Annotated in this window: 33 protein-coding genes, 1 rRNA gene and 1 pseudogene; 21 read left to right on the plus strand and 14 right to left on the minus strand. The window is 73.2% G+C overall.

What is annotated here, in order from left to right; genetic code table 11:
* Positions 1-195 precede the first annotated feature (195 nt).
* The 3 genes from rrf to AB0L45_RS37470 all read left to right on the plus strand — a co-directional run bounded on the left by rrf (position 196) and on the right by AB0L45_RS37470 (position 2,554).
* Positions 196-312 (plus strand): 5S ribosomal RNA (gene rrf, locus AB0L45_RS37460).
* Between the two features lie 206 nt (positions 313-518).
* Complete coding sequence (locus AB0L45_RS37465; RefSeq protein ID WP_365848277.1) at positions 519-1,754, plus strand: hypothetical protein; 1,236 nt, start codon at positions 519-521, stop codon at positions 1,752-1,754.
* The gene (locus tag AB0L45_RS37470) at positions 1,682-2,554 is read left to right on the plus strand and encodes a hypothetical protein (protein ID WP_365848273.1); all 873 of its coding nucleotides are present in this window, start codon (positions 1,682-1,684) and stop codon (positions 2,552-2,554) included. Before AB0L45_RS37465 ends, AB0L45_RS37470 begins: the two co-directional genes overlap by 73 nt.
* Before the next feature lie 100 nt (positions 2,555-2,654).
* On the opposite strand, the gene AB0L45_RS37475 is transcribed toward AB0L45_RS37470, so the two are convergent.
* The 5 genes from AB0L45_RS37475 to AB0L45_RS37495 all read right to left on the minus strand — a co-directional run bounded on the left by AB0L45_RS37475 (position 2,655) and on the right by AB0L45_RS37495 (position 9,527).
* On the minus strand, positions 2,655-4,490 hold the full coding sequence (locus tag AB0L45_RS37475; RefSeq protein WP_365848247.1) for an IucA/IucC family siderophore biosynthesis protein: 1,836 nt from the start codon (positions 4,488-4,490) through the stop codon (positions 2,655-2,657).
* On the minus strand, positions 4,484-5,056 hold the full coding sequence (locus AB0L45_RS37480; protein ID WP_365848248.1) for a GNAT family N-acetyltransferase: 573 nt from the start codon (positions 5,054-5,056) through the stop codon (positions 4,484-4,486). Before AB0L45_RS37480 ends, AB0L45_RS37475 begins: the two co-directional genes overlap by 7 nt.
* Positions 5,053-6,375 (minus strand): lysine N(6)-hydroxylase/L-ornithine N(5)-oxygenase family protein, encoded by a 1,323-nt coding sequence (locus AB0L45_RS37485; RefSeq protein ID WP_365848249.1) that lies wholly within the window; start codon positions 6,373-6,375, stop codon positions 5,053-5,055. Before AB0L45_RS37485 ends, AB0L45_RS37480 begins: the two co-directional genes overlap by 4 nt.
* A 64-nt stretch (positions 6,376-6,439) precedes the next feature.
* Positions 6,440-8,041, minus strand: coding sequence for an aspartate aminotransferase family protein (locus tag AB0L45_RS37490; protein WP_365848250.1), 1,602 nt, complete (start codon positions 8,039-8,041; stop codon positions 6,440-6,442).
* Between the two features lie 226 nt (positions 8,042-8,267).
* Positions 8,268-9,527 (minus strand): DUF1015 domain-containing protein, encoded by a 1,260-nt coding sequence (locus AB0L45_RS37495; RefSeq protein WP_365848251.1) that lies wholly within the window; start codon positions 9,525-9,527, stop codon positions 8,268-8,270.
* A 142-nt stretch (positions 9,528-9,669) separates the two neighbouring features.
* On the opposite strand from AB0L45_RS37495, the gene AB0L45_RS37500 reads away from it, so the two are divergent.
* Positions 9,670-10,698 carry an HAD-IIA family hydrolase gene (locus tag AB0L45_RS37500; protein WP_365848252.1) on the plus strand — a complete coding sequence of 343 codons (1,029 nt, stop codon included), beginning with the start codon at positions 9,670-9,672 and terminating at the stop codon, positions 10,696-10,698.
* A gap of 115 nt (positions 10,699-10,813) precedes the next feature.
* On the opposite strand, the gene AB0L45_RS37505 is transcribed toward AB0L45_RS37500, so the two are convergent.
* Positions 10,814-11,701, minus strand: a complete 888-nt coding sequence (locus tag AB0L45_RS37505; protein ID WP_365848253.1) for a siderophore-interacting protein — start codon at positions 11,699-11,701, stop codon at positions 10,814-10,816.
* A gap of 94 nt (positions 11,702-11,795) precedes the next feature.
* A complete protein-coding gene (locus AB0L45_RS37510) occupies positions 11,796-12,821 on the minus strand; it encodes an ABC transporter substrate-binding protein (protein WP_365848254.1) in 1,026 nt (341 codons plus the stop codon).
* Between the two features lie 185 nt (positions 12,822-13,006).
* On the opposite strand from AB0L45_RS37510, the gene AB0L45_RS37515 reads away from it, so the two are divergent.
* From AB0L45_RS37515 to AB0L45_RS37525, 3 genes are all read left to right on the plus strand, one after another.
* Complete coding sequence (locus AB0L45_RS37515; protein ID WP_365848255.1) at positions 13,007-14,050, plus strand: iron chelate uptake ABC transporter family permease subunit; 1,044 nt, start codon at positions 13,007-13,009, stop codon at positions 14,048-14,050.
* The gene (locus tag AB0L45_RS37520; RefSeq protein WP_365848256.1) at positions 14,047-15,159 is read left to right on the plus strand and encodes an iron chelate uptake ABC transporter family permease subunit; all 1,113 of its coding nucleotides are present in this window, start codon (positions 14,047-14,049) and stop codon (positions 15,157-15,159) included. The genes AB0L45_RS37515 and AB0L45_RS37520 overlap by 4 nt, the downstream gene beginning before the upstream one ends.
* A 97-nt stretch (positions 15,160-15,256) precedes the next feature.
* On the plus strand, positions 15,257-16,069 hold the full coding sequence (locus AB0L45_RS37525; RefSeq protein ID WP_365848257.1) for an ABC transporter ATP-binding protein: 813 nt from the start codon (positions 15,257-15,259) through the stop codon (positions 16,067-16,069).
* A 66-nt stretch (positions 16,070-16,135) separates the two neighbouring features.
* Here the strand turns inward: AB0L45_RS37525 and AB0L45_RS37530 are convergent, their stop codons facing one another.
* Positions 16,136-16,483, minus strand: coding sequence for a sterol-binding protein (locus AB0L45_RS37530; protein ID WP_365848258.1), 348 nt, complete (start codon positions 16,481-16,483; stop codon positions 16,136-16,138).
* A 283-nt stretch (positions 16,484-16,766) separates the two neighbouring features.
* On the opposite strand from AB0L45_RS37530, the gene AB0L45_RS37535 reads away from it, so the two are divergent.
* Genes AB0L45_RS37535 through AB0L45_RS37545 form a run of 3 tightly spaced genes read left to right on the plus strand, consistent with a single transcriptional unit; the run spans position 16,767 to position 18,866 of the window.
* Positions 16,767-17,066 carry a hypothetical protein gene (locus AB0L45_RS37535; protein WP_365848274.1) on the plus strand — a complete coding sequence of 100 codons (300 nt, stop codon included), beginning with the start codon at positions 16,767-16,769 and terminating at the stop codon, positions 17,064-17,066.
* A gap of 7 nt (positions 17,067-17,073) precedes the next feature.
* A complete protein-coding gene (locus AB0L45_RS37540; protein WP_365848259.1) occupies positions 17,074-17,889 on the plus strand; it encodes a TlyA family RNA methyltransferase in 816 nt (271 codons plus the stop codon).
* 38 nt (positions 17,890-17,927) lie between these two features.
* A complete protein-coding gene (locus AB0L45_RS37545) occupies positions 17,928-18,866 on the plus strand; it encodes an NAD kinase (protein ID WP_365848260.1) in 939 nt (312 codons plus the stop codon).
* 165 nt (positions 18,867-19,031) lie between these two features.
* Here the strand turns inward: AB0L45_RS37545 and AB0L45_RS37550 are convergent.
* From AB0L45_RS37550 to AB0L45_RS37560, 3 genes and pseudogenes are all read right to left on the minus strand, one after another.
* Positions 19,032-19,691 (minus strand): annotated as a pseudogene (locus tag AB0L45_RS37550) (CPBP family intramembrane glutamic endopeptidase); the annotation flags it as partial.
* Positions 19,688-21,199, minus strand: coding sequence for a S41 family peptidase (locus tag AB0L45_RS37555; protein ID WP_365848261.1), 1,512 nt, complete (start codon positions 21,197-21,199; stop codon positions 19,688-19,690). The pseudogene AB0L45_RS37550 and the gene AB0L45_RS37555, both read right to left, overlap by 4 nt.
* 57 nt (positions 21,200-21,256) lie before the next feature.
* On the minus strand, positions 21,257-22,801 hold the full coding sequence (locus AB0L45_RS37560) for an ABC transporter permease (protein WP_365848262.1): 1,545 nt from the start codon (positions 22,799-22,801) through the stop codon (positions 21,257-21,259).
* A 191-nt stretch (positions 22,802-22,992) separates the two neighbouring features.
* On the opposite strand from AB0L45_RS37560, the gene recN reads away from it, so the two are divergent.
* The 3 genes from recN (at position 22,993) to AB0L45_RS37575 (ending at position 27,107) form a co-directional block, all read left to right on the plus strand.
* A complete protein-coding gene (gene recN, locus AB0L45_RS37565) occupies positions 22,993-24,720 on the plus strand; it encodes a DNA repair protein RecN (RefSeq protein WP_365848275.1) in 1,728 nt (575 codons plus the stop codon).
* A gap of 123 nt (positions 24,721-24,843) precedes the next feature.
* The gene (locus AB0L45_RS37570; protein ID WP_365848263.1) at positions 24,844-25,626 is read left to right on the plus strand and encodes a hypothetical protein; all 783 of its coding nucleotides are present in this window, start codon (positions 24,844-24,846) and stop codon (positions 25,624-25,626) included.
* Between the two features lie 338 nt (positions 25,627-25,964).
* The gene (locus AB0L45_RS37575) at positions 25,965-27,107 is read left to right on the plus strand and encodes a glycosyltransferase family 4 protein (RefSeq protein WP_365848264.1); all 1,143 of its coding nucleotides are present in this window, start codon (positions 25,965-25,967) and stop codon (positions 27,105-27,107) included.
* Between the two features lie 96 nt (positions 27,108-27,203).
* Here AB0L45_RS37575 and AB0L45_RS37580 read toward each other — a convergent pair whose 3' ends face one another.
* Together AB0L45_RS37580 and AB0L45_RS37585 are read right to left on the minus strand one after the other, a co-directional pair.
* Positions 27,204-28,829 carry a PucR family transcriptional regulator ligand-binding domain-containing protein gene (locus tag AB0L45_RS37580; protein WP_365848265.1) on the minus strand — a complete coding sequence of 542 codons (1,626 nt, stop codon included), beginning with the start codon at positions 28,827-28,829 and terminating at the stop codon, positions 27,204-27,206.
* Positions 28,830-29,072: 243 nt separating this feature from the next.
* Positions 29,073-30,119, minus strand: coding sequence for a LacI family DNA-binding transcriptional regulator (locus tag AB0L45_RS37585; protein WP_365848266.1), 1,047 nt, complete (start codon positions 30,117-30,119; stop codon positions 29,073-29,075).
* Positions 30,120-30,296: 177 nt separating this feature from the next.
* Between AB0L45_RS37585 and AB0L45_RS37590 the strand changes: the two genes are divergently transcribed.
* Both AB0L45_RS37590 and AB0L45_RS37595 read left to right on the plus strand, forming a co-directional pair.
* Positions 30,297-31,262 carry a glycoside hydrolase family 16 protein gene (locus tag AB0L45_RS37590; protein WP_365848267.1) on the plus strand — a complete coding sequence of 322 codons (966 nt, stop codon included), beginning with the start codon at positions 30,297-30,299 and terminating at the stop codon, positions 31,260-31,262.
* Positions 31,259-32,425, plus strand: coding sequence for a beta-1,3-glucanase family protein (locus tag AB0L45_RS37595; RefSeq protein WP_365848268.1), 1,167 nt, complete (start codon positions 31,259-31,261; stop codon positions 32,423-32,425). Before AB0L45_RS37590 ends, AB0L45_RS37595 begins: the two co-directional genes overlap by 4 nt.
* A gap of 60 nt (positions 32,426-32,485) precedes the next feature.
* On the opposite strand, the gene AB0L45_RS37600 is transcribed toward AB0L45_RS37595, so the two are convergent.
* On the minus strand, positions 32,486-34,297 hold the full coding sequence (locus tag AB0L45_RS37600) for a glycoside hydrolase family 15 protein (RefSeq protein WP_365848269.1): 1,812 nt from the start codon (positions 34,295-34,297) through the stop codon (positions 32,486-32,488).
* Positions 34,298-34,732: 435 nt separating this feature from the next.
* Between AB0L45_RS37600 and AB0L45_RS37605 the strand changes: the two genes are divergently transcribed.
* The 6 genes from AB0L45_RS37605 (at position 34,733) to AB0L45_RS37630 (ending at position 43,022) form a co-directional block, all read left to right on the plus strand.
* A complete protein-coding gene (locus AB0L45_RS37605) occupies positions 34,733-36,430 on the plus strand; it encodes a CTP synthase (RefSeq protein ID WP_365848276.1) in 1,698 nt (565 codons plus the stop codon).
* A gap of 126 nt (positions 36,431-36,556) precedes the next feature.
* Positions 36,557-37,183 carry an NUDIX hydrolase gene (locus AB0L45_RS37610; RefSeq protein WP_365848270.1) on the plus strand — a complete coding sequence of 209 codons (627 nt, stop codon included), beginning with the start codon at positions 36,557-36,559 and terminating at the stop codon, positions 37,181-37,183.
* Between the two features lie 194 nt (positions 37,184-37,377).
* Positions 37,378-39,600: a tetratricopeptide repeat protein gene (locus AB0L45_RS37615; RefSeq protein ID WP_365848271.1), complete on the plus strand. Its 2,223-nt coding sequence runs from the start codon at positions 37,378-37,380 to the stop codon at positions 39,598-39,600.
* Between the two features lie 165 nt (positions 39,601-39,765).
* The gene (gene ald, locus AB0L45_RS37620) at positions 39,766-40,881 is read left to right on the plus strand and encodes an alanine dehydrogenase (protein ID WP_032928116.1); all 1,116 of its coding nucleotides are present in this window, start codon (positions 39,766-39,768) and stop codon (positions 40,879-40,881) included.
* 489 nt (positions 40,882-41,370) lie between these two features.
* Positions 41,371-42,387, plus strand: a complete 1,017-nt coding sequence (locus AB0L45_RS37625) for a ParA family protein (RefSeq protein WP_030671551.1) — start codon at positions 41,371-41,373, stop codon at positions 42,385-42,387.
* The gene (locus AB0L45_RS37630; RefSeq protein ID WP_365848272.1) at positions 42,384-43,022 is read left to right on the plus strand and encodes a hypothetical protein; all 639 of its coding nucleotides are present in this window, start codon (positions 42,384-42,386) and stop codon (positions 43,020-43,022) included. The genes AB0L45_RS37625 and AB0L45_RS37630 overlap by 4 nt, the downstream gene beginning before the upstream one ends.
* Positions 43,023-43,908: the final 886 nt, after the last annotated feature.

Raw genomic sequence — 43,908 nt, forward strand, 5'->3', positions numbered from 1 at the left:
GGTTGATAGGCCAGATATGGAAGCCTGGTAACGGGTGGAGTTGACTGGTACTAATAGGCCGAGGGCTTGTCCTCAGTTGCTCGCGTCCACTGTGTGGTTCCCGGGTTGCGAACAGTCGCAGCGTCGGTGAACCAAGTTCCACTGATTGATTTATTCAATTGAAGAGTGTGCTTGTTCGCTAGAACCCGATAGGGTTTCGGTGGTCATAGCGTTAGGGAAACGCCCGGTTACATTCCGAACCCGGAAGCTAAGCCTTTCAGCGCCGATGGTACTGCAAGGGGGACCTTGTGGGAGAGTAGGACGCCGCCGAACAATCTTTGGAGGACCCTTGGTCCCAGCGTTCACGCTGGGGCTGAGGGTCCTTTTTTGTTTCGCCGAAGCGCGCCGGAGTGGTCGGTGCGCGAGAATGTTTGCAGTACCGAAGACAGGAGTCACGTCGATGTCCCCCAACTCTTCCGACGATCGTTCGGAGCGCCGGCCGCAGCGGCGCGAGGGCGGTGACCGCGGCGGATTCCGGCGTGACGACCGTGGTCCGCGCCGGGACGACCGGGGCGGCCGGCCCTCTGGTGGCGGATTCGGCGCCGGACGCCGGGACGACCGCGGCGGTTTCCGCCGCGACGACCGCGATGACCGTGGCCCGCGTCGGGACGACGACCGCGGCCCCCGCCGCGACAACGACCGCGGTGGCTTCCGCCGCGACGACCGCGGGGGCTTCCCGCGCGACGACCGTGCCCCGCGCCGTGAGGGCGACCGTGGTGGCTTCCGCCGCGACGACCGTCCTGGCTTCTCGCGTGACGACCGCGCCCCGCGCGGCCCGCGCCGTGACGACGACCGCGGCGGTTTCCGCCGCGATGACCGCGGTCCGCGCCGTGACGACGACCGTGGTGGCTTCCGGCGCGATGACCGCGGTCCGCGCCGCGATGACGACCGTGGTGGCTTCCGCCGGGACGACCGCCGCGACGACCGCCCGCGCGGCCCGCGCCGCGACGACGACCGCGGCAGCTTCCGCCGCGATGACGACCGCGGTGGCTTCCGCCGGGACGACCGTGGCCCGCGCCGTGACGACGACCGTGGCGGTTTCCGCCGCGATGACCGTGGTCCGCGCCGCGATGACGACCGTGGTGGCTTCCGCCGGGACGACCGTGGTCCGCGTCGCGATGACGACCGTGGTGGCTTCCGTCGCGATGACCGTGGTCCGCGTCGCGATGACGACCGTGGTGGCTTCCGCCGGGACGACCGTGGCCCGCGCCGTGACGACGACCGTGGTGGCTTCCGTCGCGATGACCGCGGTCCGCGTCGCGATGACGACCGTGGTGGCTTCCGTCGCGATGACCGCGGTCCGCGTCGCGATGACGACCGTGGTGGCTTCCGTCGCGATGACCGTGGCCCCCGCCGGGACGACGACCGCGGCGGTTTCCGCCGGGACGACCGTGGTCCGCGCCGCGATGACGACCGCGGCGGCTTCCGTCGCGACAACGACCGTGGCGGCGACCGCGGCGGCTTCCGTCGCGACGACCGCGGCCCCCGCCGGGACGACGACCGCGGTGGCTTCCGCCGTGACGACGACCGTGGCGGGCGCCGCCCGTACGGTGCCGGGCGCGGCCGTGACGACCGCCGGGACGGCGACCGTGGCGGGTTCCGTCGCGACGACCGCCGGGACGACCGGCGGGACCGGGAGCCGATCAAGCGGCTGCCGATCCCGGACGACGTCACGGGCGACGAGATCGACAAGGACGTACGGCAGGAGCTGCTGAGCCTGCCCAAGACGCTCGCCGACGACGTGGCCCGGAACCTGGTCATGGTGGCCAAGCTGCTCGACGAGGAGCCGGAGGAGGCGTACGGCTACTCGCGGGTGGCGCTGCGGCTCGCGTCGCGTGTCCCCGCCGTACGCGAGGCGGCCGGCTTCGCCGCGTACGCCGTCGGCAAGTACGGCGAGGCGCTGGCGGAGTTCCGCGCGGCGCGGCGGATGACCGGCAGCGTGGAGCTGTGGCCCGTGATGGCCGACTGCGAGCGCGGCCTCGGCCGGCCGGAGAAGGCCCTGGCGATGGCCGGTGAGCCCGAGGTGCAGAAGCTGGACCGGGCCGGCCAGGTCGAGATGCGGCTGGTCGCGGCCGGTGCCCGGCGCGACATGGGCCAGACCGACGCGGCCGTCGTGACGCTGCAGAGCTCCGAGCTGGCGTCGAACTCCGTACAGCCGTGGACCGCCCGTCTGCGGTACGCCTACGCCGACGCGCTGCTGGAGGTCGGCCGCGAGGACGAGGCCCGCGAGTGGTTCGCCAAGGCGCTGGAGGCCGACCAGGGCGGCACCACGAACGCCTCGGACCGGCTGGCCGAGCTGGACGGCGTGGAGTTCACGGACGCACTGGAGGACGCGGACGAGGACATGGACGAGGACGACGACGCCACGGAGGACCACGAGGACGCGCCTGAGTCCTCCGCCACCGCGCCGGAGGCCTCCACCCCCGGTTCCGAGGCCTCCGCCACCGCTTCCGAGGCCACCGAAGGCGGTACGCCCGCCGGCGTGCCGCGCGAGGAGCGCCCCGAGCAGGGCTGATTCCACCGTGGTCACGCGGTGGCCCGGCTGCCGCGTGACCGCACATGAATGAAGGGCGGAACCCCGAGGGGTTCCGCCCTTCACCTGTATGGGGCAGCCGTCACCCGTCCGCAGCATGCGCGTACCGGGCGATCGGGTTCTCCAGCGTGCCGATCAGATGGAGGGCGCCGGCCGGGTCCTGGAGGTCCACCATCTGCTCGTTGTTGCGCAGCTGGAGACGGTTGAGGCAGGACAGCGCGAACTCGTCCGCGAACATGTCGTACTGCCGGAACTTGTCGGCGAGCTGCGGGTTGGCCTCCTGGTAGGCGCTCACGCAGTCGGCGACCGTACGCCAGAAGGTGTCCTCGTCCAGCACGTCGTGCGTGACGAGGATGCCGTTCAGGAAGCGGAAGAAGCAGTCGAAGACGTCCGTGAAGAGGGACAGCAGCTTCTTGTCCTCGGGGACGTCGGCGCGGATGCGCTCGACGGCCGGCGGCAGGACCGCGTCCGGGTCCATGACGGCGATCTCCTCGGCGATGTCCTTGAAGATCGCGCGCTGCACGGTGCCGTCCTCGATGACCAGGATGACGTTCTCGCCGTGCGGCATGAAGACCAGGTCGTAGGCGTAGAACGCGTGCAGAACGGGCGTGAGGTAGGCGTCCACGTAGCGGCGGAGCCAGTCCGCCGGGGCCAGGCCGGACTCCTCGATGAGGGCGGCGGCCAGCGAGCCGCCCTCGGGGTCGGTGTGCAGCAGGGAAGCCATGGTGGCGACCCGCTGGCCGGGCTCCAGGGTGGGCACCGGGCTCTCGCGCCACAGCGCGGCGAGCATCTTCAGGTACGGGGAGCCCTTGGCGGTGGCGGCCTCGTACTGGCGGTGGTGGTAGCCGATGGCGGCACGCTCGCGGATGATCGAGAAGCGGGCCGCGCGGAACGTCTCGTCGCTCGCGATCAGGCCCGCCAGCCAGTCGTTGATGGCCGGGGTGGCCTCCATGTAGGCGGCGGACAGGCCGCGCATGAAGCCCATGTTGAGGACCGACAGCGCCGTCTTGACGTAGTGCTTCGACGGGTCGCTGGTGTTGAAGAACGTCCGGATGGACTGCTGCGCCAGGTACGCGTCGTCGCCGGGGCCGAGGCAGACCAGGTGCTGCTGGGCGACCTCGGCGGCGAAGGTGACGGAGAGCTTGTTCCACCACTGCCAGGGGTGGACGGGGATCAGGTGGTAGTCCGCCGGGTCCAGGCCGAGGTCCCGCAGCGTGGCGGCGAACCGCTCCAGGGTGGGGCCACCCAGCTCCTCCTGGATCAGCCGGTCGTAGTCCAGGCCCTCGCCCGCGGTGAAGGTCGAGCGGTCGCGGCGCGCGGCCAGCCAGATGAGGCGGACGGGGTGCGCGGCCTCGGGTGCGTACGCGTGGTACTCGTGCACGCCGAAGCCGAGGCGGCCGTTGTTGGCGACGAAGCACGGGTGGCCTTCGGACATCCCGGTCTCGATGGTCTGGAAGTCCGCTTTCGCCAGTTCCGCGGCGGCCAGGGGGCCGGCGGCCAGCTTGTACGCCGTACCGGAGAGGGTGGAGCTGATCTCCTCCAGGTAGACGGGCAGGATGTCGTCGCTGAGGGCGAGGGTGCGGCGCAGCTCGATGAAGAAGTCGAGGGCGTCCAGGGGGACCTCGGCGCCGTCGCGGCGGCGGGTGATGGCGTCGGCGTCGATGTGCCAGTGGTCCAGGCTCAGCCGGCGGGCGGTGAAGCGGTACTCGACGCGGTCGTCGTCGCTGCGGACGACGTAGTGGCCGTCCTCGGGCAGCCGCTGCGGTGTCAGCAGGCGCTCGTGGGCGAACTCGGCGAGGGCCTTGCGGACGAGGAGGCGGTTGGCGCGCGCCCACAGCTCGGGGGTGAGGTGGCGGACGGCGTCGCGGGCGGTGGTCCCGGCAGGGGCCGAGGTGGTGTCCGCGGTGGGGTTCAGCATGGGTTTTCTCCTCGGGCGGCCAGGAACTGGCCGCGGGTGCAGGTGCTCAGGTACGCCTCGCCCTTGGGCAGCGTGACGGTGCGGACGATCTCGAAGCCGACGGCCTTGTTCAGGGCGTGCACCGCGGTGTTCCCCACGGCGGGTTCGACGACGACGCGCTGGTTGCCGGGCTCGGCGAACAGCATGTCCATGACGGTGGTGATCACGGCGAGGGTGAAGCCGTGCACCGGGGTGTCGGTGGGCGCGGTCAGGAAGTGCATGCCCACGTCGCCGGGCGCGGCCTCGTGGACCTCGGTGACCTCGCGGTGCGCCGGGTCGTAGCGCTCCATCAGGAAGGCGGGGACGCCGTTGTGCAGGCCGATGAAGGCGTCGTGGTACGGGTCGGCGTCGATGCGCGCGAACTCCTGCTCCACCGCCGCCAGGTCGGCGTCCTGCATCATCCAGTAAACGGCTTTGGGGTGGGTGACCCAGCCGTGCAGCAGCTCCGCGTCGCCGGCCGGGTCGACCGGGCGCAGCGCGAACTCGCCGAGCGAGGCGTGGGTGCGGGTGAAGACGGGCGCGGTCATACGGGGGAGACCTCCACGGGCTGGTGCGGTCCGGCCGGGGCGGCGAACTCCTGGAAGGCGATGGACTTCTCGACCGGGTAGTACTCGCGGCCGAGCAGCTCGCGGATGATGCAGGAGTTGCGGTACGCGGCCATGCCCAGGTCGGGGGTGACGAAGCCGTGGGTGTGCAGCTCGGCGTTCTGCACGAAGATGTCGCGGCCCGCGGTGTCGACGCTGTAGTTGCGGGCGACCGCGTAGCGGCCGGAGTCGTCCCAGGCGATGCGGTCGGTGACGGGGGCGAGGAACTCCGGTGTCGCGTACCGGTATCCGGTGGCCAGCACCAGGCCCTGGGTGGCGAGGGTGAAGTCCTGGCCCTGCTCCTCCTGGCGCAGCTGGAGGGTGTACGTGCCGGAGGCCTCGTCGTAACCGGCCCCGTCGAGCGCGGTGTTGGTGAGCAGCCGGGTCGGGCAGGGACCGTGGAGGTTCTTCTGGTAGAGCAGGTCGAAGATCTCGTTGATCAGCTCGGAGTCGATGCCCTTGTAGAGGTTCTTGTGCGCGGCGTTGAGCCGGTCCCGGGTGGCCGCGGGCAGCGCGTGGAAGTAGTCCACGTACTCCGGGGAGGTCATCTCCAGGGTGAGCTTGGTGTATTCGAGGGGGAAGAAGCGCGGGGAGCGGGTGGCCCAGGTCAGGTGGTAGCCGTGGCTGTCGATGTCCTGGAGGAGGTCGTAGTAGATCTCCGCGGCGCTCTGGCCGCTGCCGACGATGGTGATGGAGTCCTTGGCCTGGAGGGCGGCCTTGTTCTCCAGGTAGTCCGCGTTGTGCAGGAAGTCGCCGCCGAGGCCCTGGCAGGCTTCGGGGATGTGCGGCGGGGTGCCGGTGCCGAGGACGAGCTTGCGGGCGCGGTAGGTCTTCTTCCCGCCGGTGGGCAGGTGGTCGGCGTGGACGACGTAGACCTGCTCCCGCTCGTCGTACTCGACGGTGGTGACCTGGTGGCCGAAGCGGACGGTGTCGAGCTTGGCGGCGGCCCAGCGGCAGTAGTCGTTGTACTCGGCGCGCAGCGGGTAGAAGCTCTCGCGGATGTAGAAGGAGTACATCCGTCCCGCTTCCTTCAGGTAGTTCAGGAAGGAGAACGGGGAGGTCGGGTCGGCGAGGGTGACCAGGTCGGCCATGAAGGGCACCTGGAGGGTGCTGGTCTCCAGCATCATGCCCGGGTGCCAGTCGAAGGACGGTTTGTTGTCCAGGAACAGGCCGTCCAGCTCGTCGATGGGCTCGGTCAGGCAGGCGAGGCCGAGGTTGAAGGGCCCGAGGCCGATGGCGATGAAGTCGTGAGGGGCGGACACGTGGGGTCTCCGTTTGCGGGGTGTCGGTCGGCCGTCGGCTGTGCGGGCCGGTCGGCGGGGACGGTCAGCTCGCGGCGCTGAGGGCCGGTTCGGGGCGCGCGGCGAGGTACGCGCCGGCGTGCTCGGCGATCAGGTCGAGGACCGTGGCGATGTCGGCCAGCGTGGTCTCGGGGTTGAGCAGGGTGAACTTCAGGTAGTGCCGGCCGTCGACGACGGTGCCCGCGACGACGGCGTCCCCGGAGGCGAACAGCGCTTCCCTGGCGTGCAGGTTGACCTCGTCGCTCAGCACCGGATCCCGGTCGTCGGTGTACGGCAGGTAGCGGAAGACCAGGGTGCTGAGCTGCGGCTCGACCACGACCTCGAAGCGCGGGTCGTCGTTGAGCAGTTTCCAGGCGTCGGCGGCGCGGTCGACGACCTCGTCGAAGAGTTCGCCGATGCCGTCGGCGCCCATGGTGCGCAGGGTCAGCCAGAGTTTGAGCGCGTCGAAGCGGCGGGTGGTCTGGATCGACTTGTCGACCTGGTTGGGGATGCGGCGCTCGGCCATCCGCGCCGGGTTGAGGTAGTCCGCGTGGTACGTGACGTGCCGCAGGGTGGCGTGGTCGCGGACGAGGACGGCGCTGGAGCTGACCGGCTGGAAGAAGGACTTGTGGTAGTCCACCGTCACCGAGTCGGCGCGCTCGATGCCGTCCAGGAGGGCGCGGCGGCGGGAGACCAGCAGGCCGCAGCCGTACGCGGCGTCCACGTGCATCCAGGCGCCGTACCGGGCGCACAGGTCGGCGACCTCGGGCAGCGGGTCGATGCTGCCGAAGTCGGTGGTGCCCGCGGTGGCGACGACGGCCATCGGGATCAGGCCTTCGGCCGCGCAGCGCGCCAGTTCGGCGGCGAGCGCGTCGGCGCGCATCCGCTTGTCGGGGCCGCACGGCACCGCGATGACGGCTTCCGCGCCGAGGCCCAGCAGGGTGGCGGCCTTCTCGATGCTGAAGTGGCCGACCTGGGAGGCGAGGATGCGCAGCCGGGGCAGGATGTCGGTACGGCGTACGGGAGTTGTGGCGCTCTGGGGCCCTTCGCCCGGAATGCTCTCGTCCGGGTTGTTCTCGCGGGCGAGGGCCGTACGGCAGGCCTCGTCGCGGGCCAGCAGCATGGCCTGGAGGTTGGACTGGGTGCCGCCGCTGGTGAAGATGCCGTCGGCGCGCTCGCCGAGGCCGATGCGCCGGGCGGTCCAGTCGATCAGGCGGCGCTCGATGAGGGTGCCGCCGGCGCTCTGGTCCCAGGTGTCCAGCGAGGAGTTGACCGCGGAGAGCACCGCCTCGCCCACCAGGGCGGGGATGACGACCGGGCAGTTGAGGTGTGCGAGGTAGCGCGGGTGGTGGAAGTAGACCGCGTCGCGGAGGTAGACCTCTTCGAGTTCGTCCAGCGCGGCGGCGGGGTCATGCAGCGGCTGTTCGAGGTCGATACCGGCCACGGTGGGGGTGAGGCCGTCGACCGTGACGCCGGTGAAGGGGCGTTCGGTACGGGATATTTTGTCGGCTATGCGGTTGACGCCTTCGGCGACGGAGCGGCGGTAGTGCTCGGTGGTGCTGTCGTTGAACAGCTGCGACCGGCTGTCCGGCGCTCCGGTGTGCGCGGCGGGCGACGGGTCCTCGGCGGAGTGCGCGAGGAGACTCATGAACGTGTCCTCCCTGATGCGGACTTGCTCACGTGGGGGGATGCGCATGGAACGCCCGCGCCTGGGCAGAAGACCGTCGGCGCAGGGGGGAACGGCCCCATCCGCTTACGTGATGAGGTAAGCCTAACCTAACTTGTGTGGCGGGAGGGAAAGGGGTGCCGAGGCCCCGGCGCGGGTCGCCCGCGCCGGGCCGTCGTCGGGTGCAAAGGGGCCGTACGGCCGGGAATCAGGCCTCTTCGTCCAGTACGCGCAGTACCAGACCGGTGGCCGGCTTGGGCCCGAAGGATGTCGACTTACGCGGCATGGTCACCCCGTCCAGCGCGAGTTGGCGCACGGTCCGCTCCAGGACCGGACGCATCAGTACGGCCGTACCGCCGTGCTTCGCCGCCTGCTCGACCGCGTCCCCGGCGCTGTGCAGATAGCTGATCTCGGACGGGTGGTCAGGGATCCGCCACACCTCGTCCAGCAGGACCGAATGCAGCACGGTCGCGTCCAGCTCGCGCCACGCCGCGGGGCGGTCCCGGCGGATCGTCCGGTCGAGCAGCTGCGGATCGGGACGGTCCAGCACACAGAACCGCTCCGGCCCCGACGCCAGCAGGAAGGCGCTGCCGGCCGTCGCGTCCAGCGCCGCCAGCGCCGCGTCGAGCGGGCCCTCCACCGGCCGGACGCGGAAGGCGCCGTCCAGCCCGGCCAGCGCGTCGTCCAGCGGCAGGTGCGGCAGTACGCGGTGGATGGCGCGCACCTGGAGCGGGTGGCGGGCGGAGTCGACGAGGAGCACCAGGCCGCTGGCCCAGGGGCTCGCCGCGTCGCCGGGGTGCTCCTCGCGCAGCCGCTGGTAGGTGGCCCAGCGGTGGTGGCCGTCGGCGATCAGGGCGTGCCGTACGGCGAGGTCCTCGTCGATGGCGGCCAGGTCGGCGGGGTCGGTGACGGCCCACAGCCGGTGGGCGAAGCCGTCCTCGGTGGTGGTGGCGAGCAGCGGCGTGGTGCGCGCGGTCCGTTCGATGACGCCGGTGGCGCCGTTGCCGGTGCCCTGGCCGACGTAGGACAGGAGCAGCGGCTCGAAGTTGGCGGCGGCCTCGCGCATCAGGGCGGCGCGGTCCTCGACGACCTCGGGGATCACGTCCTCGTGCGGCAGCACAGGGCCGTCGAGGGCGAGCGCGCCGATGAGGCCGCGTTGCAGGATGCTGCCCTTGCTCTGTTCGTACACGTAGAGCGCGGGCCGGTCGTCGGTCGCCAGGACGCCCTGCGCGCGCCAGCGGCGCAGCGTCTCGGCGGCCTGGCGGTGCCGGGTGGCGGGGTCGGGTGCCTGAGGGAGGATCAGCCGCACGATGTTGTACGGGTCGGCCGTTTCGAGGTGGCGCACACCGTCCGGCCGTACGACGACGTCGTACGGCGGCGAGGTGACGGCCGTGAGGCTGCTGACGCGGTCCGGGGCGTAGCGCAGCCCGCGGAAAGGGTGGAGGCGGAGGCCGTCGGTGCTGGTCATTGGGGAATGCTATGCCGCCTCGGTGAGTGCGGGATGATCGGGGGGAAACCGTGGTCCGGCCGGAAATATCGGTAGACCGGGTTCCGTTTCGCGGAACCCGCTGACCCACCTGAGTACCTGTGCGGAGAAGGAGCGAAACGGCATGAGCGAGCGGGTGCGCAAGCAGCCCGGACAGTGCGAACGGGCACTGAGCGCGGCGTACGACACGGCGCTGCTGGACCTGGACGGAGTCGTCTACGCCGGCGGCTCGGCGATCGACCACGCCGTCGCGTCGCTCACCACGGCCCGGGACGGCGGTATGCACCTGGCGTACGTGACCAACAACGCCTCCCGGACCCCGGACACGGTCGCGGACCAGCTCACCGGGTACGGGCTGCCCACCGCCCCGACGGACGTCATCACCTCGGCGCAGGCGGTCGCCCGGCTGATCGCCGGCCAGGTGCCCGACGGCGCGCGGGTGCTGGCGGTCGGCGGCGAAGGCCTGCGGGTGGCGCTGCGCGAGCGCGGGCTGGAGCCGGTGGACTCCGCGGACGACGACCCGGCCGCCGTGGTGCAGGGATTCGACCCGAAACTGGACTGGGAACGGCTGGCGGAGGCCGCGTACGCCGTCCAGCGCGGCGTGCCCTGGTTCGCCTCGAACACCGACCTGACGATCCCCAAGGAGCGCGGCATCGCCCCCGGCAACGGCGCGCTGGTGCAGGTCGTACGGACCGCCACCGGCGGCACGCCCCAGGTGGCGGGCAAGCCGGAGACGCCCATGCACCGCGAGACGGTGCTGCGGACCGGCGCGCAGCGGCCGCTGGTGGTCGGCGACCGGCTCGACACGGACATCGAGGGCGCCTACAACGGCGGTGTGGACTCGCTGCTGGTGCTGACCGGCGTGACCACCGCCGCCGAGCTGCTGGCCGCGCCGCCGCAGCACCGGCCCACATACGTCGACGCCGACCTGCGCGGCCTGCTCGGCCCGCAGCCGGAGGTGTCCGGGGAGGCGGACGGCGGCTTCCGGTGCGGCGGCTGGACCGCGTCCCTGCGGGACGGCGCGCCGGCGCTGGACGGTGAGGGCGCGCCGCTGGACGGCCTGCGGGCGCTGTGCGCGGCGGCCTGGACGGCGGCGGGGGACGGCAGCTGCGACGCCGACGCGGGGAAGGCGCTGGCGCGGCTCGGGCTGTGAAGCACCGTCTGCCGGAAGACAGGAGGGGCCCCGCTCGGTGAGCGGGGCCCCTCCCTGTGGTGTGCGGGTACGGACCGTCGTACGCGCACGGTACGGGGGGCCGGAGCCGGGGCCGTCAGCCCTGGTCGTCGGCGGCCGTGCTCGCGATGTACTCCGCGAGCAGGTCCTCCTCGCTGGCGCCGCGCCGCCAGTAGCCGGTGAACTTCACGGCCCGCCGGTCGAAGCAGCGCTCCCGCACGAGGTGCCGGCGCAGCGCCTTGACGTTGCCCGCCTCGCCCGCGATCCAGGCGTACGGCGTCCCCTCGGGCAGCTCGGCGGCGCGGACCGCTTCGAGGAGGGCGTCCTGCCCGTCCGCCGGCCGCTCGTCGGCCGCGAGCCAGGTGATGTCCGCGTCCGCGAAGGTGGGCAGCTCCTGGCGGTCGGCCGCGTGCGCGACGGACAGGAAGACCTTGGCCTGGGTGCCGGGGGAGAGCCAGGCCAGGATGCCGGCCACCGCGGGCAGTGCCGTCTCGTCGCCGGTCAGCAGGATCCAGTCGGTGCCGGGCGGCGGGCGGAAGTCGACGCCGCCGTTGTCCTCGACGGCCGGGCCGAGGACCGAGACGCGGTCGCCGGGCACGGCGGACGCCGCCCACCGCGAGGCCGGGCCGCCGGCCGCGGCGCCCGGGGCGTCCGCGCCGTGCAGGGCGAAGTCCACGTCGATCTCGTCGGGCTCGTGGCGCTGCTCGCGGATGGTGTACGAGCGCATCAGCGGGCGCTCCGCCGGGTCCTGGGCGCGCCAGGCGGGATACCAGTTCTCGCCCTGGTCGGCGAAGACCGGCTCGGACTGGTGGGCCTGCGGGAGGAACAGTTTGAAGCGCTGGTCACGGCCGCCGGAGGCCAGTTCGCCGAGCCGTTCGCCGCCGAAGGTGATCCGGACCATGGAGGGCCCGAGCCGCCGGGTGCGCACGACGTGCACGTCGAAGAAGCGGAACGGGGTGGTGGCGGGTGCGGCGGTCGTGGTCATGCGGAGGAACCTCCCGGAACCGTGACTCGGTGACTGCGGTGGGGGCGGGGTGCGAAGCCGGGCCGGCCGGTGCGGCGGGCGGACCGGCGGCGCGTCAGGCGACCTTCTTGGCGTTCTGGATGGCCTTGGTGAGGTCTTCGATCAGCGGGGCGGCGCCCGCGTAGGAGAAGCGCGGCTCGCTCGACCAGCCGGTGACCTGTCCTGCCTTGACGGCGGGCAGCTTGTTCCAGGCGGGCTTGGCGGCCAGGTCCTTGGGCTGGAGGGCGGAGGTGCGGTTGTCGAGCATGAGCACGTCGGCCGGGTACTTGTCGGCGTTCTCCCAGCTCAGGTTCTCGAAGTAGCCGCCCTTGTCCAGGTTGTCGGGGACGATGATGTCCACGCCCAGGGACTTGAAGTACATGATGTCGGAGTTGATGCCGGGGTTGGAGGCGTAGAAGAGGTCGGCGCTGCCGGAGCAGGCGAGCACCCGGACCGGGTTGGCCTTGGCGGCCTTGCGCAGCTCGGCCGCGGCCTTCTCGAAGCGGGCCTTGGCGTCGGTGACCTTCTTGGCCTTCAGGTCGGCGCCGAGGGACTGCGCCAGCTCGGCGTACCGCTCGATGATCTTCACCAGCGGAACCCGGGCCGAGGTGATGGCCACCTGCTCGGCCAGCTTGGTGATCTTGTCCTTGCTCTCGTCCGGCACGAACCACAGGGCGCCCGGCTCGTACATGTTGGTGATCAGCAGGTCGGGGTCGAGGGCCGCGTACTTCTCGACCGCGAACTGGTTGTACGCGTTGCCGATGATGCTGACGCGGTCCACGTCGATGTCCCCGGCCTGCGGGTCCGGCTTGCCGTCCGTCAGCTTGGTCGGGCCGAAGACGCCGACGACCTGCTTGTCGATGCCGAAGTCGTACAGCGCGGCCGCGGTGCCGGTGAAGGCGACGATGCGCTGCGGCGTGTGGTCGAGCGAGACCTTCTTCTTGCGGTCGTCGGTGAAGGACCAGGCGCCGCCCTTGACGTCCCCCTTGGAGCCCGAGTCCTTGCCGCCTCCGCAGGCGGCCAGCAGGGCGCCGATACCGACGGCGCCACCGGCGGCGAGGACACCGCGTCGGGACAGGGATACGCTTCGGGAGGTGCTCATGGGCGCTGTGCTTCTCTCTGGGCTGGGCCTCGGCACGGCCGGCCAGGCTTGACGGGACTTCAGCCGGTCGTTCACGGTCTTCAGTACGGTTTCGGTCGGACGTCAGGACGTACGGCAAAGGGCCGGTAAAAGGCCCAGCGGAACGACTTGATGTCTGATCGTGAGGGTAGGCTAACCTAACTCCCGTGTTGGTTGACAGTCCCCCCGAAGCAGCAAACGCCCCCGCGGCACCGCGGCGGCGGCAGATCACTCGCTCGGCGGGGCTCGTCGCCTCCGTCGGCCTCCTGGTGATCGTCACCGCCCTGGGCATCGCCGTCGGCGCGAAACAGGTACCCCTCGACCAGGTGTGGCACGCCCTCTTCCACTACACGGGCGACGACACCGACGTGGTCGTACGGGACGTACGCCTGCCGCGCACCCTCCTCGGCCTGCTGGCCGGCGCGGCGCTGGGGCTGGCCGGCACGGTCATGCAGGCCCTGACCCGCAACCCCCTCGCCGACCCGGGTGTCCTCGGCATCAACGCGGGCGCCTCGGCGGCCGTCGTCTCCGCCATCAGCTTCCTGGGCATCACCTCCCTGACCGGGTACGTGTGGTTCGCCTTCCTGGGCGCCGCGGTCGTCTCGGTCGCCGTGTACGTGCTCGGCGGCACCCGCAGCGCCACCCCCGTACGGCTCGCGCTGGCCGGCACCGCCCTGTCCGCCGTACTGATCGGCTACATCAACGCCGTCAACCTCCTGGACACCGCGGCGCTGGACCGGATGCGCTTCTGGACGGTCGGCTCGCTGGCCTCCGCCACCATGACCACCGTTCAGGAGGTCGCCCCCTTCCTCCTGGCCGGCGCCGTACTGGCGCTCGCCGTCGGACGCCCCCTGAACGCCATCGCCCTCGGCGACGACCAGGCGCGCGCCCTGGGCGCCCGGCTGACCCGCACCCGGGTACTGGCGATGATCGCCGTCACCCTGCTGTGCGGCGGCGCGACCGCCGCCTGCGGCCCGATCGTCTACGTCGGCCTGATGGTCCCGCACGTCGTGCGCGCCGTCACCGGCCCCGACCTGCGGTGGATCCTGCCGTACTCCGCGGTCCTGTCGCCCGTCCTGCTGCTCGGCGCCGACGTCCTGGGGCGCGTCGTGGCGCGGCCCGGCGAGATCCAGGTCGGCATCGTGACGGCCGTCGTCGGCGGCCCGGTCTTCATCTACCTCGTACGGCGTCGGAGGATGGCCCAGCTGTGAGTTCCACCGTCAAGACCGGCACCGACCGGAACGATTCCGCGGCGGCCGGCCGGGCCGCCGCCGCGCACACGGGCCGGCCCGTACGGGCGGTACGCACCGCCGGCGGGCTGTCGGTACGCCTGGACGCACGGGCCCTCGTCGTCTCCGTGCTGCTGGCGGCCGTGGCCCTGTTCGCGAGCGTCCTGCTGATCGGCACCGGCGACTTCCCGATGGGCCCGGCGGACGTCCTGGCCACCCTCACCGGGTCCGGCACCCCCGCGCAGGAGTTCATCGTCAACGACCTGCGGCTGCCGCGGGTGCTGGTCGGACTGCTGGTCGGCGCCGCCTTCGGGATCGCCGGAGCCGTCTTCCAGGCCGTCTCCCGCAACCCGCTCGGCAGCCCCGACGTCCTCGGCTTCTCCCAGGGCTCGACGGTCGGCGCGCTGCTCGTCATCGTCTTCTTCCAGGGCGGCACCTTCGCGGTGGCCGCCGGATCGGTCGTCGGCGGCATCGTCACCGGACTGGCGATCTTCCTGCTGGCGTGGAAGGGCGGCATCCACGGCTACCGCTTCGTCCTCGTCGGCATCGGCGCCGCCGCGATGCTCTACGCGATGGTCCTGTACCTGATGACCAAGGCGAACATCGTCGAGGCCACCCAGGCCGTCACCTGGATGACCGGCACCCTCAGCGGCCGGGACTGGGACCAGGTGTGGCCGCTGGCCATCGTCTGCGCCGTCCTGATCCCGCTGTCACTGCTGTACGGGCGGCCGCTGCGGATGCTGGAGATGGGCGACGACGCCGCGTACGCACTGGGCGTCCCGGTCCAGCGGGTGCGCATGGTGCTGCTGGCGGCGGCCGTGGTGCTGGTCGCCGCGGCGACCGCCGCGGCCGGGCCGATCGCCTTCCTCGCGCTGACCGCGCCGCAGCTCGCCCGCCGGCTCACCCGCTCGCCCGGCCCCAACCTGCTGCCCGCCGCCCTCATGGGCGCCGCCCTCCTGGTGAGCGCCGACTGGCTCTCCCAGCAGCTCTTCGGCGCCGACCAGCTCCCGGTGGGCGTGCTCACCGGAGTGCTCGGCGGCGGCTACCTGCTGTGGCTGCTGGCTTCCGAGCGCAAGGCGGGGCGGATATGAGCGCGCGGGACGCGGACCGTACCGCCACCGGCCACCGCGCGGCGCCGAGCGCGCCGCACCGGGCCCCCACGACGCAGACCCGACAAGGAGCAACGCAGTGAGCCGTCTCACGGCCGAGAACGTGACCCTGGCCTACGACCAGCGGGTCATCGCCGAGGACCTCTCGGTGGCCATACCGGACCGTTCCTTCACGGTCATCGTCGGACCGAACGCCTGCGGCAAGTCCACGCTGCTGCGCGCCCTGTCGCGGATGCTCAAGCCGGCCGCCGGCTCGGTGCTGCTGGACGGCTCGGCCATCTCCTCGCTGCCCGCCAAGAAGGTCGCCCGCACCCTCGGGCTGCTGCCGCAGTCCTCCGTCGCGCCCGACGGCATCACCGTCGCCGACCTGGTCGCGCGCGGCCGCTACCCGCACCAGGGACTGCTGCGCCAGTGGTCGGGCGAGGACGAGCGGATCGTACGGGAGTCGATGGACGCCACCGGCGTCGGCGAGCTCGCCGAGCGCTACGTCGACGAACTCTCCGGCGGCCAGCGGCAGCGCGTGTGGATCGCCATGGCGCTCGCCCAGCAGACGCCGCTGCTCCTCCTGGACGAGCCGACCACCTACCTCGACATCCAGCACCAGATCGAGGTGCTGGACCTGTGCGCCGAACTCCACGAGGAGCAGGGCCGCACCCTCGTCGCCGTCCTGCACGACCTCAACCACGCCGCCCGCTACGCCACCCACCTGATCGCGATGCGCGGCGGCGAGATCGTCGCCGAGGGGCCGCCGGAGCAGGTCGTCACCGCCGACCTCGTCGAGCGGGTCTTCGGCCTGAAGTGCCAGGTCATCGACGACCCGGAGACGGGCACGCCGCTGGTGGTCCCGGCGGCGCGCAAGGCCCGTACGGAGGCGGCGGCCGCGGTGTCCTGAGGACGGGGCGGGGGCGGGGGCGGGGCGCGGGCCTTCCGGGGCCGGTGCCGGTGCGCGTCGCCGCCGTCAGAGCAGCGAGCGCAGGCGCAGCAGGTCGCGGAAGCCCGCTTCCAGCTTGACCCGGCCGCTGCCCCACGCCTTGGCGAAGCGCAGCTCGCCGTCGACCATCGCCACCAGGTCGTCGCCGCGCATGGTCAGGCGGATCTGGGCGCGTTCGGGCGGCGGTCCGGGGACGCTGGTGACGTCCTCCAGGGTGCCGTTGGCCAGCCGGCCGGTGAAGGTGACGTCCAGGTCGGTGATCCAGCAGCTCAGCGAGCGGTCGAGCGCGGCAGCGCTGCGGACGTCGCCGTTCGCGGCGGAGAGGTTCTGTGCGAGCCGGCCGAGGGCGGCGCGGCACTCTTCGAGGGTTGCCATCGAGATCGACGATACGCCCGTACGGGGCGGGCGGGCGGTGGCCCGGTCGGCGGGCGGTTCGAGGTAGCGTCGAGGCATGCAAGAGCCGAGAGAGCCGGTGGCGGGTGTGGTGCCGGACGGGCGGGTACCGGATGGGTGGGTACCGGACGGTACGGACGCGGAGGGCCGGGGGCCGGGGCTCCGGGCGCCGGACGGGTCCGCAGCGGACGGGTCCGCAGCGGACGGGTCCGGTGCGCACGGGATTGACGCGGACGCGGAGCCTGGCGTGGACGCGGAGCCTGGCGTGGACGGGCCCGGGGCGGACGGCAGTGGGCCGGGCGGACCCGCCGGGCCGCAGCCGCTCGGTGTCGTCGTCACGCCCACCGGGGACGCCGCCGTCGACGCCCAGCTGCGGCGCCTCGCCGACGCCGACCACCTCGCCGCGAGCGGCCACCTGGAGGTGTACGAGGATGTGCACCGGGGACTGCGCGACGCGCTGGCCGCTCTCGACCGGCGTCCAGGGCCCGCCGGTCCGTCCGGCACCGGCCCGGCCGGCGCGCCCCCGTCCCCGCGGCCGTCCGCAACGTACGACAACAGGAGCTGAACCACAGGTGGCAGGAGTGGCACGACGCCGACTCGACGCGGAGCTGGTGCGCCGCAAGCTGGCCCGCTCGCGCGAACACGCGAGCCAGCTGATCGCCGCGGGGCGGGTGACCGTCGGCGGGACGACGGCGACCAAGTCCGCCACCCAGGTGGAGACCAGCGCGGCCCTGGTCGTCCGCGAGGACGACAGCGACCCGGACTACGTCTCGCGCGGTGGCCACAAGCTGGCCGGGGCCCTCGCCGCGTTCGCACCCCGCGGCCTGAAGGTGGCCGGCCGCCGCGCGCTGGACGCGGGCGCCTCCACCGGCGGCTTCACGGACGTGCTGTTGCGGGCCGGAGCCGGGCACGTCGTCGCCGCCGACGTCGGATACGGGCAGCTCGCCTGGTCGCTGCAGAGCGACGACCGGGTCACCGTCAAGGACCGCACCAACGTGCGTGAACTGACGCTGGAACAGCTCGACGGCGAGCCCGTCGACCTCGTCGTGGGCGACCTGTCCTTCATCCCGCTGGGTCTGGTGCTGCCCGCCCTGGTGCGCTGCGCGGCGCCCGACGCCGACCTGGTGCTGATGGTCAAGCCGCAGTTCGAGGTCGGCAAGGAGCGCCTGGGCAGCGGCGGGGTGGTGCGCAGCGCCGAACTGCGGGCCGAGGCGGTGCGCGGCGTCGCCGAGCGGGCCGCCGCGCTGGGACTGGGCGTGGCCGGTGTGACGGCGAGCCCGTTGCCCGGTCCCTCCGGCAATGTCGAGTACTTTCTGTGGCTGCGCGCCGGGGCGGACGCACTCGACCCGGCGGACGTCGACCGAGCAGTGGCGGAGGGGCCCCGTTGACCAGTTCTGAAGCATCCGGAGCGGCTGAGACAGCCGGCTTGCGCACCACCCGTACCGCACCGTCGCAAGGCGGCCCGGAGCCGTCCGGGCAGCGTACGGTCTTCCTGCTCGCCCACACCGGCCGCCCCGCGGCCGTCCGCAGCGCCGAACTCGTCGTCCAGGGGCTGCTGCGCAGCGGCATCGGCGTACGGGTGCTGGCCGAGGAGGCCGCGGACCTGCCGCTGCCGGCGTCCGTGGTGCGTGTCGAGTCCGAGCAGTGCGCGGCCGAGGGCTGCGAGCTGCTGGTGGTCCTCGGCGGCGACGGGACGCTGCTGCGCGGCGCGGACTTCGCCCGTACGTCCGGGGTGCCGATGCTCGGCGTCAACCTCGGCCGGGTCGGCTTCCTGGCGGAGGCCGAACGCGACGACCTGGACAAGGTCGTCGACCGGGTCGTGACCCGCTCCTACGAGGTCGAGGAGCGGATGACCATCGACGTCCTGGTCCGCAACAACGGCAGCATCGCGCACACCGACTGGGCACTGAACGAGGCGTCGGTGGAGAAGGCGGCCCGGGAACGGATGCTGGAGGTCGTCACCGAGGTCGACGGGCGGCCCGTCTCGCGCTTCGGCGGCGACGGCGTCGTGTGCGCCACGCCGACCGGCTCCACCGCGTACGCCTTCTCGGCCGGCGGCCCGGTGGTCTGGCCCGAGGTCGAGGCCCTGCTGATGGTGCCGATCAGCGCCCACGCGCTGTTCGCCAAGCCGCTGGTCACCTCGCCGGATTCGGTACTCGCCGTCGAGGTCCAGCCCAAGACGCCGCACGGCGTGCTGTGGTGCGACGGCCGCCGCAGCGTCGAACTGCCCGCCGGCGCCCGGGTCGAAGTCCGCCGCGGCGCGACTCCGGTACGCCTCGCCCGCCTGCACCACGCCTCCTTCACCGACCGCCTGGTGGCCAAGTTCGCCCTGCCGGTGGCGGGGTGGCGGGGGGCGCCGCAGTAACGGGCCCGGGCAGACCGACGGCTTTCCTCGGGCCCGGGGGCGGAGACCCGCCCCTGGCCCCGAGAGGAGCAGCGCCCCGGCCGCGAGCGTGGCGACCGCGCCGTGGACCAGGGCGGGCGCGGCGTGCTCCGGGTAGCCCGGGAACACCGACTCGACGAGGTTGATCGTCGTGTGCACGAGGACGGCTGTCAGCACGAACCCGCCGGAACCGTCGTGCAGCAGGACCATCAGCACCCGTGCCGCGACCGAGCCGAGCACCTGGCCGGCTGTCCACAGGGCCGAACGGTCGGCCTGGACGTACGCGACGAGGTGCCAGGCCGCCCACACCAGACCGATGAGCAGCCCCGCACCGAGCGTCCCCCAGCGCTCCCGCACGGGCTGCAGCAGATACCCCGTCCACCCCGCCTCCTCGGCCGCCGCGGCGACGAAGTACAGCACGAGGAGCAGCGGCGCGGAGGCGAGCGGGGAACGCGGCCCCGAGGGCGGCCCCCCGGCCGACGACAGCAGCCCGTACGTCACGAGGAACAGGGCGGGCATCAGGAGGGCGGCCAGCGCCCACCAGCCGGGTCCGGACGCGCCACGAACCGAGAAGGTGCCCTTCAGCAGCCGCCGTACCCCGCGTCCGCCCTCTTCGCGGAAGACGAGGAACGAGGCCACCGCCACCGGCAGGACGAACTGGAACGCGCTCAGCGGCATGCCCATGGGCAGCGTCGCGGACAGGTCGAAGACCGCGCCGGCCATCCAGAACGGGACGGAAAGGGCGGCCAGTACCGCGACGAACGTGCGGGGCGATCGCGGGCTGCCGCCCGTCGTGGCCGGAGTCATGGCGCCGGGTGGCCGGTGGCCAGAAGGGTGCGGGCGCGGGTCAGGGCCGGGTCGCGGCGGGAGGTCAGGTCCTCGGGGGTGAAGGCCGGGGTGCGGAGGGTCGGGGGGATGCCGGTGCCGTCGAAGGTGCGGCCGTCCGGGGTCAGGAACTCCTCGTTGGGGAGGGCGAACTTCCAGCCGTTCGGCAGGGTGCGGTCCAGCGTGTCGGAGAAGAGGCCCTGGGTGGCCTCGCCGATACGGGCCGGTGCGGGCGTACGGCCGAGCAGGGCCTGGGTGAAGGTCTCGCCCGCGCTGATCGTGAGCGGTCCGGTCAGCAGCGCGAGCGGGCCCGTGTAGCGCGGGCCGTCGTACGGGCGCACTCGTACGGTCTGGTCGGGGGTGAACTTACGGGGGTCCTCCGGGTCGTTGCGCGCGTGTTTGCGGTACGCCGGATACGGGCGGCCGGTCAGCCGGGAGGCGACGCGCAGCCCGAGCAGGTCCGAGCCGCCGCCGTTGAGCCGCAGATCGACGACGAGTCCGCGCAGGGCCCGCGGCCCCGACGTGCGGGCCTCGGTGAACACCGCGTCCAGCGCCCGGTCCAGCTCCGCGACGTCGTTCTCGTGGCCCGCGCGGCCGGTGTAGCCGTGGAAGGACGTGATGCGGAGGTAGCCGAGGCGCCCGGGGAGATCGGCATAGGAGAGGGCGCCGCCGGCCCAGCGCCGCAGGGCGACGTCCCGGCCGAGGCCGGCGGCGATCGCCGCGTCCACCCGCTTCAGGAACGCCGGGGTGGGGGCGACCGTCCCGGGCCGCAGCCCCGCGAAGGTTCGGCCCGCTCCCGCGGTCAGCCTGGTGTGCCCGTCGTGCAGCGGCTCGATCATCGCGCGCAGCACGGCGAAGAGTTCGGCCTCGGTGGTCCGCGCGGTGACGCGCGGGCGGTACCGGTCGCGGACGGCGGCCCAGTCGACCCCCTTGGCGGCGAAGAACGGGTAGTTCTCGGCGTAGGTGCGCCAGAAGACGTCGAAGACCGTGCGGGGGTCCTTCGCGGGGCGCTGGTGGCAGCGGGCGGGCAGCCCGCTGATCCGGTGGAGGGTGCGGTACCCGGCGTTGTCCTGGACGCTCAGCCGGGCCACCCCGGCGCTCTGCGGGACGACCGTGACGCGCGGCGCGTCCGGTACGTCGAAGGCCACCCGGCCCGCGGCGTCCGGCCGGCCCGTACGGGCAGCGTCGACGGAACCGGGCAGGCAGCTCACGGCCGTGGTCTCGTACGTGCGCAGCCGCCGCCCGCCGATCGTGACGAGGGTGCCGTACCCGTCCATCCGCCACACTCCCTCCAGGGAGGCGGCGCGCGTCGGCACGGGCTGCGCCGCAACTCCCTCGGACGCCCGGAGCGCCTGAGCGCCGGTGGCCGGCGTACAGGCGGTGGCCAGGGCGGTGACGACCAGCAGGAGGGCGGTCCGCCGGGTGGGCCGAGGGCCGGTCGACGTCTGGACCGACCGCGTCACCGGTCGCGGGGCCGACTGCTCGGTCATGGTCTTGTCCCCCTTGCGTCGCGTTGCGGTGTGGTTCATGGCCGGCATCAGCCGCTGTCACGTCGCCGCGAGGGTCTCCACGGCGCGGCGGCGCAGGGCCGCGTGGACCGGCAGGCCGGTGGCGAGCAGCGTCAGCAGGAGCACGCCGCCGGATATCCCGAGGACGGCCGGCCACGGCAGATACGGCAGCGGGCTGCCGTACAGGGATCGCAGTACCGGAGCGAGGGTGCAGAGCGCGATGGCGGTGCCCAGGAGCAGCGCCGTGCCCGCCACGACGGCCGCCTCCCAGGCGGCCATGGACCGCACCTGGCGCGGACGGCTGCCGATCACACGCAACAGCGCCAGGTCACGGCGGCGCTCGATGGTGATCATGGCCAGGGTATTGGCGGCGGCGATGGCGGCGAAGCCCGCGTACAGACCGGTGCCGACGTAGTCCATCCAGACCGACCGGGCCGGGCCGGCCGAACCGGTCACGTGCCGGGCGGTGGTGTGCATCGCGATCTTGGTCGTGCCGAACGCGACGACCAGCACCAGCGGGACCACGGCGGCGGAGAAGCGGCGCGCCTGCGTCGTCACGTTCAGCATGGCCAGCTCGGCGGCGCTGCCCAGGCGGCCCGCCGACCGGGCGACCAGCCAGGCCACCGGGCCGACGATGCGCGGCCCGAGCAGACCGACGCCGAAGCAGAACAGGAGCAGGACGATGAACGCGCCGTCGCCCGCCTTCTCCGGCCGGTCGGCCGACAACCGGGAGACGAACGCGCCGCCCGCGATCGCCGCCAGCCCCAGGGGGAGCCGCAGCAGCCCCAGCTTGCGGCGGCCCGCGCCGGCCTCCCGCAAGGCACGCGCGGGGCGCAGCGCGGCGAACCTGCTCGCCGCGAGCACCCCCGCGAGGGCCGAGGTGACCGTCGCCACCGCGAGGCACACGGGCAGTGCCACCCAGCTGAACGTGAAGCCGACACCGGGCGGGATCAGGCCGTGCTCCGCCATGCCCGCGAACCACCAGCGCGCGAGCACCCCGCCGAGCAGGAAGCCGGCCACGGCCGAGGGCACCGCCGCCGCGACGGCCTGCGCGGCGACCGCCCGCCGGATCTGCCACGGCCGGGCGCCGATCGCGCGCAGCATGGCGAATTCGCGGTGCTGCTGGGTGACGGCCGTGCCCATGGTCGAGGCGAGGACGAAGACCGAGAGGTAGACGGAGACGAGCAGGAAGGCGGTGGCCATGATGCCCACCTCGGAAGCCGCCAGGGCGCGCCGCGCGGCGGCGGGCGCGCTCTTCGTCCCGGTCGAGGCCAGCAGCATGGTCGAGGCGCTGACCACCGTGGCCGCGAACAGGGCCGCGACGGCCGTCCCGGCGAAGGAGGCCCGGTGCCCGCGCAGCGCCGCCCGCGCCGGCCCACTGGTCGCGGACCCGCCGTGGGCGGACCTGCCGCGGGTGGGACGGCCGGGCGCGGGGTGGCCGGGTGCGGGGTGGCCGGGTGCGGGGTGGCCGGGCGCCGGCGGCATCGGCCCGGACGGCGCTGCCCCGGGCGGCACCGGCCCGGACCACACCGTCCCAGGCAGTACCTCGCCCGCTCCCATCGCTCCCATCGCTCCCGCGGACATCCGGCACCCCCTTTCGCTCGTGTTCCTGCTTCAGCTGCTTGCTTCAGCGTGACGGGCGGTGCAGGGGGTCCACCATGAGGAAAACATCCGTTCTCGCAGTGGGGTTTTCCGCAGGGCGGGGCGGCAAGGCGAGGGGAGGCCGTCGCGGGGCGGGCCCAGGACCTCGTAAGGTCGTATCCGTGTTGGAGGAGATGCGGATCAGGTCCCTGGGCGTCATTGACGATGCCGTCGTCGAGCTGTCGCCGGGTTTCACGGCGGTGACCGGCGAGACGGGCGCGGGCAAGACCATGGTCGTCACCAGCCTCGGGCTGCTGCTCGGCGGGCGCGCCGACCCCGCCCTGGTGCGGATCGGCGCCAAATCGGCGGTCGTGGAGGGGCGCATAGCGGTGGGCCCGGCGGCCCCGGCCGCGGTGCGCGCCGAGGAGGCGGGCGCCGAGCTGGACGACGGCACGCTGCTGATCAGCCGCACGGTCTCGGCCGAAGGCCGCTCGCGCGCCCACGTCGGCGGGCGTTCCGTCCCGGTCGGACTGCTGGGGGAGTTGGCGGACGACCTGGTCGCCGTGCACGGCCAGACCGACCAGCAGGGCCTGCTGCGCCCGGCCCGGCAGCGGCAGGCGCTGGACCGCTACGCGGGCGACGCGGTGTCCGTACCGCTCGCCAAGTACACCGCCGCGTACCGGCGGCTGCGCGCCGTGGCCGCCGAGCTGGACGAGCTGACCACCCGCGCCCGCGAACGGGCCCAGGAGGCCGACCTGCTGCGCTTCGGCCTGGAGGAGATCGCCGCGGCCGAACCGCAGCCGGACGAGGACACCGAGCTGGCCGCCGAGGCCGAACGGCTCGGCCACGCCGAGGCGCTGGCCTCCGCCGCCGCGGCCGCGCACGCCGCGCTGGCCGGCAACCCCGAGGACCTGGAGGCCGTCGACGCCAGCACCCTGGTCGCGGGCGCGCACCGGGCGCTGGACGCCGTACGCAGCCACGACCCCGCGCTGTCCGCGCTCACCGAGCGGCTGGGCGAGATCGGCATCCTGATGGCCGACGTGGCCGGCGAACTGGCCAGCTACGCGGACGGGCTGGACGCCGATCCGCTGCGGCTGGCCGCCGTCGAGGAGCGCCGGGCCGCGCTGACGCACCTGACGCGCAAGTACGGCGAGGACATCGGCGCCGTACTGGCCTGGGCCGAGGAGGGCGCCGCCCGCCTCGCCGAACTGGACGGCGACGACGACCGGATCGGCGAGCTGACCGCGGAGCGCGACGCGCTGCGCGCGGAACTGGGCGAGCTGGCGCAGGCGTTGACCGACGCCCGCGAGGCGTCGGCGAAGCGATTCGCCGACGCGGTGACGGCCGAGCTGGCCGAGCTGGCCATGCCGCACGCCCGGGTGAGCGTCCGGATCAGCCAGACCGAGACCGCCGACGAGAACGACGGCGTCGAGGTCGGCGGCCGTTCGGTGGCCTTCGGGCCCACCGGTGCCGACGAGGTGGAGCTGCTGCTCGCCCCGCACCCGGGCACGCCGCCCCGCCCCATCGCCAAGGGCGCGTCCGGCGGTGAACTCTCCCGGGTGATGCTCGCGGTCGAGGTGGTCTTCGCCGGTTCCGACCCCGTACCGACCTATTTGTTCGACGAGGTGGACGCGGGCGTCGGCGGCAAGGCCGCCGTGGAGGTCGGCCGCCGCCTGGCCCGCCTGGCCCGGTCCGCCCAGGTCGTGGTCGTCACCCACCTCCCGCAGGTCGCGGCCTTCGCCGACCGGCAGCTGCTGGTGGAGAAGACCCACGACGGCTCGGTCACCCGCAGCGGCGTCACGGTCCTGGAGGGCGAGGACCGGGTACGCGAACTCTCCCGCATGCTCGCCGGTCAGGAGGACTCCGAGACGGCACGGGCCCACGCGGAGGAGCTGCTGGAGACCGCCCGCGCGGTGCGCTGAGCCGGAACCCGCGGCGCGGGGCCGTGCCTCCGGCCCCGGAGCCGCGACCCCGCGAGCGCAAGCCCGGACCGGCTCCCTGGGCTGCTGATCATGATCCCGGACCGGCTCCCTAGGCTGCTGGTCATGATCGCTACGTTGCGCAAGGGCCTGCCGTTCGCTGCCGCGGCAGGCGTCACCCGGGCCGTGTACGGGCAGTTCCGGCGCCGGCCGCCCGGCGGGCGCGGGCGCTGGCAGCGGACGAACCACGCCGGCCGCACGGTCGACCTGTACAGCGGTCCCGCCACCGCGGCGGGCACCGCGCTCGCCGCCGTGACCGCGCCGGGGCTGCCCGCCCGTACGCGTACGGCGGCGGCGCTGGCCGTCCTGGCGGCAGGCGGCTGCGGCGCGTACGACGACCTCGCCGGCGCGGGGGATCCACGGCGCGGCTTCCGGGCGCATCTGTCGGCCCTGCGGGACGGGGAGTTGACCAGTGGTGCGGTGAAACTCCTCGGGATCGGTGCGGCCGGGCTGGCCGCCGGTGCGCTGCTCAAGGAACGGCCGCTGGACAAGGTGCTCGCGGGGGTGGTGATCGCGGGTGCCGCGCACGCCGTGAACCTGGTGGACGTACGGCCGGGCCGGGCACTGGCGGCCACACTCGCCGCGGCGGCGCCGGGCCTGCTGCGGAGCGGCTCGGCCGGGGCGCTGGCCGCCGCTCCGGTGGGCGCCGCGCTGGCGGTCCTCGCGGACGACCTGGGGGAGCGCACCATGATCGGTGACGCGGGGGCGCACGCCCTGGGCGCCGGGCTGGGCCTCGCCGTCGCCGCCGGGTACGGCCGCGTGGGGCTGGCCGCGCACGCCGCCGCCCTGGTCGCGGCCGCGGCGGCCGGTGACCGGGCCAGCCGGACGGCCGCGAGCGTGGACACGTAACCGCCCGACCGCCGGCGTGCAAGGGTGGGGACCTTCGGTCCGTAACGGTTCGACCGTCCGCACGTAACGGACGGACCCCGCGCCAGGTCACTGCCGCTGGGCCACCGGAGTGGTCGGTTTGTCGCCCATATGGGTGGTCAGGTGGGTGTATGGGCGATGTGCGCCCTAGGGGCGGCTCGTCGGCGGTGCCGGAGCCACAGCCGGGACTGGCATCCTGGGGGCGCAGCGCGTACAGCTGCGCGACCGCGCCGCCGTACCGGCGCCTGCCCCGTGCGGAGCCGGACCCGCGGCGCGCCGCCCGGCCCGCCCCCCCCGCCGACTCCAGGAGCACCGCCCACGTGACCAGCACCCCGGCCCCGCCGCACGGACAGTCGCCGCTGCGTACGGTCCAGGTGCTGGGCCGTGGCAGCGCGGGCAGCGCCGCCCATGTGCGTTCGCTGGCCGCCGGGCTGGTGGCGCGCGGGATCCGGGTGACGGTGTGCGCGCCGCCCGCCGCCGAGGACACCTACGACTACACGGACGCGGGCGCGCGCTTCGTACCGGTGCCGCCGCGCGCCGACCCGGCGAGCGTCACGTCGCTGCGGGCCGCCTGCGGGGACGCCGACCTCGTGCACGCGCACGGCCTGCGGGCGGGCCTGCGCGCCGCGTTGGCCCTCCAGGGCCCGCGGGGCCGCCGGGTTCCCCTCGTGGTCACCTGGCACACCAAGGCGCATACGGACGGACCACGGGCCCGCCTGGTCCACCTGCTGGAACGGCGGGTGGCGCGGGCCGCCGCGGTCGTCCTCGGCGCGTGCTCGGACCTGGTGGACCGGGCCCGCGAGCGCGGCGCCCGCGACGCGCGCCTGGCCCCCGTGGCGATCCCGTCCCCCCGGGCCGGCGACCACCCGCTCACGGCGGAGGACCGCCCCGCCCACAAGCAGCGTGCCGAACTGGGCGCGGTGGACCGCCCCTTGATCCTCGTCGTCGGCCGCCTGGAGACGCACCAGGGACACGACCTCCTGCTGGACGCGGCGCACGCGTGGTGCGCCCTGGACCCGCAGCCGATGGTCGCGGTGGCGGGGGAGGGCAGCCGGCGCGAGGCGCTGCAACGGCGCATCGACGCCGAGCACCTGCCGGTATGCCTGCTCGGCCGCCGCGACGACGTGCCCGAACTCCTCGCCGCGGCCGACCTCCTGGTGCTGCCCAGCTGCTGGGAGGCCCGCTCGCTGATCGCCCAGGAGGCGCTGCGGGCCGGCGTGCCGCTGGTGGCCACCGATGTCGGCGGCACCCGCGAACTGGTCGGCCACGCCGCCGAACTCGTCCCGTACGGCGACGCAGCGGCCCTCGCCCGTACCGTCCTGGGCCTGCTGGCTGACCCCGCCCGCAGGGACGCGCTCGCCGCCGCCGGCCGCGCGCAGGCCGCGGGCTGGCCGACCGAGGACGCCACCGTCGCGCAGGTGCTGAGCGTGTACGACGAGCTGATGCAGCGGCGGGAGAGCTGAACGCCGGGGCGAACGCCGGGAGCGCCTGTCCGCACCGTGATCCCGTCCGGCATCGGAACCTGTCCGGCACGACACCACCGCGCCCCCGGACCGCCCTCACCCCCGATCCGTATGCCTCCTGGCCCGCAGGGCCAGCCGCAGCCCGAGGACCGTCTGCGGGTCGTCCAGGTCCGTGCCCAGCAACTGGGCGATGCGGGCCAGCCGGTCGTACAGCGTCTGCCGGTTGACGTTGAGGTCGCGGGCCGTTTCCGCCTTGCGGCCCGCGCTGGCCAGGTAGGCCTCCAGTGTCGGCAGCAGCGGCTGGCGGGCGGCGCGGTCGTGGACGAGCAGCGGGCCGATGGCGCGGTCCACGAAGTCCGTCAGCACGCCCTGTTCGCCGTGTTCGCGCATCCGCCACAGCAGCAGCTCGATGTCCAGCCGGCGAGCGTCGTGCCAGGGCTGCTCCGGCAGGCCCTGCGCGGCGGCAGCCGCCTCGGTCGCGTGCCGCAGCCCGGGGCCGGCCGCCGGCCAGTCGCCCGCAGCGCCGACCACGACCACCGGGCGCCGGGCCGCCGGGGAGTCGGCCCCGGCGCGTACGACTCCCGCGCGGAGCGCTTCGGCGACCCGGTCGGCGATGTGCGTACGGTCCTGCCCCGCGCGCAGCGCGACGAGCAGCGGCACCCGGCCTTCGACGGGCCGTACGCCGAGCAGGACGGGTACGCCCAGCGCGGCCAGCTCCTCGCGCAGGGCGCGGGCCAGCACCGCCCAGCTGCCGGGGGTGGGCAGATGTGAGGGCAGCCGCATGACCACCGGAAGGATCGGTTCACCGCCCGGCCGGAACCCCAGCAGGCGGGCCTGCGCCGGGGCCTCGCCCGCGGTGATCCGGCCCGCCGCCAGGTCGGCCAGGAAGTCACCGCGTCCGCGCGCGGCCAGCACCTCCTCCTGCCGGGACTGGAGCAGTACGACGGCGAGCAGGTCGGCGGCGCGCTCGGCGGCGATCCGGTGCACCGGGGCGACGGGCGCGTTGACGGGCAGTAGGACCAGACGGGCGCGTACGGCGTCGGGACCGGGCCCGCCGCCGGGCACGTCCACCCGCAGGCCGGACTCCCGCAGCCCCTCCCACGCCTGGAGGGGACCGGCGTCCGCGGCCCCGCCGTCGTCCGGGCCCGCGGCGTACAGCGGGCTGCCGTCGGGAGCCTCCAGGCAGAGCGGGTTGCCCGTGAAGGCGGCCAGCCGCCGCAGGACCTCGGGGGCGCCGCCGCCGCGCAGCAGGACGTCCGTACAGCTGCGCAGGAGTTCGTCGGCCTGCCGCAGCAGCAGGTAGTGGCTGTTGACCAGCTCGGTGTGGATCTCCTCGGTGACGGTGACGTAAGGGACCTCGCGGTGCAGCTGCACCAGGGGCAGGCCGCAGGCCCGTGCGCTGTCGACGACGGCGGACGGCAGCGCCTCGAAGCGCGAACCCAGCTCCACGACGAGGGCGGCGATGTCGCGGTCGGCCAGCTCACGGACGAAGGCGCGCTGTTCGGAGGGGCGGGCGCCCAGGCCGAGGCCGGTGGTCAGCAGCAGTTCGCCACCCTTCAGGAGCGACGCGATGTGCGGCACCTCGCCCGCGTGCACCCACCGTACGGCGCGGTCGAGACGGTCCTCGCCGGCCAGCACCTCGGGCAGCCCGCGCCGCAGCGTGGGCAGCTCCAGCGCGCGGCGTACCGTGATCACCGCTTCGATCTTCGCTTCCGGCCCCATGGCGGGGAACGCTACCCGCAGTCCGCTATCCGGACGTACCGGGACGGGCGGCCGGATGTACCGGGACGGGGCCGCCGGACGTACCGGGCCGGACGTACCGGGACAGGCCGCCGGGCCGACTGGACGGGCATACCGGCACGCCGCCGCGGCGAACACGCCGGCACGCCGCCGCGGCGGGCCTCACCCCGGCTCCCTCACCCGGACCCGGACTCCTGCACCCCCGACTCCTTCACCCCCGGCTCCTCACCCCGACTCCCGCACCACCAACCTCGCCCCCGTGACCACCGGAGCCAGCTCCTCCCCACCGCCCCCCGGCCCCGCCGCCATCCGCCGGAGGAGCAGCCGTGCCATGAGGCGGCCCATCTCCTCCACGTCCTGGCGCACCGTGGTGAGCGGCGGGTCCGTCCACGCCGCGGGGTCCAGGTCGTCGTAGCCCACCACGCCCACGTCCTGCGGCACCCGGCGGCCGTGGGCCCGCAGGGTCCGCAGCGCTCCGGAGGCCATCAGGTCGGAGCAGACGAAGACGCCGTCCAGGTCGGGTGCGGCGGCCAGCAGCTCGGCCATCGCGCGCTCGCCGCCCCGGGCGGTGAAACCGCCGTCCGCGATCAGCCGCGGGTCGGGTGCGGCGGGTGCCAGCGCGTCGCGGTAGCCGTCCAGGCGGTCCTGGGCGGAGGTCTGGTCGAGCGGTCCGGTGATCACGGCGATCCGGCGGCGGCCGCGCTCCTGGAGGTGGCGTACGGCCTGCCGGGCGCCGTCGCGGTTGTCGGTGTCGACGTACAGCGGACGGGGTGCGTGACCGGCGTCCGCCCAGCCGGGCCGGCCGCCGTAGACGGTGGGCAGGCCGGACGCCTCGGCCATCGCGGGCAGCGGGTCGTCGCGGTGCAGCGAGAACATCAGTACGCCGTCGGCGTGCCCGGCGGACAGATAGCGGCCGACGCGGTCGCAGTCGGCGCGGGTCTCCTGGAGGAGCAGCAGGAGTTGGACGTCGGCCGCCGACAACGCGCGGCTGATTCCGCGCAGTTGGCGGCCGAAGAACGGGTCGGCGAAGACCCGGGCCTCCGGTTCGGCGATCACCACGGCGACCGCGCCGGTGCGGCGGGTCACCAGGGAGCGGGCCGCGCTGTTCGGTACGTACCCGAGGTCGGTGACGGCGCGCCGGACCCGTTCACGTACCTCGCCGCGGACTCCGGCGCCGCCGTTGACCACGCGGGAGACCGTGGCGCGGGAGACGCCGGCCCGCGCGGCGACCGCCTCCAGTGTCGGACGTCCGCCCTTCGATGTATCCACCATTCGACCCCCGAAGTTGAAAATGGGCCAACCCCCTGGTCCACACCAAGCCTTGACGGCTCGGCGGGAAGTCGGCACTGTGTGCCCCTACACGGCATGAGAGCGCTCTCAATCCTCTCAGGCCGCGTGTGCACACGGAACTCCTCACCACACCCCCACGTAGCCCGAGGAGCGTATGTCATGGACACGAAAATACCCGTTCGCCGGCGGACCCGGGCCAGAACCGCGGCACTGCTCGGCTCGCTCGGCGCCGCCTTCGCCCTCGTCCTCGCCTGGCCGCCCGCCCTGCCCACCGCGTCGGCCGGCCAGCCGGCGGCCACGTACGCGCAGGTCTGGCGCACCGACTTCAACGGCCCGGCGGGCTCCCGCCCGTCCGCCAACGACTGGATCATCGACACCGGCAAGAGCTACCCGGGCGGCCCCGCCAACTGGGGCACCGGTGAACGCCAGACCTACACCGACCGCCCCGAGAACCTGCAACTCGACGGCGCGGGCCATCTGAAGATCACCGCACTCAAGAACGGCGGCACCTGGACCTCCGGCCGCATCGAGACCCGCCGCACCGACTTCGCCGCCCCGGCCAAGGGCAAGCTGCGGATCGAGGCGCGCGTCAAGATGCCGGACATCTCCGGCGACGCGGCCCTCGGTTACTGGCCGGCGTTCTGGACGCTCGGCGCCGAATTCCGCGGCAACTACTGGAACTGGCCCGGCATCGGCGAGTACGACATCATGGAGAACGTCAACGGCGCCAACCGCGTCTGGGGCGTCCTGCACTGCGGCGTCAACCCCGGCGGCCCCTGCAACGAGTCGCAGGGCCGCGGCAATTCACGCGTCTGCCCCGGCGCCACCTGCCAGGCCGGCTTCCACACCTACGCCCTGGAACTGGACCGCACCGGCCCTACCGAATACCTCCACTGGTCCGTGGACGGTCAGCGCTTCCACACCGTCAGCTCGGCCGACATGGACGCCGCCACCTGGGCGAAGACCACCCACCACGGCCACTTCATCCTGCTCAACCTCGCGATGGGCGGCGCCTTCCCGGACGCCGTCGCGGGCCGCGCCACCCCCACCGACGCGACACGCCCCGGAGCGTCCCTCCTGGTCGACCACGTGTCCGTCTCCGTACAGCAAGGAGCCACCGCATGATCTCCCGTCGTACCCTCATCGGCGGCCTCGCCGCGACGGCCGCCGCCGGAGCCGGCGCGGGCCTGCTCGCCCGTACCGCCGGAGCCGCCCCGGCCGGCGCCGTAGCGGCCGGACTGCCGCTGCACGTCGTCAACCGGACCGGCCGCTACGCGAACAACGCCGTCTGGATCTACATCGTCGGCAACACCGGAGACCAGCAGGTCCGGGTCACCGCCAACGGCGACATCAAGCCCATCGCCCTCTCCGACAACCGCCCGGACGGCTTCACCGATTACGCCATACCGCTCGCCGCCAACGGCGACACCAACCTGCGCGTCCCGCGGATGTCCGGGCGCATCTACGTGGCCTGCGGCTCCAAGCTCAAGTTCAAGGCCGTGCAGGACGGCAACGGCAAGCCCGCGCTGGCCTACCCCGCGGGCTGGGTCTCCGGCGACCCCAACTACCCGATCGTGCACGACTGCGCGGAGTTCACGTACGACGGGGCCGGCATGCACTGCAACACCACGGCGGTCGACATGTTCAGCGTCCCGATGTCCATCCGCCTCGTCGGCGCCCGGGACCAGACGGCCGGGGCGCTCAAGGCCGGTGCCCGCTCCCGTATCTTCTCCGAGATCGGCCGCACGCCCGGCTTCGGCAAGCTCGTCGTCGGCGACAAGCGCGTCATCGCCCCCAGCCACGGCCTGGACGCCGGGCTGTTCGACCGCAACTACTTCGCGCCGTACATCGACCGCGCCTGGAACGCGTACACGTCCAAGGACCTGAAGGTCACCACCAACCGCGGGACCTTCACCGGCCGGGTCAGCGGCGGCCAGTTCACCTTCCGGGGGCCCGCCCAGTTCTCCATCGCCAAGCCCTCCACCCGCGACGTGCTCTTCTGCCACGGCGCCCTGCAAGCCCCCAACGACGGGCTGCGCGGCCCGGTCGCCGCGGTGCTCGGCGCCGCCCTCAACCGCGCCACGCTGGCCGACCACGCGGCCCAGCCCACCACCGACGCCGGCACCTTCTACAAGGGCCAGCTCGCCAACCACTACGCGCGCGTCCTGCACGCCGAGGCCGCCGACGGCAAGGCGTACGGCTTCGCCTTCGACGACGTGGCCAACTTCGCCTCGTACATCGAGGACGGCGCGCCCCGTGAGATGACGCTGACGCTGACGGCGTTCTGAGCCACCGGACACGACGAGGGGCCACGGCACCGCTGCCGTGGCCCCTCACCCGTGAGCCGGTTATCCGCCGTACGCCCCGCTCGCCGTCAGCCGCAGCGCCGTGTCGATCAGCGGAACGTGGCTGAACGCCTGCGGGAAGTTGCCCACCTGCCGCTGGAGCTTGGAGTCCCACTCCTCGGCCAGCAGGCCCAGGTCGTTGCGGAGCGAGAGCAGCTTCTCGAAGAGGATGCGGGCCTCCTCGACGCGGCCGATCATCGCCAGGTCGTCGGCCAGCCAGAACGAGCACGCCAGGAACGCGCCCTCGTCGCCCTCCAGGCCGTCCACGCCCGCGTCCTCGCCCGAGGTCGGGTAGCGCAGGATGAAGCCGTCCTCGGTGCCCAGCTCCCGCTGGATGGCCTCGATGGTGCCGATCACCCGCTTGTCGTCCGGCGGCAGGAAGCCCATCTGCGGGATCAGCAGCAGTGAGGCGTCCAGCTCCTTGGAGCCGTAGGACTGCGTGAAGGTGTTGCGCTCCGGGTCGTAGCCCTTCGCGCAGACCTCCCGGTGGATCGTCTCGCGCAGCTGCCGCCAGCGGTCCAGCGGGCCGTCCACGTCACCGGACTCGATCAGCTTGATCGTGCGGTCCACCGCGACCCAGGTCATCACCTTGGAGTGCACGAAGTGCCGGCGCGGCCCGCGCACCTCCCAGATGCCCTCGTCCGGCTCGTCCCAGTGCTTCTCCACCCACTGGATCAGCTTGAGCTGGAGCAGCGAGGCGTAGTCGTTGCGGGCCAGGCCGGTGTTGTGGGCCAGGTGCAGCGCCTCGGTGACCTCGCCGTACACGTCCAGCTGGAGCTGCCCGGCGGCGCCGTTGCCGACCCGGACCGGCTGCGAGTTCTCGTACCCGGTCAGCCAGGTCAGCTCGTTCTCGCCCAGCTCCCGCTCGCCCGCGATCCCGTACATGATCTGCAGGTTCTCCGGGTCGCCGGCCACCGCGCGCAGCAGCCACTCGCGCCAGGCGCGGGCCTCCTCGCGGTAGCCGGTGCGCAGCAGCGAGGACAGGGTGATCGCCGCGTCGCGGAGCCAGGTGAAGCGGTAGTCCCAGTTGCGCGAGCCGCCGATGTCCTCGGGCAGCGAGGTGGTGGGCGCGGCGACGATGCCGCCGGTCGGCGCGTACGTGAGCGCCTTGAGCGTGATCAGCGAGCGCACCACCGCGTCCCGGTACGGGCCGTGGTACGTGCAGTGGTCCACCCACTCGCGCCAGAAGTCCTCGGTCGCCTCCAGCGCCGCCTCCGGCTCCGGGACGTGCGGCGGGCGGCTGTGCGAGGGCTGCCAGCTGATGGTGAAGGCGATCCGCTCGCCCGGGCCGACGGTGAAGTCCGCGTACGTCGTCAGGTCCTTGCCGTACGTCTCGGCGTCCGTGTCCAGCCACACCGAGTCGGGTCCGGCGACCGCGACGGTGCGCTCGTCGACCTTGTGCACCCACGGCACCACCCAGCCGTAGGAGAACCGCATGCGCAGCGCCGAGCGCATCGGCACCCGCCCGCTGACGCCCTCCACGATACGGATCAGCTGCGGCGTCGCGTCCTCGCGCGGCGGCATGAAGTCGATGACCCGTACGGTGCCGCGCGGGGTGTCCCACTCGGACTCCAGGACGAGCGAGTCGCCCCGGTAGCGGCGGCGGTCGGCGGGCACCGGCCCGCCTTCGGGGCTGTGCGCGGGCCCCAGCCGCCAGAAACCGTTCTCTTCCGTGCCCAGCAGTCCTGCGAAGACCGCGGGTGAGTCGAAGCGGGGCAGGCACAGCCAATCCACCGTGCCGTCCCGGCACACAAGAGCGGCGGTCTGCATATCGCCGATGAGTGCGTAGTCCTCGATGCGCCCGGCCACGTGCATCTCCCGTCGAACTGGAGTGACGCCCCCCATGGGACGTGTGATCTTGTCCGTCCTGCCCATGAAACTCTGCCGAGCGGCGAGTCCGGAAATCGGGCGGGGGTGGTGCCTTGCCGGACGGCTCGTGGCGAGTGTCCGAGCAGGATACGACGCACGGCAGTGATCCGCTTGCCGCTGCGGGAAGACGGCACTGCGCCGAACGGGTGGCCTGGGTCACGCGGGGGCCCGCGCGCCCCGCGGGAGAGGGCCGTACGTGGGCGCCGCGAGCGTGGCCGGGCGCGACCATGCCCGGTCGCTGATAGCCTGGTACCCCGTGGACCGAGGGGCCCGCGCCAGTCGCACGGCACCCCCGACCGCAGCGAAGGCACCCCTGAAAACCGCAGGGCGTGGCTGATTCGCACCTCTTCACCACGCGACCACGGGAGCCCCCTCTTGGCCATGCCGCCCGCTGCTTTTCGAAACAGCACCACCTCGACGACCAAGCACCTCTTCGTCACCGGGGGCGTCGCCTCCTCGCTCGGCAAGGGCCTCACCGCCTCCAGCCTGGGCGCGCTGCTCAAGGCGCGGGGCCTGCGGGTCACGATGCAGAAGCTCGACCCGTACCTGAACGTCGACCCCGGCACCATGAACCCGTTCCAGCACGGTGAGGTCTTCGTCACCAACGACGGAGCCGAGACCGACCTGGACATCGGCCACTACGAGCGCTTCCTGGACGTCGACCTCGACGGCTCCGCGAACGTCACCACCGGCCAGGTCTACAACACCGTGATCGCCAAGGAGCGGCGCGGCGAGTACCTGGGCGACACCGTGCAGGTCATCCCGCACATCACCAACGAGATCAAGCACCGCATCCGCCGGCTGGCCCACGATGACGTCGACGTCGTCATCACCGAGGTCGGCGGCACCGTCGGCGACATCGAGTCGCTGCCGTTCCTGGAGACCGTCCGCCAGGTCCGCCACGAGGTCGGCCGCGACAACGTCTTCGTCGTGCACATCTCGCTGCTGCCCTACATCGGCCCCTCCGGCGAGCTGAAGACCAAGCCGACCCAGCACTCGGTCGCGGCGCTGCGCAACATCGGCATCCAGCCGGACGCCATCGTGCTGCGCGCCGACCGTGAGGTGCCCACCGCCATCAAGCGCAAGATCTCGCTGATGTGCGACGTGGACGAGGCCGCCGTCATCGCCTGCCCGGACGCCCCCTCCATCTACGACATCCCCAAGGTCGTGCATGCCGAGGGCCTGGACGCGTACGTCGTGCGCAAGCTGGACCTGCCCTTCCGCGACGTGGACTGGACCGTCTGGGCCGACCTGCTGGACCGGGTGCACAACCCCGACCACGAGGTGAAGGTCGCGCTGGTCGGCAAGTACATCGACCTGCCCGACGCCTACCTGTCGGTCACCGAGGCGCTGCGCGCCGGCGGCTTCGCCAACAAGGCCCGCGTCAAGATCAAGTGGGTCACCTCCGACGACTGCAAGACCCCGGCCGGCGCCAAGCAGCAGCTCGCCGACTGCGACGCGGTCTGCATCCCCGGCGGCTTCGGCGACCGCGGCGTGGACGGCAAGGTCGGCGCCATCACCTACGCCCGCGAGAACAAGCTGCCGCTGCTGGGCCTGTGCCTGGGCCTGCAGTGCGTGGTCATCGAGGCGGCCCGCAACCTGGCCGGCATCGAGGGCGCGAACTCCACCGAGTTCGACCCGGCCGCCGCCGACCCGGTCATCTCCACCATGGCCGAGCAGATGGACATCGTCGCCGGTGAGGGCGACATGGGCGGCACCATGCGGCTGGGCATGTACCCGGCCAAGCTGGCCGAGGGCTCGATCGTGCGCGAGGTCTACGACGACCAGCCGTACGTCGAGGAGCGCCACCGCCACCGCTACGAGGTCAACAACGCCTACCGCGGCGAGCTGGAGAAGAAGGCCGGCCTGCTGTTCTCCGGCACCTCCCCGGACAACAAGCTGGTCGAGTACGTCGAGTACCCGCGCGAGGTGCACCCCTACCTGGTCGCCACCCAGGCGCACCCGGAGCTGCGCTCCCGCCCGACCCGCCCGCACCCGCTCTTCGCCGGCCTGGTCAAGGCGGCCGTCGAGCGCAAGACCGGCGCGGCGGCCGGCGCCAAGAAGGGCGCCAAGGCCTGACCCCGCGGGCGGCCGGCCCCACGTGGGACGCGTGGGACCGGCTGCCGACGGATAGGTACGGTTGACCGGGGCACCTGGCCTTTCACGGCCGGGCGCCCCGGTCGACTGCTTTGCGGAAGGACGTACATGGCCATCCAGGACAGCCCGGAAGCGTGGCGGATCACCGCCACCGCGACGCCGTTCACCGGCAAGAAGACCAGCATGCGCACGGACGAGGTCGTCATGCCGGACGGCTCCACGGCCACCCGCGACTACCAGGTCCACCCCGGCTCGGTGGCCGTCGTCGCGCTCGACGAGGAGGACCGGGTGCTGGTCCTGCGCCAGTACCGCCACCCCGTACGGCACAAGCTCTGGGAGATCCCGGCCGGACTGCTGGACGTCCCCGGCGAGAACCCGCTGCACGCCGTCCAGCGCGAGCTGTACGAGGAGGCCCACGTCAAGGCCGAGGACTGGCGGGTGCTGACGGACGTCTACACCACCCCCGGCGGCTGCGACGAAGCCGTACGCATCTTCCTGGCCCGCGACCTGTCCGAGGCCGAGGGGGAGCGCTTCGAGGTCTCCGAGGAGGAGGCCGACATGGAGCTGGCGCGGGTGCCGGTCGCCGAACTGGTCCGCGGCGCGCTCGCCGGCGAACTGCACAACAACTGCCTGGTGGTGGGGGTGCTCGCGCTGGCCGCCGCGCGCGCGGGGCAGGGCCTGGACGCGCTGCGCCCGGCCGACGCGCCGTGGCCGGCCCGCCCGTTCGAGGCCTGAGCACCTCCCAGCGCCCCCGCAGCACCCCTGTACGGGCCCGTCACGGCCCCGCGGTCCGATGATGTGCTGATCCGGACGGGTGACTCGGCCGTCGCGCTCCACCGGGCGTGTGACGGGTCGTGAACTACGCTCGACCGCGTTCCCGTTCGCGACCGCGACGGGCTCGTAAGCGCAGGTGGACGGGAGCGTGACCCGTGGCGGATCAGGCGGTGGGCGGGGGAGGCGTCCCGCCGGGGAAGGCGGGCGGACCCGCGACGGCGGCACGGCAGCGGCCGGAACCGGACGGCACGGCCGTGGAGCCCGCCACCGACCGCGCCGCGCCCGGCCGGGACCACGGCGGGCGCACCGCCGCGCCCGGCCCCGGCAGCCGCCGGACCCCGCCCCGCCGCACCGTACCGCCCGCCGCCACCGCGGCCGGCGGCTTCATCGGCCGCCGCCGCGAGCTGAAGGCGCTGCGCGCCGACATCGCCCGTACGGGCCTGGACACCCTCTCCGGCCGCCGGGGCGCCCGCAGCCGCGTCCTGCTGATCGCCGGGCGCCCCGGCTCCGGACGCAGCGCCCTCGCCGCCGAACTGGCCCGGCAGCTCGCCGACGATTACCCCGACGGAGTACTGCGCGCCACCCTGAGCACCCCGGGCGGCGGCCCCGTACCCCTCGACCTCGTCGCCCGCGACCTGCTCACCGCGCTCGGCGCCCCCGTCAAGCCCGGCGCCGCCGAGGACGAGCTGACCGAGGCGCTGCGCGCCGCCCTCGCCGAGCGCCGCGCCCTGCTCCTGCTGGACGACGCGGCCGGCGCCGAACAGGTCGAACCCCTGCTGCCGGACGCCGCCGGCTGTCTCGTCGTCGCGGTCTCCGAGGGCCCGCTCACCGGCATCACGGACGTACGGCCCTGCACCCTGGGCGGCCTGGACAACGCGTCCGCCGTCGAACTGCTCAGCCGGTACGCGGGCCCCACCCGCATCACCGTCGACCCGCGCTCCGCCGACGCCGTCGCCGAGGAGTGCGGCGGCCGTCCCGCCGCGCTCGTCCTGGTGGGCGGCTGGCTCGCCGGACACCCCAAGAACTCCGTCACCGACCTCCTCCAGGCGCTGCGGGACGTACCGGAACCGGCGGGCGAACCGGCCGGTGACCGCCCGCTGGCGCGCGCCTTCCGCCTCGTCTACGACACCCTGCCACCGGTCGCCGCCCGCACCCTGCGGCTGCTCACGCTCGCCCCGGCCGGGCTGGTGGACGCGCACATCGCCTCCGCCCTCGCCGGCTGCTCGGTCGCCGCGGCCGAGTCGGCGCTCCAGGACTTCGCCGCCCGTGGGCTGCTGAGGCCGGCCGAGACCGCGGAGCCGCAGCCGACCGGCCCCGGAGCCCCGGCCGCCGGGAGCGCCGGGCTCCAGGCGCAGTACCGGATGCCCGGCTGCCTGGTCCCGCTCGTCCGGGCGGCGCTGCACGAGAAGGAGCGGCCCGCCGAGATCCAGCTCGCCCGGGCCCGGATGCTGGAGCGCACCGTACGGCTGCTCCAGTCGTGCCGGGCGCTCGGCGAACCCGCCGGGTCACCGGCCCGGCAGAAGGTGGCCGGCCTGCCGCGCTCGCTGCGCTTCGCCTCCACCGCCTCGGCCGCCGCCTGGCTGCGCAGCCGCCGGCCCGCCCTCCTGGAGGCGGCCCGCATCGCCGTCGAGGAAGGCGAACTGGACACCCTGGACCGGCGGCTGATGGCCGCCATCGTCCGTACGCTGATCGCCCACCAGGGCGCCGAGGCCGCCGCACCGGACCTGTACGGGCTGCACGGCCTGGTCCTGGAGGTCGCCGAGCGGCGCGGCCTGGCGCGGGAGCGGGCCGCGGCGCTGCTCAACCTCGGCGACCTGGACGCACAGGCCGGGCGGACCGCGGACGCGATGGCCCGCTACCGGGGCGCGCTGACCGCGGCGCGCGAGGTCCGGGATCCGATCGCGACGGTACGGGCGCTGGAGTCGCTGGGCGGTACGTACACGGAGCTGGGGGACTGGCAGCGGGCCGCCGACTGGTACGGGCGGGCGCTGGAACTGCGGCTGACCCGGGGCGAGAACGCGGACGGGGCGCGGCTGCACGGCCGGATCGGCGCGGTGCTGACGTACGCGGCGCGGTGGGGCGAGGCGCTCAAGGAGTGGCGGGCCGCCTACGGGGCGTACCGCAGGCTCGGTGACGTGGCGGGCCAGGCCCGCGCGCTCGGCGAGGCGGCGCGGGTGCAGGAGTACGCGGGCCGCCCCGAGGAGTCGCTGCGGACCTGCACCGCGGCCCTCTCGCTGGCCGCCGAGGCCAAGGACGGACGGCTGGAGGCGGCGCTCCAGCTGCGGATCGCGGACACCCTCGACCGGCTCGGCGACCCGGCAGCCGCAAGGCTGCACCGGGGTCTGGGGGAACGACTCCTCTCAGATCACCCACAGTGACCTACGAAATCGGTGGTGCTCCTCTCAGTAATTGATGCTTTGCAAGGCTAGACAACTCAGAATCCTTAAATAGACTGGCCAGGCCGCGGACACCGCGGTCAGTCCCGGCATGCCTCGCATGCATGGATTTTTCCTGCAAGCTCTCTTACAAGGACCGTGATCGACGTGAAGGTCGGCATCCCCCGCGAGGTCAAGAACAACGAGTTCCGGGTGGCGATCACGCCTGCCGGTGTGCACGAGCTGGTCCGCCACGGCCACCAGGTCGTCATCGAGAAGGACGCGGGCCTCGGCTCCGCCATCCCGAACGAGGAGTACGTCGCGGCCGGCGCCGAGATCCTCGACACCGCCGACGAGGTCTGGGCCGCGGCGGACCTGCTGCTGAAGGTCAAGGAGCCGATCGCGGAGGAGTACCACCGCCTCCGCAAGGACCAGACCCTCTTCACCTACCTGCACCTGGCCGCCTCCCGCGAGTGCACCGACGCGCTCCTGGAGTCCGGCACCACCGCCATCGCCTACGAGACCGTGGAGACCCCGGGCCGCCAGCTCCCGCTGCTCGCCCCGATGTCCGAGGTCGCGGGCCGTATCGCCCCGCAGGTCGGCGCGTACCACCTGATGCGCCAGGCCGGCGGCCGCGGCGTGCTGCCGGGCGGCGTGCCGGGCGTGGCCGCGGGCAAGGCCGTCGTCATCGGCGGCGGCGTCTCCGGCTGGAACGCCGTGCAGATCGCCGTGGGTCTCGGCTTCCACGTCACCCTGCTCGACAAGGACATCAACAAGCTGCGCGAGGCGGACCGGATCTTCGGCACCAAGGTGCAGACGATCGTCTCCAACGCCTACGAGCTGGAGAAGGCCGTCGTCGAGGCCGACCTCGTCGTCGGCGCGGTCCTCATCCCGGGCGCCAAGGCCCCGAAGCTGGTCACCAACGAGCTGGTCGCCAAGATGAAGCCCGGAAGTGTCCTTGTCGACATCGCCATCGACCAGGGCGGCTGCTTCGAGGACTCCCGCCCCACCACCCACGCCGAGCCGACCTTCCAGGTCCACAACTCGGTCTTCTACTGCGTGGCCAACATGCCGGGCGCGGTGCCCAGCACCTCAACCTACGCGCTGACCAACGCCACGCTGCCGTACATCGTCTCGCTGGCGAACAACGGCTGGGTCGAGGCGCTGCGCCGCGACGCCGCCCTCGCCAAGGGTCTGAACACCCACGACGGCAAGGTCGTCTACGGTCCGGTCGCCGAGGCGCACGGCCTGGAGGCCACCGACCTGGCCACCCTTCTCGGCTGAGGCGTCAATAGCGCGCGTCAATGACGCACTGCCGGCCGGGCCTTGTCCACAAGGCCCGGCCGCGGCCGTTCGCCGACACGCCGCTCGCCCGGATGTGCGCGGGCGGACCCCAACTCGCCGAGAACGTAACCCTTTAACCGATTCGCACACCCTCGAAACCTTGGTCTTGTGCGGCTTGCACCCTTGACATCGGCATGTTCGATTGCCGACACATCGGGCCGGGTCCGGCGGATTGTGTTGCTGCGAACGCCCGACACGCCATAGAGTCGCCAACCGTCGGCATAGTGCCACGCTGACCTATCGATAAGTTTCCTGGTCACATCCAAGGAGGTAAGACGACTTGTGAATGAGTCGACATTTACTCCCGGAGGTGGTCGACCAGGAGCGGTTGCACGGGGCCAGGGCCCCTCGGGGCTCCAGGCTGTCGGCTCCGTCGCTGTCCACACCTTCGCAGCCCATCAGAGCACCACGACGACAGCCCACCAGAGCATGGACGGCCATCACGTGAACGCCATGGCCGGCGACCGGGGCGGTTCAGAACCCACCCGGCTCGCCGACTACGACGACCTGCCCGAGGGGCACTTCTACGATCCGGACGCGGAGTACGAACCGGACCCCGAATACGCGGCCACGCTCGCACCGGACGCCGCCCGCCAGCGCCGCGAACGCGTCGGCCCGACCGGGCGACCCCTTCCCTACTTCCCGATTCCAGGACCGTTGACGGACCACGGCCCCGCCAAGATCATCGCGATGTGCAACCAGAAGGGCGGGGTGGGCAAGACCACCTCGACCATCAACCTGGGTGCCGCGCTCGCCGAATACGGCCGACGGGTGCTGCTCGTCGACTTCGACCCGCAGGGCGCGCTGTCCGTCGGGCTCGGAGTCAACCCGATGGAACTGGATCTGACGGTCTACAACCTGCTCATGGAGCGGGGCATGTCGGCCGACGAGGTACTGCTGAAGACCGCGGTCCCCAACATGGACCTGCTGCCCAGCAATATCGATTTGTCAGCCGCCGAGGTCCAGCTGGTCAGCGAGGTCGCGCGCGAGTCGACGCTCCAGCGTGCGCTCAAGCCGCTGATGGCCGACTACGACTACATCGTCATCGACTGCCAGCCGTCGCTCGGTCTGCTGACCGTCAACGCGCTGACGGCGGCTCACAAGGTGATCGTCCCGCTGGAGTGCGAGTTCTTCGCGCTGCGCGGTGTGGCGCTGCTCACCGAGACGATCGAGAAGGTCCAGGAACGGCTCAACCCCGACCTGGAGCTCGACGGCATCCTGGCGACCATGTACGACTCGCGGACCGTGCACAGCCGTGAGGTCCTCGCGCGCGTCGTGGAAGCCTTTGACGACCACGTCTACCACACCGTCATCGGGCGTACGGTGCGCTTCCCCGAGACCACCGTCGCGGGTGAACCCATCACCACGTACGCGTCCAACTCCGTCGGTGCCGCCGCCTACCGTCAGCTGGCCAGGGAGGTGCTCGCCCGGTGTCACGCCGAGTGAGTCTGCCCGGAGCCGACGAATTGTTCCGCACGACCGGGGGGTCGGGGCTGCAGTCCCCGGCGCCCCGCAAGACCAACGGGCCGGCCGCGGCGAATGGCGTCCCGGCGGGTAACGGTGGCGTCCCGGCGGGAAGCGGTGGCGTCCCGGCGGGAAGTGGGGAAACGGCGCGCGTGCCTGCTCCCGGTGGTGAGCCGGAGGCTCCCGGTACGGGTACGCCTGCGGCTTCGTCTGCGGCTTCGGGTGCGGAAACGACCCCGCGGCAGCGGCGGGCCGAGCCGGAAGCCGGCGCGGAGGGGGCGGCGCCGGCCGAGCACGGGGGGCGGGGGCGCGGCCCTGAACCGGAGGGGCGGCCGACTGCGGCCGGCACGCCCCAGGAGACCGGCTCCCCACGGCGACGCGGCCGGGGCGCGAACCGGCGGCCCAGCGGCCGGGAACGGCACGACGAGAAGATCACGGTCTACGTCTCCGCCGAGGAACTGATGGACCTGGAGCACGCGCGCCTGGTCCTGCGGGGCGAGCACGGGCTCGCGGTCGATCGCGGGCGCATTGTCCGCGAGGCGGTGGCGGTGGTGTTGGCGGACCTGGAGTCGCGGGGGGATGCGAGCATCTTGGTGCGGCGGCTTCGGGGTCGTTGACGTGCCGCTGTCGCGGCGGGTGACCATGTACCTGGTCTCGCGCTGCGCGCGAGGGTTTGCGCTGTCGCGCGGCTCGCATGGGTTGGTTTGGGGGCGGGGGCGCGCAGGGGGCCAACTCTCCCCCAGCCTTCGGCCGGGGGTGCCCCCACGGCACCGTGTACGCCGCCCGGGACGTGAGGTGAACCCGGGCTCCCGGCTGACCTGCGGGGATGGCCCCCTACACGCCCCCTCAGGCCGTTTGGCGAGGCCGGGACAGCTGGGGGGAGGGTGTCGATCATCCTGGTGCGCCCTGACCACATGGTGAGGCTCACGCCGGGGCGGGGACGTCACTCCGCTGCACGTGAGCCCTGAGTCGTGGCCCGGATGCCGGCCTGCCTCCTCGCGCTGCGCGCGAGGGTTTGCGCTGTCGCGCGGCTCGCAGAGGTAGGTGCCGTGGGGCGGGGGCGCGCAGGGGGCCATCTCCTCGGCACCGTGTACGTCGCCCGGGGCGTGAGGTGAACCCGGGCTCCCGGCTGACCTGCGGGGATGGCCCCCTACACGCCCCCTCAGGCCGGTTTGGCGAGGCCGGGACAGCAGGGGGGAGGATGTCGATCACCCTGGTGCGCCCTGACCACATGGTGAGGCTCACGCCGGGGCCGGGACGTCATTCCGCGTCACGTGAGCGTCATAAGGCAGCCCGGGTGCGTGCCCGCCTCCCTCGCGCTGCGCGCGAGCAAGGTCCCCCCCGTGCCGCGCGCGAGGAAGGTCCCCCCGCTGCGCGCGAGCAAGGTTCCCTCGCGCTGCGCGCGAGTGAGCTTGCGGAATTTTTGGCCACGATGGCGGGATACCCGCAAACGGCGCGGGCTCGGGGACATACAGGGGTCTCCCCGCAGGTCAGCCGGGAGCC

The sequence above is a fragment of the Streptomyces sp. NPDC052496 genome (genome assembly GCF_040679095.1).
Lineage (GTDB): Bacteria > Actinomycetota > Actinomycetes > Streptomycetales > Streptomycetaceae > Streptomyces.

What these genes read in the sequence shown, in the direction of transcription:
- AB0L45_RS37500 (WP_365848252.1), top strand. Translation starts at nt 9,670, where the DNA reads ATGAGCGAGCGGGTGCGCAAGCAGCCCGGACAGTGCGAACGGGCACTG.
- AB0L45_RS37495 (WP_365848251.1), bottom strand. Translation starts at nt 9,527, where the DNA reads ATGACCAGCACCGACGGCCTCCGCCTCCACCCTTTCCGCGGGCTGCGC.
- AB0L45_RS37605 (WP_365848276.1), top strand. Translation starts at nt 34,733, where the DNA reads ATGCCGCCCGCTGCTTTTCGAAACAGCACCACCTCGACGACCAAGCAC.
- AB0L45_RS37595 (WP_365848268.1), top strand. Translation starts at nt 31,259, where the DNA reads ATGATCTCCCGTCGTACCCTCATCGGCGGCCTCGCCGCGACGGCCGCC.
- AB0L45_RS37480 (WP_365848248.1), bottom strand. Translation starts at nt 5,056, where the DNA reads ATGACCGCGCCCGTCTTCACCCGCACCCACGCCTCGCTCGGCGAGTTC.
- recN (WP_365848275.1), top strand. Translation starts at nt 22,993, where the DNA reads ATGCGGATCAGGTCCCTGGGCGTCATTGACGATGCCGTCGTCGAGCTG.
- AB0L45_RS37600 (WP_365848269.1), bottom strand. Translation starts at nt 34,297, where the DNA reads ATGCACGTGGCCGGGCGCATCGAGGACTACGCACTCATCGGCGATATG.
- AB0L45_RS37580 (WP_365848265.1), bottom strand. Translation starts at nt 28,829, where the DNA reads ATGGGGCCGGAAGCGAAGATCGAAGCGGTGATCACGGTACGCCGCGCG.
- AB0L45_RS37560 (WP_365848262.1), bottom strand. Translation starts at nt 22,801, where the DNA reads ATGTCCGCGGGAGCGATGGGAGCGATGGGAGCGGGCGAGGTACTGCCT.
- AB0L45_RS37530 (WP_365848258.1), bottom strand. Translation starts at nt 16,483, where the DNA reads ATGGCAACCCTCGAAGAGTGCCGCGCCGCCCTCGGCCGGCTCGCACAG.
- AB0L45_RS37490 (WP_365848250.1), bottom strand. Translation starts at nt 8,041, where the DNA reads ATGAGTCTCCTCGCGCACTCCGCCGAGGACCCGTCGCCCGCCGCGCAC.
- AB0L45_RS37610 (WP_365848270.1), top strand. Translation starts at nt 36,557, where the DNA reads ATGGCCATCCAGGACAGCCCGGAAGCGTGGCGGATCACCGCCACCGCG.
- AB0L45_RS37505 (WP_365848253.1), bottom strand. Translation starts at nt 11,701, where the DNA reads ATGACCACGACCGCCGCACCCGCCACCACCCCGTTCCGCTTCTTCGAC.
- AB0L45_RS37625 (WP_030671551.1), top strand. Translation starts at nt 41,371, where the DNA reads ATGGACGGCCATCACGTGAACGCCATGGCCGGCGACCGGGGCGGTTCA.
- AB0L45_RS37510 (WP_365848254.1), bottom strand. Translation starts at nt 12,821, where the DNA reads ATGAGCACCTCCCGAAGCGTATCCCTGTCCCGACGCGGTGTCCTCGCC.
- AB0L45_RS37585 (WP_365848266.1), bottom strand. Translation starts at nt 30,119, where the DNA reads ATGGTGGATACATCGAAGGGCGGACGTCCGACACTGGAGGCGGTCGCC.
- AB0L45_RS37555 (WP_365848261.1), bottom strand. Translation starts at nt 21,199, where the DNA reads ATGACCGAGCAGTCGGCCCCGCGACCGGTGACGCGGTCGGTCCAGACG.
- AB0L45_RS37590 (WP_365848267.1), top strand. Translation starts at nt 30,297, where the DNA reads ATGGACACGAAAATACCCGTTCGCCGGCGGACCCGGGCCAGAACCGCG.
- AB0L45_RS37570 (WP_365848263.1), top strand. Translation starts at nt 24,844, where the DNA reads ATGATCGCTACGTTGCGCAAGGGCCTGCCGTTCGCTGCCGCGGCAGGC.
- AB0L45_RS37475 (WP_365848247.1), bottom strand. Translation starts at nt 4,490, where the DNA reads ATGCTGAACCCCACCGCGGACACCACCTCGGCCCCTGCCGGGACCACC.